The 45,294-nt window shown below is 73.0% G+C and carries 33 protein-coding genes and 1 pseudogene; 17 read left to right on the top strand and 17 right to left on the bottom strand.

Going from position 1 to position 45,294, the window contains the following annotated elements:
* Positions 1-671: 671 nt before the first annotated feature.
* From ACWDZ4_RS30985 to ACWDZ4_RS31020, 8 genes and pseudogenes are all read left to right on the top strand, one after another.
* Positions 672-1,433, top strand: a complete 762-nt coding sequence (locus ACWDZ4_RS30985) for a MerR family transcriptional regulator (protein WP_451511705.1) — start codon at positions 672-674, stop codon at positions 1,431-1,433.
* A 223-nt stretch (positions 1,434-1,656) separates the two neighbouring features.
* Positions 1,657-2,265: a DUF6230 family protein gene (locus ACWDZ4_RS30990; protein ID WP_451511706.1), complete on the top strand. Its 609-nt coding sequence runs from the start codon at positions 1,657-1,659 to the stop codon at positions 2,263-2,265.
* Complete coding sequence (locus ACWDZ4_RS30995; RefSeq protein ID WP_451511707.1) at positions 2,256-2,717, top strand: DUF6114 domain-containing protein; 462 nt, start codon at positions 2,256-2,258, stop codon at positions 2,715-2,717. Before ACWDZ4_RS30990 ends, ACWDZ4_RS30995 begins: the two co-directional genes overlap by 10 nt.
* Positions 2,714-3,376, top strand: a complete 663-nt coding sequence (locus ACWDZ4_RS31000) for a hypothetical protein (RefSeq protein WP_451511708.1) — start codon at positions 2,714-2,716, stop codon at positions 3,374-3,376. Before ACWDZ4_RS30995 ends, ACWDZ4_RS31000 begins: the two co-directional genes overlap by 4 nt.
* A gap of 189 nt (positions 3,377-3,565) precedes the next feature.
* Positions 3,566-3,970, top strand: a pseudogene (locus ACWDZ4_RS31005) (beta-eliminating lyase-related protein); the annotation flags it as partial.
* Positions 3,880-4,764, top strand: coding sequence for a beta-eliminating lyase-related protein (locus ACWDZ4_RS31010; RefSeq protein ID WP_451511709.1), 885 nt, complete (start codon positions 3,880-3,882; stop codon positions 4,762-4,764). The pseudogene ACWDZ4_RS31005 and the gene ACWDZ4_RS31010, both read left to right, overlap by 91 nt.
* 262 nt (positions 4,765-5,026) lie before the next feature.
* Positions 5,027-5,281 (top strand): DUF5133 domain-containing protein, encoded by a 255-nt coding sequence (locus ACWDZ4_RS31015; protein WP_451511735.1) that lies wholly within the window; start codon positions 5,027-5,029, stop codon positions 5,279-5,281.
* Positions 5,282-5,609: 328 nt separating this feature from the next.
* Complete coding sequence (locus tag ACWDZ4_RS31020) at positions 5,610-6,026, top strand: CBS domain-containing protein (protein ID WP_451511710.1); 417 nt, start codon at positions 5,610-5,612, stop codon at positions 6,024-6,026.
* 366 nt (positions 6,027-6,392) lie between these two features.
* On the opposite strand, the gene ACWDZ4_RS31025 is transcribed toward ACWDZ4_RS31020, so the two are convergent.
* The gene (locus ACWDZ4_RS31025) at positions 6,393-6,893 is read right to left on the bottom strand and encodes a hypothetical protein (protein WP_451511711.1); all 501 of its coding nucleotides are present in this window, start codon (positions 6,891-6,893) and stop codon (positions 6,393-6,395) included.
* 658 nt (positions 6,894-7,551) lie between these two features.
* Between ACWDZ4_RS31025 and ACWDZ4_RS31030 the strand changes: the two genes are divergently transcribed.
* Positions 7,552-8,280, top strand: a complete 729-nt coding sequence (locus ACWDZ4_RS31030; protein ID WP_451511712.1) for a GAF and ANTAR domain-containing protein — start codon at positions 7,552-7,554, stop codon at positions 8,278-8,280.
* Positions 8,281-8,291: 11 nt separating this feature from the next.
* Here ACWDZ4_RS31030 and ACWDZ4_RS31035 read toward each other — a convergent pair whose 3' ends face one another.
* Positions 8,292-8,684 (bottom strand): STAS domain-containing protein, encoded by a 393-nt coding sequence (locus ACWDZ4_RS31035; protein WP_451511713.1) that lies wholly within the window; start codon positions 8,682-8,684, stop codon positions 8,292-8,294.
* A 123-nt stretch (positions 8,685-8,807) separates the two neighbouring features.
* Complete coding sequence (locus tag ACWDZ4_RS31040; RefSeq protein ID WP_451511714.1) at positions 8,808-8,975, bottom strand: hypothetical protein; 168 nt, start codon at positions 8,973-8,975, stop codon at positions 8,808-8,810.
* Between the two features lie 160 nt (positions 8,976-9,135).
* Here ACWDZ4_RS31040 and ACWDZ4_RS31045 point away from each other — a divergent pair, with 160 nt between their 5' ends.
* Positions 9,136-11,283: a prolyl oligopeptidase family serine peptidase gene (locus tag ACWDZ4_RS31045; protein WP_451511715.1), complete on the top strand. Its 2,148-nt coding sequence runs from the start codon at positions 9,136-9,138 to the stop codon at positions 11,281-11,283.
* A gap of 172 nt (positions 11,284-11,455) precedes the next feature.
* Here the strand turns inward: ACWDZ4_RS31045 and ACWDZ4_RS31050 are convergent, their stop codons facing one another.
* The 14 genes from ACWDZ4_RS31050 to ACWDZ4_RS31115 all read right to left on the bottom strand — a co-directional run bounded on the left by ACWDZ4_RS31050 (position 11,456) and on the right by ACWDZ4_RS31115 (position 34,945).
* Positions 11,456-12,724 carry an MFS transporter gene (locus ACWDZ4_RS31050; protein ID WP_451511716.1) on the bottom strand — a complete coding sequence of 423 codons (1,269 nt, stop codon included), beginning with the start codon at positions 12,722-12,724 and terminating at the stop codon, positions 11,456-11,458.
* 84 nt (positions 12,725-12,808) lie between these two features.
* On the bottom strand, positions 12,809-13,006 hold the full coding sequence (locus tag ACWDZ4_RS31055; RefSeq protein ID WP_451511717.1) for an MbtH family protein: 198 nt from the start codon (positions 13,004-13,006) through the stop codon (positions 12,809-12,811).
* On the bottom strand, positions 13,003-13,731 hold the full coding sequence (locus tag ACWDZ4_RS31060; RefSeq protein ID WP_451511718.1) for a DUF6875 domain-containing protein: 729 nt from the start codon (positions 13,729-13,731) through the stop codon (positions 13,003-13,005). Before ACWDZ4_RS31060 ends, ACWDZ4_RS31055 begins: the two co-directional genes overlap by 4 nt.
* Positions 13,728-14,006 (bottom strand): acyl carrier protein, encoded by a 279-nt coding sequence (locus ACWDZ4_RS31065; protein ID WP_451511719.1) that lies wholly within the window; start codon positions 14,004-14,006, stop codon positions 13,728-13,730. Before ACWDZ4_RS31065 ends, ACWDZ4_RS31060 begins: the two co-directional genes overlap by 4 nt.
* Positions 14,003-15,340 (bottom strand): cytochrome P450, encoded by a 1,338-nt coding sequence (locus tag ACWDZ4_RS31070; RefSeq protein WP_451511736.1) that lies wholly within the window; start codon positions 15,338-15,340, stop codon positions 14,003-14,005. The genes ACWDZ4_RS31065 and ACWDZ4_RS31070 overlap by 4 nt, the downstream gene beginning before the upstream one ends.
* Before the next feature lies 1 nt (position 15,341).
* Positions 15,342-16,232, bottom strand: a complete 891-nt coding sequence (locus tag ACWDZ4_RS31075) for a phytanoyl-CoA dioxygenase family protein (RefSeq protein ID WP_451511720.1) — start codon at positions 16,230-16,232, stop codon at positions 15,342-15,344.
* An 8-nt stretch (positions 16,233-16,240) separates the two neighbouring features.
* The gene (locus ACWDZ4_RS31080; RefSeq protein ID WP_451511721.1) at positions 16,241-20,707 is read right to left on the bottom strand and encodes a non-ribosomal peptide synthetase; all 4,467 of its coding nucleotides are present in this window, start codon (positions 20,705-20,707) and stop codon (positions 16,241-16,243) included.
* Positions 20,704-23,778, bottom strand: coding sequence for a type I polyketide synthase (locus ACWDZ4_RS31085; RefSeq protein WP_451511722.1), 3,075 nt, complete (start codon positions 23,776-23,778; stop codon positions 20,704-20,706). The genes ACWDZ4_RS31080 and ACWDZ4_RS31085 overlap by 4 nt, the downstream gene beginning before the upstream one ends.
* On the bottom strand, positions 23,775-30,095 hold the full coding sequence (locus tag ACWDZ4_RS31090; protein WP_451511723.1) for an amino acid adenylation domain-containing protein: 6,321 nt from the start codon (positions 30,093-30,095) through the stop codon (positions 23,775-23,777). Before ACWDZ4_RS31090 ends, ACWDZ4_RS31085 begins: the two co-directional genes overlap by 4 nt.
* An 11-nt stretch (positions 30,096-30,106) precedes the next feature.
* Positions 30,107-30,919, bottom strand: a complete 813-nt coding sequence (locus ACWDZ4_RS31095; protein WP_451511724.1) for a thioesterase II family protein — start codon at positions 30,917-30,919, stop codon at positions 30,107-30,109.
* A gap of 80 nt (positions 30,920-30,999) precedes the next feature.
* Positions 31,000-32,568 carry an amino acid adenylation domain-containing protein gene (locus ACWDZ4_RS31100; protein ID WP_451511725.1) on the bottom strand — a complete coding sequence of 523 codons (1,569 nt, stop codon included), beginning with the start codon at positions 32,566-32,568 and terminating at the stop codon, positions 31,000-31,002.
* Positions 32,565-33,932: an ATP-grasp domain-containing protein gene (locus ACWDZ4_RS31105; protein WP_451511726.1), complete on the bottom strand. Its 1,368-nt coding sequence runs from the start codon at positions 33,930-33,932 to the stop codon at positions 32,565-32,567. The genes ACWDZ4_RS31100 and ACWDZ4_RS31105 overlap by 4 nt, the downstream gene beginning before the upstream one ends.
* The gene (locus ACWDZ4_RS31110; RefSeq protein WP_451511727.1) at positions 33,929-34,198 is read right to left on the bottom strand and encodes a phosphopantetheine-binding protein; all 270 of its coding nucleotides are present in this window, start codon (positions 34,196-34,198) and stop codon (positions 33,929-33,931) included. The genes ACWDZ4_RS31105 and ACWDZ4_RS31110 overlap by 4 nt, the downstream gene beginning before the upstream one ends.
* A gap of 9 nt (positions 34,199-34,207) precedes the next feature.
* Complete coding sequence (locus ACWDZ4_RS31115; protein WP_451511728.1) at positions 34,208-34,945, bottom strand: thioesterase II family protein; 738 nt, start codon at positions 34,943-34,945, stop codon at positions 34,208-34,210.
* A 391-nt stretch (positions 34,946-35,336) separates the two neighbouring features.
* Between ACWDZ4_RS31115 and ACWDZ4_RS31120 the strand changes: the two genes are divergently transcribed.
* The 7 genes from ACWDZ4_RS31120 to ACWDZ4_RS31150 all read left to right on the top strand — a co-directional run bounded on the left by ACWDZ4_RS31120 (position 35,337) and on the right by ACWDZ4_RS31150 (position 45,110).
* Complete coding sequence (locus ACWDZ4_RS31120) at positions 35,337-35,549, top strand: phosphopantetheine-binding protein (RefSeq protein WP_451511729.1); 213 nt, start codon at positions 35,337-35,339, stop codon at positions 35,547-35,549.
* A gap of 2 nt (positions 35,550-35,551) precedes the next feature.
* A complete protein-coding gene (locus ACWDZ4_RS31125; protein ID WP_451511730.1) occupies positions 35,552-37,123 on the top strand; it encodes an amino acid adenylation domain-containing protein in 1,572 nt (523 codons plus the stop codon).
* A complete protein-coding gene (locus ACWDZ4_RS31130) occupies positions 37,120-41,463 on the top strand; it encodes a non-ribosomal peptide synthetase (protein ID WP_451511731.1) in 4,344 nt (1,447 codons plus the stop codon). The genes ACWDZ4_RS31125 and ACWDZ4_RS31130 overlap by 4 nt, the downstream gene beginning before the upstream one ends.
* Before the next feature lie 806 nt (positions 41,464-42,269).
* Complete coding sequence (locus ACWDZ4_RS31135; protein ID WP_023586116.1) at positions 42,270-42,473, top strand: cold-shock protein; 204 nt, start codon at positions 42,270-42,272, stop codon at positions 42,471-42,473.
* Positions 42,474-42,810: 337 nt separating this feature from the next.
* Positions 42,811-44,301 (top strand): DEAD/DEAH box helicase, encoded by a 1,491-nt coding sequence (locus tag ACWDZ4_RS31140; RefSeq protein WP_451511732.1) that lies wholly within the window; start codon positions 42,811-42,813, stop codon positions 44,299-44,301.
* Positions 44,302-44,346: 45 nt separating this feature from the next.
* A complete protein-coding gene (locus tag ACWDZ4_RS31145; protein WP_451511733.1) occupies positions 44,347-44,751 on the top strand; it encodes a CBS domain-containing protein in 405 nt (134 codons plus the stop codon).
* 50 nt (positions 44,752-44,801) lie between these two features.
* On the top strand, positions 44,802-45,110 hold the full coding sequence (locus tag ACWDZ4_RS31150; protein ID WP_451511734.1) for an SCO5918 family protein: 309 nt from the start codon (positions 44,802-44,804) through the stop codon (positions 45,108-45,110).
* Positions 45,111-45,294 lie beyond the last annotated feature (184 nt).

Here is a 45,294-nt window from a genome sequence, read left to right on the forward strand (position 1 = left end):
GGGGTCTTCAGCTCGTCCGCGATGCGTTCGGCGACGGTGCGGGCGGCGATGCGGCGGGGCTGGGTGCCCGGCCCATCCCCGCGTTCCGCTCCTCCTCCGCCGTCCGCGCAGGGCAGAGGCCGGCCTCTCCCAGATGTCCGCTCCCCTCATGCCCCCCCCTCTGGGGCAGGGGGCGAACGCCGGGAAATCGTGACGCGGTCGTCGGCCGCACCGTCGGCGCGATCGTGATCTCCGCCCTGGTGGGTGCCGCCCGCGCGTGACTCGTCATCAGCGGCCCGGAGCGGGGCCGGTTGCAGGCCGGTCACCCGGCCGTGAGGGCGGCGAGTGACCAGATGGTGTGGGCCTCACCTGTTGAGGAAGGCGTTCACGGTCACGGACGCTACGGCGGGCGCTCACGACCCGGCCGATTGCCCGCTCGACGCGTCGGCGACGGGCAGGGGACGGAGCCCTCTGGCGGACCGCGTGGGAAACCGGAGCGCGTCATCGGAGACAAGGGCTGCGGCTCGAGGGCGGTCCGTACCCGGCTGCCGCCCGCCGGCCTTTGGAAAACGGATCTGCCGGTGTCGCGATGTCGTCGAACACTGTTCCGCCCTCGTCCCGCTGCCGGTGCAGGCATGACACTTCGACGACAACTCCTGGGGCGCGTCCCGCACGGCGCTAGGCTCGGGGCCGTGAGCAGCGAGGTGGCGGGGGACGCGGTGGCGGCGGGCGGGGCGTGGTACCGCCGGGAGGAAGTGGCCCGGGCGGCCGGTGTGAAAGTCCGCAATCTGCGTTACTACCAGGAGCGCGGGCTGCTGCCCCCGCCCCGCCGGGAGGGCCGGATCGCCTGGTACTCCGACGATCACCTGGCCCGGCTGCGGCTGATCGACGACCTGCTCGGCCGCGGCTACACGGTGAACGGCATCGCCGAGCTGCTGACCGCCTGGGAGCAGGGTGGCGGCATCGCCCAACTCCTCGGACTGAGACGGGAGATGACCCGGGACTGGGTGCAGGAGGAACCCGTCACGATGGGCCTCGCCGAGCTGCGGGAGCTGTTCGGCCCGGCGGCGACATCCCAGGACACCCGGCGGGCCGCCGCGCTGGAGTACGTACGGGTCGACGGGGACACCGTCACCTTTCCGAGCCGGCTGCTGCTGGAGGCGACCCTGACGCTGCTGCGCCAGGGCGTGCCGCTCGCGGAGATCCTGGACGCGGGGGGCTTTGTCCACGCTCAGGCGGCGGCGCTCGCGGACCGGTTCGTCGCCCTGTTCCGGCGGCATGTGATCGGCCCGGAGGGCCTGGAGCAGCTTTCGGCCACGCAGTTGGATCACATCGCGGAGGCGGCAGCGGCGCTGCGCCCGGTGGCGGGTGAGGTCGTGGCCGCGGAGTTCGCGCGGGCGATGGCGCGGAGAGTGGAGGCGGAAGTCGCCGCACTGCTGCGTACGGAGCAGTAGGACTTGGCCGAAAGGTGGTGTTCGCGCAACCTTGCCAACCACCATTGGCACTCTTACATTCAACTCCACGGTCGTACCGACGAGTAACGATCACACGCGACCGGATCACGCCGGATGACGGCGGCTCGCGCCGGGTCGCACCGGGTCCCAGTCCCACCGGATCGCACTGGTTCAGACCGGATCACAGCACCTCCGACCCCCACCCACCCAAGGGGAATCTGTCATGGATCACGACTTAGACGACGGCCGGGTGAGATGGCGGCGCTTCGCCGTCCTGACGGTCCCGGCCATCGCCGTCACCGCTGGCCTCGGCATCGCTCTCGCCCAAGGAGCGCTCGCCGCCTCCTTCGCCGTCTCGGGCCAGCAGTTCAAGGTCTCCGCCCGGAGCCTGACCGGCGAGGGCTTCGCCCAGTACGGCAGCGTGGACGTCAACGCCCGGGAGGAACTCATCCCGGTGGCGGTCACCGCCATCAAGGAGGCCGAGCTCAACAGCCTCTGCCAGTCGGTGGTCACCTCGCTCCCGGTGATCGGCGACATCTCGCTCAACCTGACCGCCGGTCGGAAGACCCCGGTCGAGGCGACGAACCTCTTCGTCGACGCCACCCAGCTGTCCGGCAACGCGACCTTCACGAACATCGAGATCGGCCGCGACGCCTCCACCCTGGACAAGGGCCCGGCCGACGCCCAGGGCATGCAGGACATGTTCGCCCAGCAGGCCGACACCGTCAGCATCACCGATCTGCGGCAGACGGCGTGGGCCACCAACGCCGGTACCTTCAAGCTCTCCGGCCTGAGCATGAAGATCAGCAAGGGCAAGAAGGAATGCTTCTGAGCCGGACGCGGTTCCGGCGGTGGCGCCGCAGCCGGCCGTTCTGGGGCGGTTTCGCCGCCGTCCTCGCCGGGGCCGAGATCTGTGTCCTGCCGCTCGCCCCGCTGAAGGTCATGCTCACCCAGGGCGTGGCGGGGATCCCGTCCGTCCTGATGGGCCTCGTGATGATCGTCCTCGGTGTCTCCGTCTGGTTCGCCCCGCACTACCGCGCACTCGCCGGGGTCCTCACCACCCTCATCGCCACCGCCGCGCTCGTGCTGTCGAACCTCGGCGGGTTCCTCATCGGGACCCTGCTGGGCATCCTCGGCGGCGGCCTCATGTTCGCCTGGCAGCCGCGAACCCCCAGGTCCGGCGCACCTGCCGGAGCCGGCAGAACCACAGAATCCGCACTGCCCGCACCGGACGGAACCCCCTCCTCCGCACCGCTCTCCGATCCCCAAGGAGCACAGTCATGAGCCGCACCCGTGCCACCCTCGCCCTCGGGCTCGCCGCCGCAGGCGCGCTGACCCTCGGCGCCGCCTCCGCCACCGCCGCGCCGTTACCGTTACCGGCAGCGGTGGCCGGCTCGACCACCGTCACCCCGGCCGGCCACGCCTTCAAGGCCACGCTCAGCGGCAAGGCCACCCTCAAGGCCGGCTCGGTCACCGTGACCTGCTCGGTCTCCGTGTCCACCGGCACCGTCCCGGCCGCTCCCGGCAACCACAACCCGGCCGGCCCGGTCTCCTCGCCGATCTCCGCCCCCACGTACAGCTCCTGCACTTCGAGCATGCCGGGCGTGACCCCGACCGTCACCACCAGCGGCAACTGGAAGGTGTCCATGCAGAACGGGACTCCGGCCACGGCCACCATGACCGTCCCGACGGGCGGCCTCGTGGTCAAGACGACCGGGCTGGCCACCTGTACGGTCGTCACCGCGCCCACCGCCGCGGCGAGCGTCCCCGGCTCCTGGACCAACGGCGCCCCGTCCTCGCTGGCCTTCACCAACGCCTCGGTCCCGGTCAAGGTCACCGGCGGATTCGGCTGTCCGACCAGCGCGACGAGCTCCACCTTCAACGCCGTCTACACGGTGGCGAACACCACCGACCCGGCCCAGCAGATCACCGTGGCACCGTAACCCTGTAGCCCCTTCGCTCAGGACGGACAGTTCGAGGCGGACAGCTCGGGACAGACGGACGATGCTGGGCGCGCCCGTCGTCGGGCGGACACCGATCCGGGTCCGTACGCCGTACAGCTCGCCCAGCATCTCCTCGGTCGGCACTTCGGCCGGGGACCGGGCGGCCACCGCCCGTCCCCCGTGCGGGAGATGCGGCCGGTCGCAGGAGAAGGCGGCCAGGTCGGGGTCGAGGACGTGCGACCCCGGCAGGCCGGTGGCGGTCGGGCCCCGCACCGGCCTGTCGACGCGTCGGCTCGTCAGTGCCAGGGGGTGGAGGCCGGTTCGCGCTCCTTCCACCGCTTCTACGACGTGGTACGGGAGCTGACGTCCTACCCCCACGTCCTGCCCGTCCACCAGGGCCGGGCGGCGGAGCGAATCCTCTTCTCCACACTGCTCGTTCCCGGACAGATCACCCTGAGCAACACACACTTCGACACCACCCGCGCCAACGTGGAACTGAACGGTTGCCAGGCGTACGACCTGCCCTGTCCGCAGGCAAGGGACCTCGACAGCGACGAACCGTTCAAAGGCGGCATCGACCTCAGAGGACTGGAGGAGGCACTGCACGGCCCCGACGCCTCCCGGATCGCCGCGGTGATCATGACCATCACCCACAACGGAGGGGCGGCCAGCCGGTCTCCACGGACAACCTCACCCGCGCCGCGGCCCTGTGCCGTGAACACGGCGCGCTCTCCTTCCTGGACGCCGCCCGATTCGCCGAGAACGCCTGGCTGGTCACCCAGCACGAATCCGCCTACCGGAACCACACTCCGCGACAGGTCGCCGAAGAGGCATTCCGGCCGGCCGACGGCTGCCTGATGAGCGCCGAGAAGGACGGCATCGCCCACATCGGCGGCTTCCTCGGCCTGCGTGACGACGACCTCGCCGGGCGGTGCGAACTCCTGCTCATCGCCACCGAGGGCTTCCCCGCCTGCGGCGGACTGGCCGGACGGGACCTGGAGACGGTCGCCCAGGGCCTGTCCGAAGTCACCGATCCCCAGTACCTTCGATCCCACGCCGAGGCGGCGGGCCACCTCGCCGGCCTGTGCCGGAACGCCGGTGCCGACCTCCTCGAACCACCTGGCCTGCACGCCCTTCACCTCAACGCAGGACGACTCCTGCCGCACATTCCTCCCCACCGCTTTCCCGGCCATGCGCTCGCCTGCCGGCTCTACCTGGAAGGCGGCATCCGGTCGGCGGAGCCCGGCTCGCTCTACCTCGGCAGGGAGGACGAGGACGGAAAACCGGTCGTCACGGCCCCTGCGAACTGGTACGGCTCGCGCTTCCCCGCAGGACCTGCATTTCCGGCCACCTGGATTACGCCGGCCGGGTCCTTGAGGCGACCGTGAAGGACAAGGACCGGATTCCCGGCTACCGGATGGTCGAACAGGCCCCGATCCTGCGGCACTTCCGTTCCAGGCTGGAGCCCGTCCCGCGATGACGGCGGGAAACCGGAGCCGCTCGCCGCACCTTCCGGACGCTCCGGCGTCCAGGCCGATGCGGGCCTTCGCGCACCGTCTGAGCCGGTATCCGGAACATTGTGTTGCATGAGAGCGCCTCGCGCGGGAACACGTACAGCACTCAAGAGAGTCTGCGGGAGGGACTGTAGTGGTGTTGAAGCCGGAGCCGCGCCGTGTGAGAACTCTGCTTGCCAGGTATGCGAGCGCACGCATTGCGCTTGCGGAGAAGCCTGACCAGGCGTGGCAACGAGAGCTTGCAGACGTCACCTACACGCTGTGCGTGGTGACCGGGACCCGTTCGATCACTGATGCGATCGCGGCTGCCGACGAGATCCTGGAGGCGGCCAGGCAACCCGAAGGGGACTTTCGGGCACCACTCGCACCGGACACCACTCTCGCGGCCTGAGGCTGCCGCCCCGCTGCCCGCAGTCCGCTGGCGCAAGGCGAGACGACCCCGTACGCCGCTCGGTCGCCGAGGTGGGAGCACCCGCACCCGGCGGTACGCAGGTACGTGGACGATCGCGCGACTGAAGTCGTCGGTCACCGCACACGCGGACGACGAAGAGGACCGGTTGTTTCCACTGCCGGCCGAAGCGTGGTCTGCCGAGGCCCTGAACGAACTGGACGAGAAGGTCCGCAGGGTCGGCGGGGCCGAGGAGAGCGGCACTGACCGGCGACCCGCGCCCGCAAAACAGATCATGTCCGACAACCACCCGTGAAAGGCAGGACAGCGCATGACCACCGCACGAGAGATCATGACCGAAGGCACGGAGTGCATCGGCGCGGAAGAAACCGTGCTGGCCGCCGCGGAGAAGATGACCCGGCTGGGCGTCGGCGCCCTGCCGATCTGCGGCACGGACAACAAGCTCAAGGGCATGCTCACTGACCGCGACATCGTCGTGAAGGTACTCGGTGCCGGCAAGGACCCCGCCGACTGCACAGCAGGCGAACTGGCGCAGGGCGAGGCGGTGACCATCGGCGCCGACGACGACGCCGAAGAGATTCTGCGCACCATGACCCAGCACAAGGTGCGCCGCCTGCCGGTTGTCGACGGCCACGACCTCGTGGGCATGGTCGCCCAGGCCGACGTGGCCCGAGCCCTGCCCGACCCCAAGACAGGCGATCTCCTTCAGGCGCTGTCCACCGACTGATCCGCAGCAGTGAAGGCCCCGGCCCAAGGCCGGGGCCTTGTGGCGCCCTGGCCGCCCGAGCGGACACAGCGTCGGCCCCCTTATTGCGACACCGCGGTACTGCGACGGGTGTGAGGTTGCCGGGTCGCTCTCCGGAAACCGGCGAGGCCCTGGCGGCCGCCTGCCAGCAGGTGCACGATCGGTGGCGACAGTCCCGCCCGTAACCATCGGCCCGCAACTGGCACACCCAGGCGCAGCCCAGGATGCCGCTCAGCGAGGGCATCCGACCCGGAGGAGCCGCGGAAGGCGGCCTCGGCCCCTCGTTCGCGCGGCAAGCACTCGGCGCTCATGCGCTCCAGCCGGGTGACGCCGGCCGTCACCGGCGCGTCATCCGTCGCCCCGGTCCCCTCCGGAGGCGCGCCGCCCCCGCGTCATCGCGAGGACACTTCCCGCGGCGGCGATCACGGCGATGGCCAGGGCGATGCTGACCCCGCCCTCGGTGTCCCAGTACACGTCCTCCAGGCTGATCAGCAGTGCCGCCTCGTCGAGGACCAGGGCTAGGCCCACCCCGTAGGCGAGCCCCATCCAGGCGCGCACCCGCGCCGAGCGTTCGACCAGCCCGACCGCGCCCACCGCCGCGAGCAGCAGGATTCCCCACACGTAGTGGTGGATGTGCACCCCGCCGGCCTGTACGTCGCCCACCCCGGCCACGTCGATGTGGATGAGCCAGGTGAGCAGGCGCATCCCGCCGAAGGCGAGGGCGAACCCCCACCAGGCCAGCACGAAGCCGCGCCGCTCGGGGGAGATGCCGGGCAGCAGGCGCAGCCAGGGCGACGGACGCTCCGGATGCCGGGACTGCGAACGGTCGGGCGTCTTCGACGGCTTCATGCGCGCTCTCCTGCTGTGAATTCCTCGATCAGCGTGGCCACGGCGTCCGGCGCACTGTAATAGGCCCCGTGTGCGGAGCCCCGGACTTCGGCCGCGCGTCTGTCACCGGCCGCGTGCCAGGCGCTGCGCCCATGCGTCGGAGGTGATGGTGCCATCCGTTCCCCGTACGGCGGATGTCGGCGCGTGGACCTGGGCCGGGTCCCCCTCGGATGACTCGGCGGCGTCCGGCAGGGCGTGGCGGAAGGACGCGATGCAGCCCGGGCGGACAAGGACGGAACGTCTCCGCGGCGGTCCGTGGCGGTCCGCGGCAGGTGTCGGAGGGGCTGATGCCGAGTTCGCGTACGCCGACGGTGATCTCCAGTAGGTCCAGGCCCAGGTCCCCCGCCATGCCCTCACGCGCCGCTTCCCGGCCCGAGGAACACCGGTCCGGGCCTGCCGGCGACCGCTGCGCGAGAAGGCAGAGCGGATCGGGGCGGCTGAGTCCCTCGTACGCACCGGAGCTGCGACAATGAAAGAGCCGCCCTCATCGCCTCCCCGCCGGAGCCGGGCGGACCGCAACACGCTGGAGGCATCACCCTCGGGCTGGATTCCGTGGACCCCGGCAACCACCCGCTTTCACGGCCAATCACGGGTCTGTCGGCCCGGAAGAGGAACGACCATGGTTGACGGACCCCTCTCCGACCTACCGGACCTGACCGGCTTGCTGCTCGACGCCGAAAGTGTCGATGAATTCCTGCAGGCTCTCGCCGACCGTGCTCTGGAACGCAGCCCGGCCGCCGAGGGGTGCGGCATCACTCTGGAGCGCCAGGGCCGGCCCCTGACGGTGGCCAGCGCCGGCTCAAGAGCCATGGAGCTGGACGAGAAGCAGTACGGCCAGGACGACGGCCCGTGCCTCCAGGCGCTGCGCACGGAAGAAGAAGTCCTGGTCGGCGACATGATGGACGAGCGGCGCTGGGGCGACTACCCCGCCTATGCCGTGGCGTACGACACCCGCTCCTCCGTCTCGCTGCCGATCGCGGCCCACACCCACACAGCCGGTGCCTTGAACCTGTACTTCGCCAAGCCGGACGGGTCGGCGGACGTCGACATGGATTTCCTCCGCGCGTTGGCGGCGCAGGCCACCGGAGCGATCGCGCTGGCGCAGCGCATCGGCGACGCCCAGGAATTCGCCGACCACCTGCAGACCGCACTGAAGTCCCGCACCGTCATCGATCAGGCCATCGGCGTGATCATGGGACAGCAGCGGTGCACCGCCGAACGTGCCTTCACGGTCCTGCGCAGCGCCTCCCAGCACCGCAACATCAAGCTGCGCGACCTGTGCACCGACCTCCTGACCAACATCGCCGGGCGGCCACCGGCCCCGGACGAGCTGCGCCCCCGGCCCTGAGCCGCAGGGGGTCACCCACCGACGTCCTGATCCCACCGCGACGGCTGCTTCGAGACGGGACGGCACCCGCGCGCGCAGGCCACGGCGCCGGACAACGTGGCGGTCACCAGCAGAAACCGGTACACGCCGGCGATGCGGAACACCTTGCGGGCCAGAGGACGGCGTGCCACCACAGCCAGCACGGCTCCTCCACGGCGGGCGACCTGCCGAACGCGCAGCAGCACGTTGACGGCCACAGCGGTGACCAGCGGTGTGTGCACATCGACAATCACGATCCGGGCACCGGAACCCGAGATCAGCGCGCGCAGCTCGCTTTCAGCGGCGTCCTCCTCGCCGAAGTCGATCACTTCGTGAACCTCGATCACGAGACGGTCCACGTCGAGTCGGTAGTACGGAAACAGCAAGGTGGGCTCCAGGAGGCATGCCTGTAGGACGGGCCGCTTCCTGACCACCGTCATCCCCATGTGCCCCTGTTGCGGAGGATGATGCAAGAGATCGATGTGGTCCTGCTTACCTGCGCGCGCCCCTCAGCGGCGGAGCAGCCCGCAGACGAAGTCCTCCTGGACGTCGCGGAGCTGGGCCAGGAGCTGCGGCGTGGTGCTCTCCCCGAGCCGGGTGGTGAGGGAGAGCGTCACGGAGCGCTTGCCGTCGGGGGTGGCGGCGGTGGACCGGGTGCGGCCCGGCCCGTTTCGCACGGGGGTTTTCGCTGAAGGGCATGGCCCACGCAGGCTCGGACGTGCGCATTCTGCGCGCATCGGACGCCGTGCGGGAGCGGTAGGTGTGGTGGGCGCCTGCGACCAGGTTCTTCACCTGCCCCGGCACCGCAGCCGGGGACGCACGTCCGGAGATGGGTGGATGTGGTCTCGCCGTGCGCTGCGGGCCTGCACAATTCGGCTTGTGATCGATGACGACCCGTACCTGTGGCTGGAAGACGTTGAGGGTGAGGCCGCGCTCGCGTGGGTGGCCGAGCGGAACGCCGAGACGGAGGCCGTGCTGGCTGCCGGCGCCGGGTTCGCTTCCCTGAAGGAGCGCCTGCGGGAGGTGCTGGACGCTTCCGACCGCATCCCCTACACCACCCGTCGCGGAGCGTTCCTTTACAACTTCTGGCGGGACGCCGGGCATGTGCGCGGTGTGTGGCGGCGTACGACGCTGGAGCAGTACCGCAAGGATGAGCCCGAGTGGGAGATCCTCCTCGACGTCGACGCGCTCGCCGCCGCGGAGGGCGAGAAGTGGGTGTGGGCCGGTGCGCAGGTGCGCCGCCCCGACTGCGACCGGGCGCTGGTGCGCCTGTCGCGCGACGGTGGTGATGCCGTGGTGGTCCGCGAGTTCGACCTCGCCACCCGGACCTTTGTCGAGGGAGGGTTCCGGGTGGGGGAGGCGAAGACGCGGATCGGGTGGATCGACGCCGACACCGTCTTCGTCGGGACGGACTTCGGGCTCGGCTCGCTGACCGACGCCGGCTATCCGCGCACGGTGCGCAGGTGGCGGCGCGGCACGCCGCTGGAGGAAGCCGCCCTGGTTTTCGAGGCCGACACGGGAGACGTGTCGGCCTGGGGCCTGCACGACACCACACCCGGTTTCGAGCGGGACTTCGTCGGCCGCTCGCTGGACTTCTTCCGCAGCGAGATGTACCTCCTCACCTCCGAGACCACGCTCGTGAAGATCGACGTTCCCGACGACGCCCGTGCCTACGCCCACCGCCAGTACCTGATCGTCACCCTGAAGTCCGACTGGCTCGGACAGCGGGCGGGTTCCCTGCTGGCGTTCGGCTTCGACGCCTTCCTGGCCGGCGACCGCACCCCCGAGGTGCTGTTCACGCCGGATGAGCGGACGGCTCTGGCCGGGCACTCATGGACCCGCCACCATCTGGTCCTGGAGACGATGCGCGACGTCAGTACCCGCATCGAGGTCCTCACCCCCGCCCCCGGCGGCGGGTGGGCGCGCAAGCCGCTCGCGGACGTCCCGGCGCTGTCCGCGGTCACCGTCGTGGACACGGACCCGGACGTCTCCGACGAGTACTTCCTGGATGTGGCGGGGTTCTTGCAGCCCTCCACCCTCTACCGCGGGAAGATCGGCGCCGACACGGAGATCCTCAAGCAGGCTCAGGCCCGCTTCGGCACGGCCGGCCTGGTGGTGGAGCAGTTCTTCGCGACCTCCCGGGACGGCACGCGGGTGCCGTACTTCGTGACCGGCCCCGACCGTGCCCTCACCGGCCCCGGCCCCGCCCTGCTCTACGGCTACGGCGGCTTCGAGGTCTCCCTCACCCCCTTCTACGGCGCCGTGAGGGGCCGGGCGTGGCTGGAGCGCGGCGGCACCTACGTGATCGCGAACATCCGGGGCGGCGGCGAGTACGGACCGGACTGGCACCGGGCCGCGCTCGGCGCGGAACGGCCGCGAGCCTTCGAGGACTTCGCGGCCGTCGCCGCGGACCTCGTCGCGCGGGGCATCACCACCCCGGGCATGCTGGGCGCCGCGGGAGGCAGCAACGGCGGCCTGCTCATGGGCGCGATGCTCACCCGCTACCCGAAGCTGTTCGGCGCGATCGTCGCCCAGGTACCGCTGCTGGACATGCTCCGCTTCCACAAGCTCCTCGCCGGCGCGTCCTGGATCGCCGAGTACGGCAACCCGGACGACGGAGCCGACCGCCCCCACCTCCGCGCGCTCTCCCCCTACCACCGGATCACTGCGGACCGGGTGTACCCGCCGGTCCTCCTGATGACCTCCACCCGTGACGACCGCGTCCACCCCGGCCATGCCCGCAAAACGGCCGCACGGCTGCGTGAGCTCGGCCACCCGGTGCTGTTCCACGAGAACACCGGCGGCGGCCACGCGGGCGCCGGCGACAACGAACAGTCCGCCTACAACAACGCCCTGGTGCATACCTTCTTGTGGCAGCACCTCGCACAACCGGCCCGGCCTGCCACTTCTGGGCCGTGCCCTGGCAACCAGCTGGTGGGAACCGAACGGCTGCCGTATTCCCCTGGTGATCCGTTCGGCGGCTGAGGCCGTCTCCGCCATGGCCGACCGGGCGACTTCCGTCGTGGTGCCGGAGGACGGTGCCCACGCGGTGTGCGGGGCCCGCTTCGGGCGAGCCTTCTCCGGGCCGGCCATGCCGCAGCCGGCAGCGGTCTTCCCCGGCCGCAAGGCCGTCGACCGCCGCACCGGCCGGAGGCGCTCAGGCGGCCCCCGGGCCGGCCGCGGGGGCCGCCTGAGGCTCCTTGGCGGCGGTGGTGAGGCTGCGGGCGCCGCTGTCGAAGGCCAGGCGGACCCCGACCGCCAGGGCCGGGACGGCGGCCACCGCGAAGGCCACGCGCAGGTCGCCCGTGACCAGGAGCCCCATGACCGCCAGGGAGATCGGTTCGAGGACGACCCGGGGCAGGTACATGACGCTGTTGATGCGGCCCAGGACCTCCTCGGGGGTCCGGGTCTGGATGAACGTGGGCAGGGCCACGTCGCTGGAGTACGCCACGCCCACGCCGAGCAGGGCCAGGGTGGCGGCGGCCAGCCAGACGTTCGGGAGGACACCGAGGAGCGTGAAGGCCACGCCCTCCGTGAGCGTCATGCCGATGATCAGGATGCCCCAGCGCCGCGGCAGGCCGGTGAAGACCGCCGCGATCGTCCCGGTCAGCTGGCCGAGTCCCCAGGCGGACAGGAGCAGGCCCAGGGCCATGGAGTCCGGGGAGAAGGACTTCGCCAGCGCCGGGAGGGCCACCGCGAAGAGGCCGCTGTAGCTCAGCGCCGCCGCACCGATGATCATGAGGACGGTACGGGCCTCACGGTTCCGCCGGGTGTACCGGAGGCCCTCGACGATCTCGCTGCCGATGACCGAGAGCGGCTTGGACTCCTCGACGTCGGGCCGGCGCCTCGGCGCGGCGAGGACGGTCCAGGCGGCCGCGAAGAAGGTGCCGCTGTTGAGCAGGATCGCGGCCGGGGTCCCCACCATGGCCACCAGGGAGGCGCCGAGCAGCGGCCCGAGGAACCGGGCGCCCTGCTCGCCGAAACCGACCAGCGCGTTCCCACGCGGAATCTGCTCGGTGGGCAGCAGGGACGGCAGGATGCTGTCCTGGGCCGGCATGAAGAAGGCCTCCGCCACCCCCGCGACGGCCCCCAGGGCGTACAGGTGCCACACCTGCACGTTGTCCATCACGGCCAGCAGGCCGAGCATCCCCACCGCGGTGCCTCGGACCAGGTGGGAGCAGAGCATGACCGTACGGGGCGACACCCGGTCGGTGACCGCGCCCCCGACCAGCAGCAGCACCCCGCGCGGCACCGTCTGCACCAGCAGCACCGCCGCCAGTGCCCCGGCCGATCCGGTCTCCTGGAACACCAGCCAGACGAATGCCACTTCGAAGCTGTAGTCGCCCAGCATCGACAGCGTCTCACCGCACCACACCGTCCGGAACGCGCGGTGGCGTAGCGGCAGTCGAACTTGTTCCAGCATCATTCCCTCTGCGATTTCCTGGTATGTGCAACCGTTGCAGCACGGCGCGGCGACGGTGGACGGCTCCGGCGGCCCGGCCCCGGCCGGTCAGCCGGCCGGGGCCGCTTCGCGCAGCGACTTCGGCGTCATGTCCGTCCACAGCTCCTCGATCCTCCGCAGGCAGTCCTCCCGCGGCGAGGGCTCCCCGACGGTCCGCCAGCCCCGGGGAACGTCGTGGTAGGTGGGCCAGACCGAGTACTGGTCCTCGTGGTTGACGACCACGTGGAAGAGATCCTGGTGCATCATTCCTCCTTCTCGTGTTCCTGGACAACGACGGGGGGCAGCCCGTGGCGGCCCACCCCCGCGCGGTGGAGCCGGCGCAGCAGCGGGTCCCTGATCCGCCCGCGCTGGTAGTAGGACCGGAACAGCCGGTCGTAGATGCCGAACCAGTTCCGGCGGTCGTGCAGGAAGAGCACGTCGTGCGGTGCCATCCGGCGTATCGCGAGTACCCCCAGCGGAGCCACGGAGACTCTGAACGCCGGGTTGCGCACGGCCCGTTCGTCGCAGTGGGGGTGGAACTGGCCGATCATCAGGCCGCTGTCCACCGCCTTGTCCTTCAGGGCCTCGTACTCCCGGTCCAGGGTGCGCCACCCCTCGGGCCCGGTGTCGGGAAGGGCCACCACCCGGCTCTCCAGCGAGGTGCCGGAGTGCGGGACCGGCCTCGCCACCCGGACGAAGTCCCGTATCTCGGCCTCCAGAGCCCGGTGCAGCAGTGCGCCGTCGAGGCCGTCGATCTCGTACCGGAGGCTGAACTGCACCGCGTGGTCGCTGAGGGCGGGAGGGACGAACGGGCAGACCGGGCCGCGGCGCCCGAGCTCCGGATTGGCGCTGCCCACGTAGCTGCGCAGCCACTCGTCGATCCGGGCGAGGTCCCGGTCCACCCGCTTCCGGGGCTGGGGCGGTGACACCCGCACCCACGGGCCGTCCGTACCCGCCGGCGCCCGGCCCTCGGACGGTATGGAGGCCGTCATGCCGAGCCCCGGAGCGGGGCCTGGCCGGGGCTGCCGGTCGCGGCGCGCTGGGCGCCGATCAGCTCGCACAGCTCCGCGTAGGTCTCCACGGCGTAGACGTCCGCGAACTCCAGGGCCACGCCCAAGCCGTCCCCGATGTCCTGGACCAGCCGGATCATGCCGACGGAGGTGCCGCCGTCGGCGAAGAAGTTGGAGTCCGCCGCGGGCGGCATCCCGGTGTGATGCTCCCAGGATCCGGCGATGACCTCCTCCGCCGCGGCGCGGGTGTCGCTCACCTGGCCCCTCCCCGGGCGGTGTCGGCGGTGTGCGGGAGGAACCGGGCCCGGGGGTGGGGGTGGGGTGCCAGTGCGATGGTCGGGCGGAGTCCGGTGCCCTCAGGGGGGATGTCCACGTCAAGGGTGCCGTGGCTGAGAATGGTCGCACTGGCCACCTGGGCTTCCAGCAGCGAGAACTGGCGGCCCAGACACTGGTGCGGGCCCGCCCCGAAGGGGAAGTACTGCTGGGCGGGCGGGCGTTCGCCCAGAAACCGCTCGGGGCGGAACTCCTGTGGTGCGTCCCAGAGTTCGGGGGCGCGGTGGATGGCCCACGTACTGGACATGACGACGTCGCCGACTTCCAGCCGGATGCCCGCCGCTTCGAGCGGTGCGTCGATCCGGCGGAAGAGCGCCCAGGCCGGCGGGTGGAGCCGCAGCGATTCCTCGACCACGGCCCGGGTGTACGGAAGGGCCCCGGACGGCAGGGAGGGCAGGTCGGACAGCTGCCGCAGGTCCTCGGCGAGGACTTCCCGGAGTGCGCGGTCCCGGGTCTCGGGATGCGCCGCCATGTTGTGGAAGATCCAGGTCAGCAGGGTGCCCATGGTCTCCACCCCGGCGACGAACACGGAGAGCAGCTCCTCCCGCAGCGCCTGTGCGGTATCCGCCTCCTGTCCGTCCTCGCGCAGGGCGACGACGAGGTCGGCGAGCAGCCCGCGGCCGGTGACGGGGCAGGTATGGCGCGCGGCGCGCTCGTCGATGAAGTCCTCCAGGACCGCGCGGTCGGCGGCGAACCTGTCGTGGTCGGTCTCCTCGACCTTCTCCGGGGCGAACAGCCGGGTGTCGAGATAGCCGACCGCGGCGTGCAGGGCGGAGGTCAGCTCGGCCAGTTCGGGTCCCGCGAGTTCCGGTTCGACGAGCCGGAGGATGATCTCGATGCTCAGCTGCTGGAATGTTTCGGCAAGGTCGATGGACTGCGCCGCGGAAGGCAGCAGCTGCCGCTGTACGAAGTCCTCGGTGGCCTCGATCACCAGACCGTGCAGCTCGGCCACCGCGCGGGCGGCGAACATCGGGCGCAGCAGGCCCCGGCGGCGGCGCCACTGTTCGCCCGAGGTGACCACGAACAGGCCGGAGCCGACCAGCTGCCGGAGCAGCTCGCGGTGGTTGCGGGAGCCGTGGGCCAGGGCCGCCGCGGCGAGTTCCGGTTCCGAGGTGACGATGAGGCGGTGCTTCTCCCCGGACCGGATGACGCAGACGGTTCCCTCCTCGTGCAGCCGCGTCATCATGCCGAGGGGGCTGGTCCTGATCTGGTGGTTGAAGCCCTCGGTGTCCAGGGAGCTGAGCGTGATGGCCGCCATCTCAGCCACGCTCCGATCCGGTGTCCTCGTTCACGGCGAAGATCTGGCCGGAGTGGTCGTCCATGACCCAGCCCTCCTCGGTGCGCACCGAGGTGCGGGACTTCTCCGCGTAGCCGGCCTCGTCGTGCTGGAAGTGCCAGGCGTACGGCGGGCGGAGCAGCCGCTGCTCCACGGGCGTCCATTCCTCGCCCGGCAGGTCGGACGGTACCGGGGCCGGTGAGCTGTGCTGCACCATGCCCGCGGTGTAGCGGCAGAAGACGACCCGCCGTTCGAAGTCGGCCACCCAGGGCCAGCTGCCATGGGTCGCGGTGTCGGCGAAGAGTACGACGGTGCCGGCTTCGACGGGCACCCGGCTCACCCAGTCCCCGGTCTTCGCCCAGGTCTGGAAGTCCTCCGGCGGCGGGAAGTTGGCCTTGTGGCTGCCGGGGACCACCGCGAAACCGCCCTGGCCGGCGAGGGCGTCGGTGAGACAGAAGGCCGCGATCATATGGCCTCCGTAGATGCGCCCGTCCCGTACCTGGTAGGTCAGCGGCGGGTACTCCCACGGGGTGTTGCCGTTGTGCAGGATCAAGGCGCCCGCGCCCTTGCGCGCGTAAAGGACCTGCCCCTCGTCATAGCGGAGGTCGGGGCCGAGGAGCTCCTCCAGGCAGGGCAGCACCGCCGGGTGGCTGATCAGGTTCCGTACCGGCCGCGGGGTGGTGTGCAGCGGGCCGGCGTTGACGATGAACGGGTTGTACCGCTTGAGCAGCTGGTAACCGAGCTTGTTCTCGCCCTCCCACAGGCCGTGGTTGTCGAGGGCCGCGTTGATGTCCGCGACCTCGTCCTGGCCGAGCGCGTCCGGCAGGACCAGGTAGCCGCGGAGGTCGAAGAGGTACTTCTCTTCCTCGTTCATGTCATTCCTCAATCTTCGGTGAAAGGTTGAGCCGGAACGGTCCGGTCCTCGATCTCCGCGGCGAGCGCGGACAGTTCGGTACGGAGATCAGCCAGGTCGAACATCCGCACGCAGCCGGAGAGCACCAGACGGAAGCCCCCGGAGGGCCGCGGATGCACGTGGAGCACGAGGTCGAGATCCGACCAGTGCTCGGGAACGGACTCGCCGGGCGGGGTGTCGTCGACCACCGGGGCGTCCCCGGGGCTCTCGTGGATGATCAGGCCGGCGGAGCAGACCGGGGGCCGCACCGCGGCATCGACGGGATCCGTGAGTTCGGCGATCCGGAGCAGCGGCAGGTCGGCGTGGTCCAGTGCGGTCAGGAGCGCGCGGTGCGCCCCGGCCGGGTCGCCGACCGGTACGACCACGGGGAGCAGGTCCACGGCGCGCCCGACCAGGCGGGCTTCGGTGAGCACCGACCGGTGGGAGACCGGCAGGCCGATCACGGCGGCGCGCCGCTCGGCCGAGGCGCGGGCCACGGGCCGGGCCAGGGCGGCCAGGTACACGGCGGTGGGGGTCATCCCCGACTCCCGGCAGAATTCCGCGAGCCTCGTCCGGGAGGCCGCCGGGACCTCCAGCTGGGCGCCGTGGTTGCGGAACTCGCGCCCTGCGGGGCGGCGCAGGGCGAACGGATCGGCCGCGGCACCGGCCAGGACATCCGCCCAGTAGTGCTCCAGTTCGGCGCTCCGGGCCCGTCGGCGCTCCCGCCGGGAGCCGACGTAGCCGCTGTACCGGGGGGCGGGTTCCGGCAGGGGCTCACCGGCCAGCAGGCCGAGGAGTTCCTCGCCGAGGATGCCGACGGAGGCACCGTCACCCCGGTTGCGGGCCAGGCGCAGCAGCAGGTGGCGGACCGTGCCGTCCGCGCCCGCCAGCAGGGTTGCCTGCAGGGCCGGAACGCCGTTCGGCACGCTCCGGTCGGACACCCCGGGCTGCCAGTGCACGAGCTCCGGCGGGTCCGGGAGGGCCTCCGTGACACAGGGCTGCCAGTCCTCCTCCACCGGCGCCCCGGGGAGCGGGGCCAACGCCTCGTGCCGGTCCACCAGGAGTCGTACGGCCTTCTCGACCTCGTCCGGGCCGGCCGGACGGGGCAGCGCCAGCAGGGAGGAGATCGGCGGGGTGAGGCGGCCGAGCACCCGCTCCTGCCGGAGCACGTGGAGCTGCTCGGTGCCGAGCCCGTCCTCGGTCCCGGGGCCCGGGTCCCCGGGGGCGGCGGCCGGTGCGGGCGGGTGCAGCAGCCGGGTCACGGCCGCGGCGAGGTCCGAGGCCCTGGGGTTGCCGAGCACGGTGCGCACCGGGACCTCGACCCGGAGCCGCCGGGTCAGCTCGGCCGCGATGCGGGCCCCTCCCAGGGATGCCCCGCCCAGTTCGTACAGGTGGTCCTCGGGCGCGGCGGCGGGCAGGTCCAGCGCGGCGGCGAAGGCCTCCAGCACGGCGGTGGCCACCGGATCCGCCGGCACCGGGCCGGGCCGCGGACCCGCCCGCCGTTCCAGCGCGAGCTCCGCCAGGGCCCGGCGGTCCGCCTTGCCGTTCGCCGTGAGCGGCAGGGCCGGCAGGACCCGTACCTCGGCGGGGACCATGTGCGCGGGCAGGTGCTCCGCGAGGTGGCCCCGGACCGCTTCCGGATCGGGCCCGGGACCGGACTCGGGCCCGCCCGTGACGAAGCCGACCAGCCGGTTGACGCGTACGCCGACCACAACGGCGGCGGCCTCCCGCACCCGGTCGGCGGAGCGCAGCCACCGGTCGACCTCTTCGAGTTCCACCCGGTGCCCGCGCACCTTCACCTGGTGGTCCGCCCGGCCGAGGAAGGTCAGGCTGCCGGCGGCGTTCCAGCGCACCCGGTCGCCGGTCCGGTACATCCGCGCCCCGGGCGGGCCGTCCGGCTCGGGCAGGAACCGGTCCGCGGTCTCCGCCGGGCGTCCGGCGTACCCGCGGGCGACTCCGGCGCCGCCGACGTACAGTTCGCCCGGCGACCCGGTGGGCACCGGACGCAGGGCGCCGTCGAGAACGTGCAGCCGGACGCCGGAGAGGGGACGGCCCAGCGGAACGGTGCCGCGCCCCGCACCCGCGGTGCGGCAGGCGTGGGAGGCCGCGTCGATGCAGGCCTCCGACGGGCCGTACTGGTTGTGCAGTTCGCCCCGCCCGAGCCGCAGGTAGCGCTCCGCCTGCGCCGTGGGCAGCGCCTCCCCGCCGCAGAAGACCACGCGCGCCGGAAGCCGGCGGAGGTCGTCGTCGGTCAGGGCGGCCAGCAGCGAGGGCACCAGGTCCACCACGGTCGCGGAGTGGGCCAGGGCCGCGTCCACGAGGTCGCCCGGACGGGCCCCCGGGTCGATGTCCGGGAAGACCACGGCGGCTCCCGCCGCGAGCGGGCCGAAGCACTGCCAGAAGGAGGGGTCGAAGGCGAGCGGAATGGTCTGGAGCACCCGGTCGGGTGCCCCGAGTCCGAAGGTGTCCCGCCGCCAGGCGAGTTCGTTCGCCAGGGCCCCGTGGGACACCTGCACGCACTTCGGCGCGCCCGTCGTACCGGAGGTGAACACCGCGTACGCGAGATCGCCCCCGCGGACCGCCGCGGCAGGGGGCACCGGCCCGGCGGCGGCCCCGGTGACCTCCCGCAGCGGTAGCGCCGTCAGGCCGGGCAGGTCCGGCACGCTGCTCGCGCCCTCGTACACCAGGAACCGGACGTCCGCGCCGAGCAGCGTCTCCAGCAGCCGCGCCGGAGGGTCCTCGGCGCGTACCGGCAGGGTCCAGCCGCCGAGCCGCCACACAGCCAGGGTCAGGGCCAGGTAGTCGGCGCCCGGCCGCGTCCGGAGGGCCACGGAGGTCCCGGGACGCACCCCCGCCGCATGCAGGGCGCCGGCGTGCCGCTCCGCGCGGTCCGCCAGCTCCCGGTAGCCGGTCTCCCGCCCCGCCGCGTCCACAACGGCGACGGCGTCCGGGCTCCTTTCGGCCCACCGGGCGAAGGCCGCGTACGGCAGCGGGGCGGCGGGGGCCGGGGCGGTGGCCCGGACGACCGAGGCCGCGAACGCGCGGTCCGCGTCCTCCCTCGGATCGACGGCGGCCAGCGGGCGGTCGGGGGCGGCGAGCACGGCCCGCAGGCACCGCCGGTAGGCCCGCGCGAGGCGGGCGAGGCCCTCGCCGGTGTACCGCTCCGGCGATCCGGTGAGCCGGCCCGTCATCCGGCCGCCCCGTACTTCGAGCTGGACCGTCAGGTCGCCCTGACTGCCCTGGACCCGGACCGGCACCTGCGCCACAGCGAGCGGCCCGCACGCACCCGGGGGGTCGATCTCGCCGGTGAGCACGAACGTGACGGCGGGCATGTCCGCGCCCGACCCGGGGGCCAGTGCGGGGACGGGGTGGTCGGACCCCTCCAGCAGGGCCTCCGTGGTCCGCTCCACCAATTCGCCGAAGGTCTGCCCCGGGCCGACGTGCAGCACCAGCGGCATGGTCGAGACGAAGGCCCCGAACGCGCGGTCGAAACGCTCGGTCGTCCGGTTGGCGGTGGGCACGCCCACCGGCACGGCGCGGACCCCGGTGAGCAGGTGCCAGCTCGCGGCGAACGCGGCGAGCCACACGGCGTGCGGAGTGCTCCCCGTGCGCCGGGCCAGGGCATGGACGGCCCGCGGCAGCCCTTCCGGCAGGTCCAGCTCCGCGCAGGGTGCGGCTTCCCCGGCCGCCGGGGCGCTGTACCGGGCGAAGGGCAGCTCGGGCCGGTCGCTCAGGTGCGCGTGCTGCCGTCCCCAGTAGGCGGCGTACCGGGCGAGTTCGGCCGCGCCTTCGGCACTCTGCTCCCAGCGGACGTAGTCCAGGTGCCACACCTGGGCCGCCGGCCCGGGGAGCGCCGGTGCGCCCTCGGCCCGGTAGGCGTCCAGGAGTTCACCGGTCAGGATGTTGAGCGACCACCCGTCGCACACCGCGTGGTGCAGCGTGAGGACGAGAACGTGCTCCCCGGGTGCGACGACGAGGAGCAGGGCCCGGACGTAAGGCGGGTGCTCGAAGGGGAAGGGCCGCCCGGCCTCCCGGGCGAGGGACTCGTCGAGCCCGGCGGCTCCACCGGTCGACGGCCGGATCTCCAGCGGGATGTGGGCGGGGCCGTCGAAGCGCTGCCGCGGCGCTCCGCCCTCCTGGACGATCCGGGCGCGCAGCGCCAGGTGCCGTTCGGCGAGCAGCCGCAGACAGGCCCGCAGCCGTTCGGTGTCCAGCGGTCCGGTGAACCTCAGGGCGAGAGGCACGGTGTACGCCGGCGAACCGGCCGGTGCGGACTGTTCCGCGAGCCATATGCGGTACTGGGTCAGCGACAGCGCATGGCTGCCGGAGGGGACGGCCCGGGGCGGTCCCGGGGCGGCGGGCGGTTCCGGGACCTGGCCGGCACGCCGCCCGGCGAGGCGGGCCGCGAGCGCGGCGCGTTGGGCCGGGGTGAGCCGGTCCAGGGGGGAGGGGGTCATCGGTTCTCCTGGGACTCGCCGAGGATCTGCTCGACCAGCAGACGCTCGGCCAGGGCGATGTGGGCGCCGAGGGTCCGTGCCGTCAGCAGATCGCGTACGGACACCTCGATGCCGAAGGCGCGGCCCATGGCTCGGGCGAGCCGGGCCGTGGAGAGGGAGTCCCCTCCGAGGTCGAAGAAGTCGGCCTCCCCGGACAGCGGCACCTCGCCGAGCTGCCCGTACCAGAGGTCCCGGACCACATCGGCGGGCTCGGCCGGTTCCTCCGGTGCCTGGTCGCCGGGTTCGGGTGCGACATACGGTGCCTCGGCCTGCGGTGCCTCGGCCTGCGGTGCCTCGGCCTGCGGGGCCTCGGCCTGAGGGGCCTCGGCCTGAGGGGCCGCGTCCTGAGGGGCCGCGTCCTGCGGGGCCGCGGGGTGCGTGCCGGCCGGGCGCGGCCACCGCGGGCCGCGGAAAGGGTAGCCGGGCAGCCGGACACGGCGGCCGCGCGGCAGGACCCGGGTGAGATCCACGGGCAGGCCCGCACCCCAGAGCTCCCCGAGGGCGGCGAGCACCGGGCCCCCGCCGGGATCGGCGGAGCCGGCCGGGCAGAGCGGCACGGAGGGAATCCCGGCCGCTTCGGCGAACGCGCTGAGCACCCGGCCGGGCCCCACTTCCACCGCCCGGACGCCGGGGAATCCGGCCCGTACGGCCGCCAGGGCCTGGGCGAAACGCACGGGGCTGCGGGCGGAGTCCGCGAAATACCCGGCGTCCACCGAGGAACCCGCGGGCACCGGCGCCCCGTTCGCGGCGCGGACCCACACGAGGTCCGCCGGGCCGGTCGCCACCTGTGCGAGCGCGGTGCGCAGACCGGTGACGGCCGGTTCCACGAGTGCGCTGTGGAACGCCCGGTCGGTGCGCAGCACGCGGGCCGGCACCTGGCCGGCGATCCGCTCGTGAAAGGCGTGCACGGCCTCGGCCCGGCCCGCGAGGACGGTGTCGGTCCAGGTGTTGACCGCCGCCACGCTCAACTCGGCGGAGTGCGCGGAGATCAGCTGCGCGGCTTCCGCCTCCGAGCACGCCAGCGAGATCATGGCCCCCGCTCCGCACTCCTGCATCAGGGCGCCTCGGCGCTCCACGATCCGGGCCGCCGCGTCGAGAGTCAGCGTGCCCGCCAGGCAGGCGGCGCCGAGTTCGCCGAGGCTGTGGCCCAGGAGGACGGACGGGGCGAGTCCGGTCTGCCGGAGCGCGGCCGCGGCGGCGTACTCGACGGCGAACAGCGCCGGCTGGGCCAGCCGGGTCTGCGCCAGCCGCTCACGGGGGAACCCCGGGTCGCGCAGCGCCCGTTCCACCTCCTCCGCCGTGACCTCGGAGAACGTGTCCAGGCAGGCCGCCAGGGCCTGGCCGAATCCGGGCAGCGCCGCCTCGAAGGGCAGGGCCATCCCGGGGACCTGGGTGCCCTGGCCGGGGAGGAGGAAGACCAGCGGGGTGGCCTTCGGGGCCGCTGTGGTGTTCGGTGCGGCGGGGTCCCGCAGCCGGGCGGCGATCTCGGCCCGGGTCGCGCCCACCGCCGTGAAGCGGTGGGTGAGGGCCGCCCGGCCGGCCAGCGTGCCGCTGACGCCGGCGAGCGCGGCCGGCTCCGCGCCCGGGGTGTCGTGGGAGACGGCCGTCAGATGGTCCGCGAGCCGCGCCCGCATCCGTACGAGAGCGTCCTCGTCGGCGGCCGACAGCGCCACCAGATGCCGGCCCGGCCGGTTGCCTTCAGGTACCCGGTCCGCCCGTTCGGCCGCTGCGGGCCGCGGCGCCTGCTCGACGACGACATGGGCGTTGGTGCCGCCGACGCCGAAGGAGCTCACGGCGGCCCGCCTGGGCTCCGGCCCCCGCCACGGCTCGGCGGCCGGCGGCAGCCGAAGCGGGGAACTCTCCTGCTCCAGCAGGGGGTTGGGCTCGCCGAGGCCCGGAACGGCGGGCACCCGGCCGTGCTGGAGCACGAGCAGCGCCTTGACCAGGCCCGCCAGGCCCGAGGCGGTGTCGAGGTGGCCGGTCGCGCCCTTGAGCGCGCCGACCGCGATCGACCCCGGGGCGGCGCCGAGGGAGCGGTAGGCGGCCGAGGCCGCCGACCACTCGATGGGGTCGCCGATCAGGGTCCCGGTGCCGTGGGCCTCCAGGTAGCCGATGGACGACGCGTCGACGCCGGCCGAGGCCACGGCCGAGCGGATCACCTGCTCCTGGCCCTGGGCCGAGGGGGCGAGGAACCCCGCCTTGGCGTTCCCGTCGTTGTTCACCGCGGAGCCGAGGATCACTCCGTGCACGGGCGGGTGTCCGTCCGCCGCTTCCTCGTAGCGCCGCAGCACGATCGCGACGACCCCCGAACCGCTCAGCGTGCCGTCGGCGGCCGAGTCGAAGGGACGGCACCGGCCGGCGGCGGACATCACGCCCCCCGGCATGTGCAGATGGCCGGTCTGGGGCCCGTTCGCGGACGCGGCCAGGACCAGGGCCTGGCCGCACTCGCCGTTGTTGAGCGCCTGGGCGGCGAGGTGGACCGCCACCAGGGAGGAGGAGCACGCGGTCAGCACGCTCAGCGCGGGTCCGGTGAGGCCCAGCCGGTAGGAGATGCGGGTGGCCAGGAAGTCGCGCTCGTTGGCGAGGACGGCCTCCTCCAGCTCCGGGGGCTCCAGGTGCTCCGCCGCCAGCAGGTCGCGCAGGTGGTCGCTGCGGCCGGCCGAGGCGTACACGCCGGTGCGCAGCGGGTCGCCCTTGCCGAAGGGGTGGCCGGCGTCCTCCAGGGCCGTCCACGCGCACTCCAGCAGCAGGCGCTGCTGCGGGTCGAGCAGTCGCGCCTCGCGGGGGCTGATCCCGAAGAAGGCGTGGTCGAAGCGGTCGGAGTCGTGCAGCCGCCCGTACACGGGCACATAGTCGGGGTCGTCGGCCCGGTGCGCGGGGACACCCGCGTCCAGGAGTTCCTCCCGCCGGAACCGGCGGGTGAGGACGCGGCCGGCGCCGAGGGCCTCCCAGAGCTCCGCGATGTCCGCGGCTCCCGGGAACCGGCCCGACATACCGGTGACGGCGATGTCCAGCGAGCGGTCACGGCTCATCGGCCTGCCTCCTCGGTACGGCGGTCACGGAGCCGGCGGGCGGCCGCGGCCCTGTTCGCACGGCGGTCGGCGGCGTCCAGGGGCGGTGCGGCCCCGGTCACCGCCGCGGGTTCGGCCCCGGCCTCGGCCCCGGCCGTACGGTCGGCCAGCCGGGTGGCGGTGTCCGCGACGGTGCCGTGGCGGAACAGGTCGAGGAGGGGGATCCGGACGCCGGTCCGCCGGTGGAGTGCCTCCTGGAGGGCGGGGACCAGCAGCGAATGGCCACCGAGGTCGAAGAAGTTCACGTCCTCCGGCACGTCGGTGATGCCGAGCACCTCGCTCCAGGCGGCGGCGACCTCCGCGTGCCGGGACCGCCCGGGCCGGCTCCCGGCGGCCGCCGGAGCGGCCTGGCCCGGAGCGGGCACCGGAGCCGGCACCGGTGCGGCCGCCCGCTCCTCCAGGGCGCGGCGGTCGATCTTCCCGTTGGCGGTGCGGGGCAGCCGGTCCACGACGTGGACGACACCCGGGACCATGAAGGCCGGCAGGGTCGCGGCGACCGTCCGGCGGACCTGGCCGGACGACGCCGGACGGCCGGTCAGGAAGGCCACCAGCGTGGTCGCGTCACGCGCCACGACGGCCGCGTCCTCGACCCCGTCGACCGCGCGGAGCGCCTCCTCGACCTCCCCGGGCTGGATCCGGTGGCCGCGCACCTTGATCTGGTCGTCCGTCCGGCCGAGGAAGACCAGCGTGCCGTCCTCGCCCCGCCGGACGCGGTCGCCGGTGCGGTACATCCTCGCCCCCGGCTCCCCGGCGAAGGGGTCGGGCAGGAAGACCGCGGCCGTGGCCGCGGGCCGGCCGAGATAGCCCCGGCCCACACCCGGCCCCCCGACGTGGAGTTCGCCCTGGGCGCCCGGAGGTGCCGGTCGCAGCGCGTGGTCGAGGACGTAGAGGCGGTAACCGGGGACGGGGCCGCCGATGCCGATCGGCCCCGGCTCGTGGTAGCGCCGGAAACTGGACCACACCGAGACCTCGGTCGGCCCGTACTCGTTGACCAGCGGCACCTGGGGGAGCAGGCCGAAATGTCTGTACGGGAGCTGCTCCGGCAGCGGCTCGCCCGCCACGACCACCTCGCGGAGGGTGCGGAGCGCCCCGGCGCCGGCGCGTTCGGCCGTGCGCAGCAGCACGCTGTGCAGGGAGGGGACGCAGAGCAGGTGGGTCACCTGGTGCCGCTCGACGAGTCCGATCAGCCGCTCGGGGTCGCGTACCTCGTCCTCGTCGGCCACGACCAGCCGTCCCCCGGCGGTGAGGGTTCCCCACAGGCCCGCCGCCGACGAGTCGAAGGCGAGCGGCGACACCAGCAGGAACACGGGGCGGCCGGGGTAGACCTCGCGGCGGGCGGCGGTCGAGGCGGCGAGGGAACCGTGTTCGATCACCACGCCCTTGGGTTCGCCGGTCGAACCGGAGGTGTAGATGACATAGGCCTGGTCCTGTTCGCGCAGGACCGCGGGGGCGTACCGGCCGTCGTGGCCGGCCCGTTCCGGGTCGACCACGGTGGCCCCCAGCCGGCGGGCCCGGACCGCGCAGTCACCGGTGGCGAGGACGGCGGTGGCCCCGCTGTCCCGCAACGCCTTCGCGAGCCGCGCATCCGGGTGTCCGGGATCGAGCGGTACGTAGGCGGCTCCGGCGAAGACCGCGCCGAGCACGGCCACCACCATGGACGTGGAACGCCGGGCCAGCACCGCCACCCGGTCGCCGCGGCGCACTCCCTCCTCGGCGAGGCGCGCCGCCGCGGCGAGAGCGGCGGACCGCAGCGCGCCGTAGGTGAGCGCGTCCTCGCCGGACACGACGGCGATCCGCTCCGGTTCCCGGAGCGCGATCCCGGCCACCAGGTCGCCGACGAGCCGGTCCCGACCGGACGGCCGTGCTCCGTCCCCCTCCCGCGGGCCCCGGGGTCCGGTGGCAGCCGCGAGGGGCGGTGCGGCGGGCAGGGCCGAGTCCGAGGCGAGCCGCAGCAGTGCCTCGTACACCTGGTCGGCGACCTGGGCCGCCTGTCCCCGCTGCCAGCGGTCGGTCCGGTAGTTGATGCCGAGGTGGGCGCCGTCGGCGGTCTGGCGGAGCATGACCTCCAGGTCGTACTTGGCCACCGTTGCGGGGATGTCCACCGGCGTCCAGCCGCGGCCGGGGGCGGCGGCGTCGGCCGGGGTCAGCGGCTCGTAGTCGACGAGGACTTGGAAGAGGGGGGCGCCGCCGGGTTCGGAGCGCAGCTTCAGGTGCCGGACCAGTTCGTTGAACGGCAGCCGGCGGTGTTCGTGGGCCCGCAGCAGCGCCTCGTGGGTGGCGGAGATCAACGCGTCGCCGGTGAGGGAGGGGCCGAAGCGCAGCCGTACCGGCACCGGGTTGACGAACAGCCCCACGACGTCGTCGAAGCCGGGCGGCCGGACGTCCATCGTGGTCCCGACGAGCACGTCTCCCGCGGCCCCGTAGCGGTCGGCGGTCAGCGCGAAGGCGGCCATGGCCAGCACCAGCGGAGTGGTCCGCCGGGCGCGGGCCGTCTCCTGGAGGAGCTTCCAGGCGGCCCCGTCCAGGGCGTGGCCCACACTGGCGCCCCGCCGGTCGCGCAGCGCCGGTTCCGGGGTGCCGAAGTCGATCGGCGGCGCCGTCGACACCTGCGCGAGCTCGGCGGCCCAGAACTCCCGCGACCGGTTCGCCTCGGCGGCGGCCGGCTCGCGGGCCTCGGTGCACCGGCGGCCGGGTACGGGGAGCGCGCGTCCGGCGAGGTGGAGGGCGAGCCGCTCGTTGATCAACTGGATGGAGTGCCGGTCGAGGACGATGTGGTGCGCGGTGAACAGCAGTACGTGTTCGCCCTCGGGCAGGCTCAGCGCCTCCAGCCGGATCAGCGGTTCCCCGAAGGGGTCGAAGGCGCGGTCGGCCGCCTCGTCGAGCACGCCGGCCAGCTCCTCCGGCCCGAGGGTCCGCCGGTGTACGGGGAACCGCGCGGCGGGCCACTCGGCGCGCACCGGGTTCCCGTCGGCTTCCGTGACGCGGAGCCGCAGTTCGTCGTGTGCCGTCACGACCTCCAGCCAGGCCCGGTCCAGGGCCTCCGCGGCCGGCTCGGCCGCCGGGCGGAGCGCCCAGAAGACGGTGAACTCGTTGCTCGACGGAGCGGCCCGGTGCAGCAGCAGGAGGCGTCGCTGCGCGTCGGAGAGCCGGGGCGGACCGGCCTCGCCGGCGGGGGCCGGGGTGGCGGCTTCCGCGTCGGATTCCGGTCCGGCTTCCCGCGCCGCCGTATTGCGCAGCTGGTGCCGGAGGCCGAACGGGGTGGGGTCGCGGAGGAAGGAGGCGAGGTCGATCTCCGCCGCGCAGAGGCGGTTGAGGGCGGCGACCGTACGCGCCGCGTCCAGGGAACTCCCGCCGCATTCGAAGAAGTTGTCGTCCTCGGCCCCCGGGGGAAGGCCGGTCGCCTCCTGCCACAACCGGGCGACCGGATCGGCCCCGGGCCCGGCCGGCCGCTCCGCGGCGGGCCGCGGCAGGGCCTGTTCGTCCAGTTTGCCGTTGGGGGTCATCGGGAACGCCGCGACCACGGTGATGTGGGTGGGTACGGCCGCCGGCGGCAGGTGCTCGGCCGCGAGGGCACGGATCCGTCGGGGGGCGGGCGGGGTCCGGGGGTCCGCGGGGACGACGTACGCCCGCAGGCCGGAGGCGTTCGTGGCCGCACCGCGCGCGACGTAGGCGTCACGTACCCCGGGGGCCCGCCTCAGGACCTCCTCCACCTCGTAGGGGTCCACCCGCTGGCCGCGCACCTTCAGCTGGTGGTCCACGCGCTGCAGATAGTCGAGCCGGCCCTCGGCGGTGAGCCGCACCCGGTCACCGGTGCGGTACATGCGGCCGCCGGGCTCGGAGGTGAAGGGGTCGGGCAGGAACCGGTCCGCGGTCAGGCCGGGCTTGCCGATGTAACCGCGGCTGACCTGCGGCCCGCCGATGTAGAGCTCGCCGGCGACCCCGGGCGGGACCGGGCGCAGGGTGGGACCCAGTACATAGGCCGAGGTTCCCTCGACGGGGCGGCCGATGCTCGGGCTGTCCTGCTCCTCGAAGCCGCAGGCGGTGACGACGATGGTCTCGGTCGGCCCGTAGGAGTTGGTGGTCCGCACGCCGAGTTCGCGCAGCAGTCCCCAGGTGGCGTGGTCGACCGCCTCACCGGCCAGTTCGATCTCTACCCTGCCCCGGCCGAGGGTCTGCTCGAAGCCGAACTGCCGCATCGCGCCGAGCATCGACGGGGTGATGCTGAGGAAGTCCACGCCGTGGCGCTCGGTCCAGGACACGAGGGCCTGCGGGTCGCGGTAGACCGCGTCCTCCGCCACCACCAGGCAGCTTCCGCGGAACAGGTACAGCAGCTGGTGGAAGAAGACGTCGAAGGAGACCGCGCAGGTCAGGCCGGCCCGGGAGACCCGCAGACCGGCCGGCTGGGCCTCGAACATGGTGGCGAGCACACCCTGGTCGACCATGACCCCCTTGGGCTGCCCCGTGGTTCCGGAGGTGTGGATGACGTAGGCCAGGGCGCGGGGGTGGTGGACCGCGGCGCCGGGGGGCAGTTCCTCGCCGGGAGCCGGCGGCCGGGTGTCCGCCTCGGGGGCCAGGTCCACCACTTCGGGATGTCCGGGCAACCGGTGCCGCAGGCCGGGGCTGCGCAGCAGCAGGCGCGTCCGGGCGTCGGCGACCACGTGGGCCAGGCGGGAGTCGGGGTGCAGGGGGTCCAGCAGGACGACGTGGCCGCCGAGTTGCCAGACAGCCAGTACCGAGGCGACCAGGGGGATGCCCCGCTCGGCCAGGACGGCGACGGGGGTTCCGGGGGCTGCCCCGTGGTCGCGCAGGGTGGCGGCCAGCCGGGCCACGGCGTTGCCGAGTTCGCCGAAGTCGGCCGTCGTGGACCGGTGGGCGACGGCCGGCCGGCCGGGTGAGGTCCGGACCAGGTCCGCGAAGCGTTCCATGAGAGGCCGGGCCGGGCTGTTCCGCGGGGGCGCGAGCAGCAGGGAGACCTCCGGCTCGCCGTCCGCTGCCGTGCCCGTGCCCGTGTCCGCGTCGGCCAGGGCGAGAGTGAGTTCGGGGTCGCGGGCGATCCGCAGGAGGATCCGCCGGTACGTGTCCAGGAGCCGGGCGGCGCCCTCGCCCGTGGTGCTGCCGGAGGTGCGGCGGGTGAGGACGACGGCACCCGCGTCCGGCCGCAGGTGCAGATCGAATTCCAGGTCGAACCGGGCGAGCCGGCTGTCGTCGTCGTCCAGGGCGAGCACGTCGACGCCGGGCAGTTCGGGGTCCGGCAGGCGGCCGTGGGCCTGGAAGCAGACGGCGGTTCCGGAGGCCGCGGGGTCGAAGAGGTCGGAAACCTCCCGGATCGGTTCCGCCGAGTGGGCCAGCGCCTCCGACACCGTCCGGCGGACGGCCTCGACCAGTTCACCGCCCGAGGACCCGGGGACCCAGCGCTGACGCAGCGGCACCATCCGGGCCAGGCAGGCGACCAGGCCCATGTTCGCGGGGGTTCTGGCGGCGAACGGGGTGGCGACCATGGCATCGCAGGGGCTGCCGTGGACGGCGAGCGTCGCGTAGAGCGCGGCCAGACCGATCAGGTGCGGGGTGGCCCGCAGCCTGCGCGCCGCGCCGCGGATCAGCGCGGTCTCGTCCGGGCCGAGCGGCAGGCGGAGGGTGTGGGCCCGGCAGGTTCGCGGCCCGGCTCCGGGCGGCAGGGCCTCGGGCCAGCGCGCGTCGGCCAGTTGCTGCGGCCAGTAACCGGTCGCGGGGGCGGTCTCCGCCGCGGCCGGCAGCGGTGCCGGGACCGCCGGCACGGGGGCCGCGGACGGCATGGCGCCGCCTTCCGCCACATGCGCGTAACGAGCGCTGATTTCACGGATCAGGGTTTCCAGGGCCACGCCGTCGCAAGCCACATGGTGCACGAGCAGGGAGAGCAGGTGGTGCCGGGGGCCGCGGCGCAGCAGGCTCACGCGGACCAGGCAGTCGCGGGACAGATCGAACCGGTGGGTGCCGGCCCGCCGCTGCCACCCGGCCGTGCCGGCGTCCTTCGCCTCCCCGGTCTCCTCGTCGAAGCTCCAGGCGGGGACGGCCTCGCCGACGCTCCATGACGGTACGTCACCTTCCGTCAGGCGGCGGGCGAAGACCGGATGGCGGCGTACCACGTCCTCCACGGCACGGCGCAGAGAGCGCACGTCGAGCTCCCCGTGCATTTCCCACAGCCGGTGGAGGTTGAAGGCCTCGGACTCCTTCTTGCTGATGAGCCAGATGCCGAACTCGGGCAGGGTGAGCGGGGTGCGGGCCGCGTCGGCCTCGGGCATGGATCGTCCTTTCATACGGGCCGGGCGCGATCAGGGCGGTGTCCGGTGGCCTGCGCCTCGCGACGCCATTCGGCAAGGAGTTCCGGATAGTGCGGATCGAGGAAGAAGTGGCCTCCTGAGAGCACCCGGACCGAGGTTTTGCCGGTGCCGAGTTCCGCCCAGCCGGCCGCGGCCGGAGCGCCGACGAGCGGGTCCTCCTGCCCCAGCAGCACGGTGAGGGGGACGTCGATCTTCGCGCCGGCGAACCGGTAGCGCCGGATCATCCGCAGATCGGCCTGCAGCGTGGTGGCCGCGATGCGCAGCAGCTCCGGGTGGTCGAAGACCTCTTGCGCCGCCCCTCGCAGCTCGCGCAGTACGCCGACGGGGTCCGCGGTCTCCAGACGGTGGCCGGCGGCGCCGGACGGGGCTTCGCTCCCGGCCACCACGAGCCGCATCGGGCGCGGTTCCCCAGCCGCGACGAGGCGGGTCGTCACCTCGTAGGCGAGCAGCCCTCCCATGCTGTGGCCGAGCATGACGTAGGGGACCCGGGTTTCCCGCAGGCGGACCGAGAGGGCCTCGGCGATGTGGTCGGCGATCCGGTCCGGGTCCCGCGGCTCCTGTTCGGCGATACGGGACTCCCGGCCGGGCAGCAGGACACAGGTGCAGAGGGTCGCCGGGCCGACGGCCCGGCGCAGGGCGGAGAAGGACCCGGAGGCACCGCCGGCCGGGGGGAAGCACACCACGTGGAGCTCGGGCACCGGGTGGGCCGGAACGGTGGTCCGCAGCCAGGTGCCGGCGGTGGACGCCGGGGACGCGGCCGGGGAGCCGTGGGGTGACGCGGGCATGTGGTGGCCGCCTTCCTGGTGTGAGCGGGTGTTCCGGCAGGACGCGCGGGACCGCGCGGCCGGTGCGGTCGGACGGGAGGTCAGCGGGCCGGCGCCTCGGCCCGCCCCGCGACGACGGCTGCCGCGGCCGCCCTCCGGATTCCGGCATGGTCGAGCTTTCCGTTGCCCCCGAGGGGCAGCGTGGCGAGCCAGAGACAGGCCGTCGGCACCATGTACTCCGGCAGGAGGGTCCTGAGGTGCTCCACGATCACCGGCTCCGGCTGCTCGGTACCGGTCAGTACGGCGGCCAGGCAGGGTGAGCCGTCGCGGTCCACCACCACGGCCACGGCTTCGAGCACGGCCGGGTGCCGACGCAGGGCCGCCTCGATGTCGCCCAGTTCGATCCGGTAGCCGCTCAGCTTGATCTGCCGGTCCAGACGGCCGAGGTGGACCAGGCGGCCGTGCTCCAGCCGTACCCGGTCGCCCGTCCGGTACCAGTGCTCGGCGGTGGGCACTCTCCCCGTGAAGGGGGTGGCGGCCCCTGCGGTGAAGCTCAGGAAGCGGCCGGTGTTGTCTGCGGGGTCCAGATAACCGCCGAAGCGCTGTACGCCGCGGAGGCAGAGCTCGCCGTCCTCGGCCGGGTGTCCGTCCTCGTCGAGGACGAGGTGCTCCAGCGCGGGGTAGACCTCTCCGATGGGCACGGTGCCGTTGCTCGGCTCCGGCCACTCCCGCTCGTCCTCGGGGAGCCGGTACTCGGCGCAGGCGACGGTGACCTCCGTCGGGCCGTACACGTTGTCGATGACGCTGTACGGCGCCGCTTCCCGCCAGGCGCATGCCTGTTCAAGGGTGAGCTGTTCCCCGATGAACTGGCTGTGCCGCAGGCCGGGCATCGTGCCCGCCGGGATCGCCCCGATGCGCTGGGCGAGGGAGACCACGGAGGGCACCGAGAACCAGTGGGTGATGCGGTGCCGGTTGACGTATCGGGCCGGCAGGAGCAGTTCGCGTCCTTCGGGCACCACGAGCGCGGCGCCCGCGCCCCAGGCGCAGAAGAGGTCGAAGACCGACGGGTCGAAGGTGAGCTCGAAGGTGTGGGAGAGCCGGCTGTCCGCTGTCACCCGGTGGCGCGCGACGGCGTGGCGTACATAGGCGAGAGCGTTGCGGTGCGTGATCGGGACACCCTTGGGCTGTCCGGTCGAGCCCGAGGTGAAGAGCAGGTAGGCATCCCTGTCCGGGCCCGCCGCGCCCGGCAGGGGCCGCAGGGGCTCTGCGGGCTCGGGCAGGTCCAGCAGGCCGGCACAGGGCGTGCCGTGCTCGGCCCACTCCGGCGGCGGTGAGACGCCGAGTGCCAGGGGGACCGAGGCCGAGGCCATGATGGCGGCCGCGCGGAACGCCGGGGTCGCCGGGCCGATGGGGACGACGACGCAGCCGGCCCGCAGGATGCCGAGGTAGGCGGCGTAGGTCTGAAGGTGCCGGACCGCGTACAGGGCCACGCGCTGACCCGGCCGGACACCGCGCCCGAGAAGTTCGGAGGCGACCGCGTCGGCCCGTGCCGCGAGTTCCCGGTACGTCAGCGACATCCGGCCCTGCTCGACGGCCACCCGGTCCGGGTGCTGTCCGGCGGACTCGGTGAAGAGTCCCGCGAGGTCGTCTGCCCCGTCGGCTGCTGTCATGCTCGCCTGCCCCCCGGTGGCTTTCCTTGGGCCCGCCGGCTCGGCGCGAAGCGCTGGAGCCAGGGATCGTTCTCCAGACCGTCGGCGGCGAACAGCCCGGCGATGCCCCGCACGACCTGCGCGACCGTCGCGTCCATCTCCTCCGCCGTCCCGAAGCGCACGGTGACGTTGGCCGCGCGGAATCCCGTGTCACCGCGGGCCGCGCCGAACTCGGCCGTCTCGTCCACGCCGACGACTCCCGGCAGCGCGCGCAGGTCGGCGCGGGCCACGCGAGAGGCGACGGTGCCCTCCTGGTGCGGGAACGGGACGAACAGCCCCATCATGAACCCGTCCCGGCCGAGCTCCGCCGACTGCTCCACCAGCCGGTCCGCGGGCCCCTCCCCGAGGGCCAGGGCCAGGGCGGCACGCACCAGGTCCGGGCCGCCCAAGGGGCGGAGCAGGCGGGTCAGATGCCCTCCCACCCGGCCGTTGACCTCGATCACCTCGACGTCCGCGGGCGTGACCCGGAGTTCGGTGTGGGTGACGCGGTACCGGGTGCCGAGGGCGTCGAGCGCCTCGCCGGTCCGCTTGAGGACCAGGCCGCGAACCTCCGCGGGCAGCCGGCTGGGCACAATGTCCCCAGTGACCCGGACGCTGTCCGACCCCTCGGTCCCGGCCCGGCTCCGGATGTTCACCGGTGCCTTGTCGAAGACCGCGCAGTGCAGCCTGCGGGTCGACGTGCTGATGGTCTCGACGGAGACGAAGTCAGCCAGCCAGGGAACACCGGAGGGATGCACGGACGGCGGGATCAGGCCCTCCAGCAGCAGTCCCTCCCAGGAGGTCCGGTGCGCGAGCACGTGGTGCACATCGCCCGGGCCGTGGACGAAGGTCACGCCCTGTCCGCCGACCGCCCGCCGGGGTTTGAGCACGGCGGGCAGGCGGACTTCCCGCAGCGCCCGGCGGAATCCGTCCCTGGAGTCGACCGGCGCGAACCGCAGCGAGGAGAGCCCGGCCCGCTCGAAGGCGTGCCGCTGGCCGAGTTTGTCCCAGGGCCGGTCGGTGGCCGGCGCACCCGGCAGGTCCAGCGCGGTGAGCAGACGGTCCGTGAAGTCGAGCTCGTCGTCGTGGAAGGTGGTCAGTCCGCCCAGCCCGAGGCCCGCGACCGACGCGACCGTACCGCTCTCGGAGAGGAGGTGCACCGGGAGCATCGCCCTGGCCAGGTGCACGAGTTCCGGGTGCTCCTCGGCGACCGGGCGGCGAAACAGCAGGACCGGGCGGCAGACGCCCTGGGCCGCCCGGTAGATCTCCCGGAGACCCGCGGCTCCGTACGGTCGGTGCACCACCCCCACCAGCGGCAGGGAGGCGTCGCCCGCGGGCGCGGTCACCACGCCACCCCGGACTCCGGACGGGCGGCCGAGGCCGATGTGCCGCAGGCGGTGATGACGGCCTGCAGGGTCCCTTCGATAAACAGGGCCTCAAGAGGGAATTCAATGCCCAGCCGACTTTCCAGGCGTTTGACCAGCCGGGCCGCCTGCATGGAATTTCCCCCGAGCTCGAAGAAATCGTCTTCCGGTTCGGACCGGTGAATGTCGAGAACTGCGCACCATTCCTGGCGGACGGCTCTTTCGAGGTCATCGCGATCGGAGCTCATGTCATCCCTTCAACGCACTCCGGAATCGGATCTGTCCGAATGGGCCGCCTCGAACACGGAATGTGCGAGCGGCTCCCAGGCAGGGCCCGGAAGCAATCGCGCCCCCTCGACGGAATGGACGCGCACCGGCCCTGTCGTGACGGCGGACCAGGCCTCGGCCGCTGCCCGGTCGAGTACCGGATCCGCGGTGGCGAAGAATGCGTCGACCCGCAGGGGCAGGGGCTCGCGCCGCGGAAGGCGGGCAGCGGTGTCCGCCAGCCGCAGATCGGCCGCGATGGCCGGTTCGAGCATGGGGAAGACGACCGGATCGTCCAGTACGTCGTCCGGCATGACACCGGTCCGCCGCATCTCGGCGCGCACATCGGTGACGGCCGGACCCTGGTCGCCGTGGCCGGGCGGCTCGCCGGCCACCAGCAGCCCGGCGGGCCCTTCCCGGCCGTCCCGCCGGAGCCGGTGGGCCACTTCGAGAGCGAGCAGCGCCCCGAAGCAATGGCCGAAGAAGACATAGGGCCGACCCGTGTCCAGCTCGGCGGCGATGTCCTCGACAAGCGGTTCCAGCGCTTCCGGCGGAGGTTCCCGCATCCGGTCCTCACGGCCCGCGAGCCGCACCGCTTCGAGTGCGAGGCCGCCCGGCACCGTTCGGGACCAGGTGCGAAACGGAACCGCGCCGGCGCCGGCCCACGGAAAACAGACCAAAGTGAGAAGAGGATCTCCTGCCGCCTTGAGGCGTACCACGTTACGTCCCACGAGCAGACTTTCCTCTCAACCTTGAGCCGGCGTTTACGGGTTCTCCGGGACGACGACGAACGGTTCCGAACTTGAATCCAAGCGGCGGTCTGAGGCGCAAGTCGTGTCAGATTTTCACAGCACCCGGATATTGCGCAACCCCTTGACGGACCGGCTCGCAGCTTCGTCAAATCCGCCAACCCCGGGGCCTCGGGCCCTCTTTGTGGTGGACGTTCGGATTCCGCTCGGGGCCGATCACCGCCCCTGATCGAATCCACACCGCGAAATCGGCCATCAACAAGCAAGATTCAGTCATTCGAACGCGCTCGGCGGCTGGATTCGGCCCCTCACGCCCAGCCGGTGCGACAGTTGCACGGCATCGCGCGAGGTTTTCAGACCAGGAGCACAGACCGTGAACGAGCAACACCTCCTCCGTATCGTCGCCGACGTGCTGAAGGCGCCGCACGTCACGATGGCGGACAGCTTCCACGACCTCGGCGGCACCTCTCTGCAGGCCATGCGGATCTGCGCCCGGATCGGGACGGAACTGGGTGTCCGGATCGCCCCGGAGCGCCTGTTCGAGAACGACACCCTGGCCGAGGCCCTGTCCGCGGGCGAGGCCTGACCGTGCGCCGCCCCGTTACCGCCGATCCGCGGCTCATCCACGAAGCGGTCGCCGGACGGGCGCGGTCGCACCCGTCCGCCGTCGCGGTCGTCCACCGGGGCGAGCGCGTCGACTACGCCGCGCTCGACGCCGCCGCGGAGGTCTACGCCCGTTCCCTGCGTGCGGCGGGTGTGGGACCCGGCGCCACTGTGCCCGTCCTGCTCCCTCGCTCCGCCCGGCTGGTGGCCGTACTGCTCGCCGTGCTCAAGTGCGGTGCCGCGTACGCCGCCCTGGACCACCGGTGGCCGCCGGACCGCATCAACCGCATCACCGCCGTGCTGCGGTCCCCGGTCATGGCGGCCGAGACGGGAGCACCGGGGAACCTGCCCCGCTGGACCGTTCCCGAGGAGTCGCCCGGGCCGCCCGAACGGCGCCGCGGGGCCACGCCGTCGGCCCGTCCGCCCCTGCCGGTCGAAGCCTCCCGGGCCGCCACCGTCTTCTTCACGTCCGGCAGTTCCGGCGCCCCCAAGAAGGTCCTCTCCCCGCACCGTGCGACCACTCGTCTCTTCCGGGAAGCCGGATGGGCGGACTTCGGGCCCGGCCGAGTGGTGCTGCAAGCCGCCCCCGTCTCCTGGGACGCCTTCAGCCTGGAGCTCTGGGGTCCGCTGACCACAGGCGGCACCTCGGTCATCGCCGACACGGACTACCTCCTCCCCGACACCCTCGCCGAACTCGTCGGCGCCGTCGGGGTGGACACGGTCTGGCTGACCTCCTCGCTGTTCAACCTCCTCGTCGACGAGGAGGATCCGCGCAGGCCCTGCTTCACCGGTCTGCGCCAGGTCCTGACCGGCGGTGAACGGCTCTCGCCCGGCCACGTGGCCCGCTTCCTGGCCCGGTACCCGGAGATCACCCTGATCAACGGGTACGGGCCGGTGGAGAACTGCGTGTTCGCCACCACGCACCGGGTCACCCCGGCGGACTGCGCCGCCCCGGGAGGCATCCCCATAGGCCTCCCGGTACCCGGCACCTCAGTGCACATCCTGGCCGGGGAACAGGTCCTCCCCCCGGGCACCGTGGGCGAGATATGCCTGGCCGGTGAGGGCCTGGCCGTCGGCTACCTCGATGACGCCGACGCCACGGCGGCCGCCTTCCCCACCATCGTCCTCGACGGGGCACCGGTGCGCGTGTACCGGACGGGAGACCTGGGCCTGCTGGACCCCGGCGGCGTACTGCACTTCCGCGGCCGCACCGACCTCCAGGTCAAGATCTCCGGACACCGCGTCGAACCGGGCGAGATCGAGAGCGCCGCCCGCCGTATCCCCGGTGTCCGGGAAGCCGCCGTGGTGGCCGTTCCCGCTCCGGGCGGCGGACACGACCGGCTCGCCATGTTCTACACCGCGGACGCCTCCACCGACCCCGCTCCTCCGTCGGTACGCCGCGCCCTTGCCGACCGGCTGCCCCGCTACCTCGTGCCGCACAGCGTCCACCGCCGTGCGGCCCTGCCGACCACGGCCACCGGCAAGCTCGACCGCGGCAGCCTGCTCGCCTCCCTGGGCCCCGTCCCGCCGCCTGCCCGGAAGGCGCCCTCCCGTTGACACCCGCCCCGGATCCGGCCGGCCCGCCGGCTCCCGACTACCCGATGTCGTTCGAGCAGGAGTCGATCTGGCTCAACGACCAGTTCCAGGACGGTCCGTCCCGGTACGTCGAGTCCTGGGCCTACCGGTTGCGCGGTGCCCGCGTCGACCCCGCTGCCGTCCAGCGGGCCCTCACCGGGATCGTGACCCGGCACGAGGCCCTGCGCAGCCGCCTCGCCCTCGTCGGCGGCGAGCCGCGGCAGACGGTGCTGGCGCCGCCGGCCCGGGTGGATCTGGACATCCGGTGGGTGGACCCGCCGCAGCTGGACGCCGCCGCCGCGGTGGCGGCGGCCCGGCCGGTGGCCCCGGGCCAGGGTCCGCTGCCGCGGGCCACCCTGCTGCGACTCGCCGAGGACGACGCCGTCCTCGTGGTGGCGCTCCACCACGCGGTGATCGACGGCTGGTGCTTCAGCCTGCTGGACACCGAGTTCAGCGCCCACTACCGTGCCGCGCTGGACGGGACGGATCCCGGCCTGCCGGACCTTCCGCTGCAGTTCGGCCCGTACGCCCTGGAGCAGCGCCGGACGTACGGCGAGACCCGCGCGGACTGCCTGGCGTACTGGCGGGAGACCCTGCGCGGCGCCCCGCCGGAGTCCTCCCTCCCCGCGGACCGGCCCCGGCCCCCGGTGTTCGGCACGGCCGGTGACCGGATCGAGTTCACGCTGGACGCCGCGATCGGGGCCGGGGTCCGCGACCTCGCCCGCAGGACGCGGAGCACCTCGTTCACGGTCCTGGCCGCGGCACTGACCGCGCTGGTCTCCCGGCTCTCCGGGCAGGACGACGTGGTGCTCGGCACCCCCGTCTCCCGTCGGGACGAGGAGGCGCTCGAACCGATGATCGCCTGTCTGACCGACGTCCTGCCGCTGCGTCTGCGCGTACCGGCCGGCCTCTCCTTCGCCGGGCTGATCACCCGGGCCAAGGACCAGGTGTGGGGCGCGGTGCGGCACCGCGGCGTCCCCTGCTCCCATCTGGTCCGCGAACTGGGTACGGAGCGCACGCCGAGCCGTTTTCCGCTCTTCCAGGTGGTCTTCGGGCTCGACGACGCCCCGGAGCCCGCGCTGGACCTCCCCGGGATCACCGCCGAGCGGCTGTACCTCCACCCGGGCACCGCCAAGTACGACGTCTTCCTGCACCTGGTGCCCGAGCGGGGTGGGTTCCGCGGATTCCTGGAGTTCTCCACCGACCTGTTCGACCGCGCCACCGCCCGGCGCCTGGCGGAGCGGCTGCGGACCCTGCTGGCCGATGCCCTGGTCCGCCCCGACCAGCCGGTCCAGGAACTGGACGTACTGCCCGCCGACGAGCGCCGGCTGCTCCTCGGCGCCTGGTCGCGGGGGCCGTCCCTGACCGGGCCGCGGCCGCTCGCGCACGAGTCCTTCGCCGCGCAGGCCGCCCGCACGCCCGACGCGCGGGCGGTGGTGCACGGGGACCGGGTTCTCACCTACGCCGAGCTGGACCGGGCGGCGGAGGCGGTGGCCGGGCACCTGGTGGCGCGGGGCACCCACGGGACTCCGGTGGGCGTCTGCCTGCCGCGCTGCCCGGAGCTGGCGGTCGCGGTGCTGGGCGTGCTCAAGGCGGGCAGCGGCTGTCTGCCCCTCGACCCCGCCCTCCCCGCCGACCGGATCGCCGGCATGGCGGCCGACAGCGGCATCCGGGTCGCGCTGGTCCAGCCGGACCTGGCCCGGCTCCTGCCGCCGGGAGTGGAGGCGGTGCCGGTGCCCCCGGACGCGCCCCCGGCAGCGCCGACGGCCCGGCTGCCCGTCGTGGCGCCCGAGGACCGGGCCTACCTGATCTACACCTCCGGCTCGACCGGCCGCCCCAAGGGGGTGGTCATGCCGCACCGGTCCCTGGCCAACCTGCTGGCCTGGCAGCGAGAACGCTCCCCGGCGGGTCCCGGCACCCGGACGCTCCAGTTCGCGTCGCCCGGCTTCGACGTCGCCTTCCAGGAACTGTTCAGCACCTGGGCCTCCGGCGGCACCCTCGTCATGACCGACGACGAGGCCCGTCGCGACCCGGCCCGTCTCCTCGACCTGCTGGCGGCCGAGCGGATCGAGCGGGTGTTCCTGCCGTTCGTGGCCCTCCAGCAGCTCGCCGACTACGCCTGCGCCACCGGGCGTTCGGCCGCGACCCTCCGGGAGGTCATCACCGCGGGCGAGCAACTCCACGCCACACCCGCCCTCCGGGAGTTCTTCCGTTCCCTGGCTCCCCACGCAGTGCTGGAGAACCAGTACGGGCCGTCCGAGACCCATGTGGTCACCGCGGAACGCCTGGGCTCCGACCCGGCCGCCTGGCCCGGGCTGCCTCCCATCGGCCGTCCCGTGCCCGGGGCCCGGGTACTGCTGCTGGACGACCGGCAGCGGCTCTGTCCCGTGGGCACGGCCGGGGAGATCTGTGTCGGAGGCCGGGCCGTGGCCACCGGGTACGTGGGGGACCCGGAGCTGACCGCGCGGAAGTTCGTGCCGGACCCCTTCCGCCCGTCCGCCGTCCTCTACCGCACCGGCGACCTGGCCCGGCATCTGCCGGACGGGCGGATCCAGTTCCTGGGCCGGCGCGACGAACAGGTCAAGATCCGCGGATACCGGGTGGAGACCGGGGAGGTGGCCGCTGCGGTCCGGGCCGTGCCCGGAGTGGCCGACGCCGTGGTGGTGGCCCGGACCGCCGCCCCTCCGGGCGGGACCCGCCTGGTCGCCTACTACCTGCCGGGCGACGGGGCCGCCCCGGAACCGGAGCTGCTGCGCCGCGCGGTGGCGCGGCGGCTCCCGGACCCCATGGTGCCCGCCGTGTGGGTGCCGCTGGAGCGGTTTCCACTCACGGCAAGCGGCAAGCTGGACCGGGCCGCGCTGCCGCCGCCCGATGCCCTGGGAACGGAGCCGGACGGCAGGTTCCGGGCACCGAGGACCCCCTCGGAGCGGCGGATCGCGGAAGTGTGGCAGGAACTGCTCGGGGGCGTCCGGGTGGGTGTGCACGACGACTTCTTCGCCCTGGGCGGGCACTCCCTGCTCGCCACCCGCCTGGTGCTGAGACTCCGTCAGGAGATGGGCGTGGAGATCCCGCTCGGAGCGCTGGCCCTGACCCCGACCGTGGCGGGGCTCGCCGAGTTCGCCGAGTCCACCGAGCGCGGCATCCGGGGCGCGGCCTTCGACCCGGGGGCCGACACCGAGCTGCCCGCCGACATCCTTCCGGCCGCCGAAACGATTCGGGTGGCGGCGGATCCCCAGGACGTGCTGGTGACCGGAGCCACCGGCTTCCTCGGCGCGTTCACCGTCCGCGCCCTGCTCGACCGCACCCGGGCCCGGGTGCACTGCCTGGTGCGCGGCGCGGACCGGAAACGGGCGGCCGCCCGGCTGCGTTCCGCCATGACGGGCTACGGCATCTGGGACGAGTCCTGCGAACGGAGGATTTCCGTCATCCCCGGTGATCTGGCGGAGACCCGCCTGGGCCTGTCCGGTGCCGCCTTCGACGAACTGGCCCGCAGGGTGGACTCCGTGTACCACGTCGGGGCGGCGGTGAACCTCGTATCCCCGTACGAGCGACTCAAGGCGGCCACGGTGGACGGCACGGCGCGGATCCTGCGGCTGGCGGCCCGGCACCGCAGTGTGCCGGTGCACCACGTGTCCACCGTGGGTGTGTTCACGGGCCATGCCGACCTGCCGGTCGGCCCCGAGCACCCGACCGGTCCACCCGGCGCCCTGGAGCACGGCTACACCCGGAGCAAGTGGGTCGCCGAACAACTCGTCGCGGCCGCCCGGGCCCGGTCCCTGCCGGTCACCGTCCACCGGCCGACCCGGATCACCGGCCACAGCCGCACGGGCGCCTGCCAGACCGGTGACTACCTGTGGCTGATCCTCAAGGGCTGCGTCCAGGCCCAGGCCGCCCCCGCCCGCGTGGACACCGCCTTCGACCTGGTGCCCGTGGACTACGTCGCCGAAGCCGTCGTCGAGCTGTCCCTGCGGCCCGGGGCCGCGGGCCGGACCTTCCACCTGGCCGCCGGACGGCTGTCGCGGCTGGACACCGCGCTGGACCGGCTGCGCGCCCTGGGCCACCGGCTGCCGGGCATCGATCCGGACGAGTGGTTGCGCCGGATCGGCGAGGACCCGGACAACGCGGCGTTCCCGCTCCTCGCCACGCTGACCGCGGAGCTCACCGGCGGCGGTTCCGAAGGACGCCTCTCCTTCGACGGCTCCGCCACCGACGCCGCCCTGGCCGGTTCCGGTGTGGTCCGTCCGGAGGACGAAGAGAAGCTGTTTGCCCTCTGCGTCGACCACTTCACCCGTATCCGGTGGCTGCCGGAGCCCGGCGGGTAGGGCGGGGCCTGCGGCAAGGCGACGCCGGACCTCCGCCACCGCCCGTGGTCCGTCCGGGGGTGAGGGGAGGACAAGGAGCGGCAGCGGACGTACGGGAAGCCGGTCGGCCCCGTATCTCCCGGGCCGGTCCCCCAGGCCCGTGCGAAGGCCCTTTCCGTTCGTCTCCGCAGCCGGCCGGTGACGGGTTGTCTCCAGGGCTTTTCGGGGTTCAGTCGACGCTCGTTGACCACTGTCCCAAGACATCACCGCCGACCACGCACGCTCCCGGCGAGCGAGACATCGAGGAGCGTGCGTCCGTGGCGGCCCATTCGCCGGCCCCGTGCGGCAACCCACCGCCGTAGATCCTCAGGCGGTCAGCGGGGGAGTGGCCGCCCTCAGGGATCCCGTCCCAGGGCGTCGTTACGAGGTGCTGGACGCCTCCTGAAGGGCGATCTCGCGGACGGCCGCGTACGGTGTCGCGCCTTGGCAGCCCTGGTTGCAGTCCGCGACACCGCTCCTCCTGGAAGGCTGCACTCCGAGTGAATCAATATGTGTGCCCGCGAGGTGAGAGTTTGCTGGGCCATGTAGTGAGAGTTTTTGCCGCGATGGGCAAAAGGGAATTATGTGGCGTGCGCAGGACGTTCCAGCGTGCTACTGTCGATCTCAGTTGCAGTTGTGGTTCCCAAAACTTCAAGTGCCCCCATTCGGTTCCGGCCGGATGGGAGCGCTTTTGTATTTCCGGTCATTTTCCGGGCGGGGTAATCATCGCGGCGACACGGCATCCGCGCAGTGCGGATTCCGATGTACTGCCCCAAAGGAGATATGACATGGCTGCTGGTACCGTGAAGTGGTTCAACGCGGAAAAGGGCTTCGGCTTCATCGAGCAGGACGGTGGCGGCGCTGACGTGTTCGCCCACTACTCGAACATCGCCGCCCAGGGCTTCCGTGAGCTGCTCGAAGGCCAGAAGGTGACCTTCGACATCGCGCAGGGCCAGAAGGGCCCGACGGCCGAGAACATCGTTCCGGCCTGACGCTGACTTTGTAGCCGGGGCCCGCATCCTTCGGGGTGCGGGCCCCGGCTGCGTGCATTTCCCGCGGCGTTTCAACCTGCGGGACGACGCGGAGGAATCCGCAGTCTCACCACACGCGGCTCTCCCTTCGGGGAGGCGGCCGATCCTGAAGAGCTGCACCGCAGTCGACGCCTGGACTCCACGTCCCCACCGCGTCTTTACTTCAGCACCTGCGCCCGAGTGGATTTTCGCCGGCCAGATGTGCTTTCTCTTTCCATCGGTCCATACTTGTAATTCTTCATGCCGCTCATCGCTGCGGGAATTCCTTGATATGTGCCACATCGAGGAAAGGTTCCCCATGAACCGTACCCGTACGAACGACCGCTCCGCCCGCACCCGTGAGGGCGGTACCGACGCCGGAAAGGGCGGCAGCCGCTTCGGCTCGCCGGCACCGCGCCGTTCCGGCGGGTCCGCCCGTTCCGGCGGTTACGGCCGTCGGCCCGCCGTCCAGGGTGAGTTCGCGCTCCCCAGGACGATCACTCCCGCGCTGCCCGCCGTCGAGGGCTTCGCCGATCTCGACATGCCCGAGCAGCTACTGGCCGAACTCGGCAGGCAGGGCGTGACCGCACCGTTCCCGATCCAGGGCGCGACGCTGCCGAACTCCCTGGCGGGCCGTGACGTCCTGGGCCGCGGACGCACCGGCTCCGGCAAGACCCTCGCCTTCGGCCTCGCCCTGCTGGCCCGCACCGCTGGACAGCGGGCTGAGCCCCGCCAGCCGCTGGGGCTGATCCTCGTACCGACGCGTGAGCTGGCGCAGCAGGTGACCGACGCGCTCACTCCCTACGCCCGCTCCGTCAGGCTGCGGCTGGCCACGGTGGTGGGCGGGATGTCGATCGGCAAGCAGGCCGGCGCGCTCCGAGGCGGGGCCGAGGTCGTCGTCGCGACCCCGGGCCGGCTCAAGGACCTCATCGACCGTGGCGACTGCCGGCTGAACCAGGTGGGCATCACGGTGCTGGACGAGGCCGACCAGATGGCTGACATGGGGTTCATGCCGCAGGTCACCGCGCTGCTCGACCAGGTGCGTCCGGAGGGGCAGCGGATGCTGTTCTCCGCCACCTTGGACCGTAACGTCGACCTGCTGGTGCGCCGCTACCTGACCGACCCCGTCGTGCATTCGGTCGACCCGTCGGCCGGTGCGGTCACGACGATGGAGCACCATGTCCTGCACGTCCAGGGCGCCGACAAGCACGCCGCCACGACCGAGATCGCCGCCCGTGACGGCCGCGTGATCATGTTCCTGGACACCAAGCACGCCGTCGACCGGCTGACCCAGGACCTGCTCAACAGCGGGGTACGGGCCGCCGCGCTGCACGGCGGCAAGTCGCAGCCGCAGCGCACCCGGACGCTGGCGCAGTTCAAGACGGGGCACGTCAGTGTGCTGGTGGCGACCAATGTCGCGGCGCGCGGCATCCACGTCGACCATCTCGACCTCGTCGTCAACGTCGACCCGCCGACCGACCACAAGGACTACCTCCACCGCGGCGGCCGTACCGCTCGCGCCGGCGAGTCCGGCAGCGTCGTCACCCTGGTCACACCGAACCAGCGCCGCGACATGGTCCGCCTCATGTCGGACGCCGGAATCCGGCCGCAGACCACCCAGATCCGCTCGGGCGACGAGGCCCTGAGCCGGATCACCGGAGCCCAGGCCCCGTCCGGCATCCCGGTCGTCATCACCGCACCGGTGGCCGAACGCCCCAAGCGCGGCGCCTCCTCCCGGAGCCGACGCCGCCCCTCTTCGGCGACCCGGCGCACCCCCGTACGCCAGTCCGCCTTCGACGCGGCGGCCTAAGCCTTCGTGATCAGGAAACTGACCCATCTCTGTAGGAGGCACCTTTTGACGCTGGTTCAGATGCGGCTCCGCCCGGCGGGCGCCATCCCCGTGCACAGGGCGGTGGTCGAGGTCATGGACGCGGCCGGGCCGCAGGTCTGCGACGACATGAGCGTCGAGGTGGCGCTGGCCGTCATGGCCGCCGCACGCACGGGACGGCTGGCCGTCTGCGACCGGGACGGTCAGTGCACCGGCCTGGTCACCCAGGCCGAACTCGCCGCGGTCCGTGACAGCTCCGCCTACACGGACCGCGTCCGCCTGCGCGACATCCTCGGCGACCACGGATCCCTCACCTCACCCGTGACCCCTGCTTCCGAAGCCGAGCACGCGATGCGCTCTCTCCGGCTCGGTGCCCCGCCGGTGGCCGACGAGCAAGGCTGCGCCCCGGGCATCCTCGCTCTCTCCCGCTGAACCGCATCACCCCTGGTCGGACCGTTCCCCCCTTCTCCCTGTGAGGCCACATGCGCTGCGTCATTGCCCGCTTCCCCTTCGAGCTCACCAAGAGCGGTGTGCTGGAATCGATGAAGGGCGTCAAGCCCGAACCGGGCGTCGGCGAATCCGTGATCATCGGCCGCCGCCACTACCCCTTCAAGCAGGTCGGCCAGGTCATCACCCGCCAGGACCGACGTGATTTCAGCGCCGCCGAAGTCCTCCGGGCCATGACTCAGCTCGGCTTCACCTGCCGCACCCTCCCCACGGCCGCGCCCGTACGCATCCTCAGCCCGCTCCAGCAAGCTTCCGGGATGCTCGGCGCCCCCGTATCCGTCTGACCGGGGGAACAGAGCACGAGTCGGCACCTGACAGCGGTGTGGGCCCGACCGGCGCGCGTAGAACGCCCCTCAGGCGCTGGCCGCCGCCGAGGCGGCGTTCCGCGATCTCGCCGGGCGTACGGGCACGGCGGAGGCGGTGCTCCGGCGGTACGTCGAACCGGGTCCCGTGCTTCGGGTTGGAGAC

The organism is Streptomyces sp. NPDC003016 (assembly GCF_053591455.1).

Coding starts and splice junctions, on each gene's coding strand:
- ACWDZ4_RS30990 (WP_451511706.1), top strand. CDS start 1,657: ATGGATCACGACTTAGACGACGGCCGGGTGAGATGGCGGCGCTTCGCC.
- ACWDZ4_RS30995 (WP_451511707.1), top strand. CDS start 2,256: ATGCTTCTGAGCCGGACGCGGTTCCGGCGGTGGCGCCGCAGCCGGCCG.
- ACWDZ4_RS31000 (WP_451511708.1), top strand. CDS start 2,714: ATGAGCCGCACCCGTGCCACCCTCGCCCTCGGGCTCGCCGCCGCAGGC.
- ACWDZ4_RS31020 (WP_451511710.1), top strand. CDS start 5,610: ATGACCACCGCACGAGAGATCATGACCGAAGGCACGGAGTGCATCGGC.
- ACWDZ4_RS31025 (WP_451511711.1), bottom strand. CDS start 6,893: ATGAAGCCGTCGAAGACGCCCGACCGTTCGCAGTCCCGGCATCCGGAG.
- ACWDZ4_RS31030 (WP_451511712.1), top strand. CDS start 7,552: ATGGTTGACGGACCCCTCTCCGACCTACCGGACCTGACCGGCTTGCTG.
- ACWDZ4_RS31045 (WP_451511715.1), top strand. CDS start 9,136: ATGTGGTCTCGCCGTGCGCTGCGGGCCTGCACAATTCGGCTTGTGATC.
- ACWDZ4_RS31050 (WP_451511716.1), bottom strand. CDS start 12,724: ATGATGCTGGAACAAGTTCGACTGCCGCTACGCCACCGCGCGTTCCGG.
- ACWDZ4_RS31055 (WP_451511717.1), bottom strand. CDS start 13,006: ATGATGCACCAGGATCTCTTCCACGTGGTCGTCAACCACGAGGACCAG.
- ACWDZ4_RS31060 (WP_451511718.1), bottom strand. CDS start 13,731: ATGACGGCCTCCATACCGTCCGAGGGCCGGGCGCCGGCGGGTACGGAC.
- ACWDZ4_RS31070 (WP_451511736.1), bottom strand. CDS start 15,340: ATGGCGGCCATCACGCTCAGCTCCCTGGACACCGAGGGCTTCAACCAC.
- ACWDZ4_RS31075 (WP_451511720.1), bottom strand. CDS start 16,232: ATGAACGAGGAAGAGAAGTACCTCTTCGACCTCCGCGGCTACCTGGTC.
- ACWDZ4_RS31080 (WP_451511721.1), bottom strand. CDS start 20,707: ATGACCCCCTCCCCCCTGGACCGGCTCACCCCGGCCCAACGCGCCGCG.
- ACWDZ4_RS31085 (WP_451511722.1), bottom strand. CDS start 23,778: ATGAGCCGTGACCGCTCGCTGGACATCGCCGTCACCGGTATGTCGGGC.
- ACWDZ4_RS31090 (WP_451511723.1), bottom strand. CDS start 30,095: ATGCCCGAGGCCGACGCGGCCCGCACCCCGCTCACCCTGCCCGAGTTC.
- ACWDZ4_RS31095 (WP_451511724.1), bottom strand. CDS start 30,919: ATGCCCGCGTCACCCCACGGCTCCCCGGCCGCGTCCCCGGCGTCCACC.
- ACWDZ4_RS31100 (WP_451511725.1), bottom strand. CDS start 32,568: ATGACAGCAGCCGACGGGGCAGACGACCTCGCGGGACTCTTCACCGAG.
- ACWDZ4_RS31110 (WP_451511727.1), bottom strand. CDS start 34,198: ATGAGCTCCGATCGCGATGACCTCGAAAGAGCCGTCCGCCAGGAATGG.
- ACWDZ4_RS31135 (WP_023586116.1), top strand. CDS start 42,270: ATGGCTGCTGGTACCGTGAAGTGGTTCAACGCGGAAAAGGGCTTCGGC.
- ACWDZ4_RS31140 (WP_451511732.1), top strand. CDS start 42,811: ATGAACCGTACCCGTACGAACGACCGCTCCGCCCGCACCCGTGAGGGC.
- ACWDZ4_RS31150 (WP_451511734.1), top strand. CDS start 44,802: ATGCGCTGCGTCATTGCCCGCTTCCCCTTCGAGCTCACCAAGAGCGGT.